Annotated in this window: 33 protein-coding genes and 1 pseudogene (1 of these 34 cut by a window edge); 16 read left to right on the top strand and 18 right to left on the bottom strand. The window is 60.1% G+C overall.

Going from position 1 to position 47,133, the window contains the following annotated elements; translation table 11 throughout:
• Positions 1-135: 135 nt before the first annotated feature.
• The 3 genes and pseudogenes from KGB20_RS05450 to KGB20_RS05440 all read right to left on the bottom strand — a co-directional run bounded on the left by KGB20_RS05450 (position 136) and on the right by KGB20_RS05440 (position 4,145).
• Positions 136-2,547, bottom strand: a complete 2,412-nt coding sequence (locus KGB20_RS05450; protein ID WP_150813646.1) for a glucose/quinate/shikimate family membrane-bound PQQ-dependent dehydrogenase — start codon at positions 2,545-2,547, stop codon at positions 136-138.
• Between the two features lie 97 nt (positions 2,548-2,644).
• Positions 2,645-2,722 (bottom strand): annotated as a pseudogene (locus tag KGB20_RS05445) (outer membrane lipoprotein carrier protein LolA); the annotation flags it as partial.
• A 40-nt stretch (positions 2,723-2,762) separates the two neighbouring features.
• Complete coding sequence (locus KGB20_RS05440; RefSeq protein ID WP_154861715.1) at positions 2,763-4,145, bottom strand: carbohydrate porin; 1,383 nt, start codon at positions 4,143-4,145, stop codon at positions 2,763-2,765.
• 357 nt (positions 4,146-4,502) lie between these two features.
• Here KGB20_RS05440 and KGB20_RS05435 point away from each other — a divergent pair, with 357 nt between their 5' ends.
• Positions 4,503-4,733, top strand: coding sequence for a VF530 family DNA-binding protein (locus KGB20_RS05435; RefSeq protein WP_150813649.1), 231 nt, complete (start codon positions 4,503-4,505; stop codon positions 4,731-4,733).
• A 2-nt stretch (positions 4,734-4,735) separates the two neighbouring features.
• Entirely contained in the window at positions 4,736-5,380 is a 645-nt protein-coding gene (locus KGB20_RS05430) for a Pr6Pr family membrane protein (protein WP_150813650.1), read from the top strand.
• A 171-nt stretch (positions 5,381-5,551) separates the two neighbouring features.
• Here the strand turns inward: KGB20_RS05430 and KGB20_RS05425 are convergent, their stop codons facing one another.
• Both KGB20_RS05425 and KGB20_RS05420 read right to left on the bottom strand, forming a co-directional pair.
• Entirely contained in the window at positions 5,552-6,337 is a 786-nt protein-coding gene (locus KGB20_RS05425) for a siderophore-interacting protein (protein ID WP_154947056.1), read from the bottom strand.
• Entirely contained in the window at positions 6,334-6,909 is a 576-nt protein-coding gene (locus tag KGB20_RS05420; RefSeq protein ID WP_154947057.1) for a PadR family transcriptional regulator, read from the bottom strand. Before KGB20_RS05420 ends, KGB20_RS05425 begins: the two co-directional genes overlap by 4 nt.
• Before the next feature lie 501 nt (positions 6,910-7,410).
• Here KGB20_RS05420 and KGB20_RS05415 point away from each other — a divergent pair.
• The 6 genes from KGB20_RS05415 (at position 7,411) to KGB20_RS05390 (ending at position 14,637) form a co-directional block, all read left to right on the top strand.
• Positions 7,411-7,902 (top strand): CS1 type fimbrial major subunit, encoded by a 492-nt coding sequence (locus KGB20_RS05415; protein ID WP_150813653.1) that lies wholly within the window; start codon positions 7,411-7,413, stop codon positions 7,900-7,902.
• Between the two features lie 107 nt (positions 7,903-8,009).
• Entirely contained in the window at positions 8,010-10,532 is a 2,523-nt protein-coding gene (locus tag KGB20_RS05410; RefSeq protein ID WP_223473806.1) for a TcfC E-set like domain-containing protein, read from the top strand.
• 41 nt (positions 10,533-10,573) lie between these two features.
• Entirely contained in the window at positions 10,574-11,833 is a 1,260-nt protein-coding gene (locus tag KGB20_RS05405; RefSeq protein WP_191629292.1) for a hypothetical protein, read from the top strand.
• A 59-nt stretch (positions 11,834-11,892) separates the two neighbouring features.
• Positions 11,893-12,636 (top strand): molecular chaperone, encoded by a 744-nt coding sequence (locus KGB20_RS05400; RefSeq protein WP_154947059.1) that lies wholly within the window; start codon positions 11,893-11,895, stop codon positions 12,634-12,636.
• A gap of 54 nt (positions 12,637-12,690) precedes the next feature.
• Positions 12,691-13,179, top strand: coding sequence for a CS1 type fimbrial major subunit (locus KGB20_RS05395; RefSeq protein ID WP_154861722.1), 489 nt, complete (start codon positions 12,691-12,693; stop codon positions 13,177-13,179).
• Between the two features lie 207 nt (positions 13,180-13,386).
• A complete protein-coding gene (locus KGB20_RS05390; RefSeq protein ID WP_154947060.1) occupies positions 13,387-14,637 on the top strand; it encodes a hypothetical protein in 1,251 nt (416 codons plus the stop codon).
• Between the two features lie 175 nt (positions 14,638-14,812).
• Here the strand turns inward: KGB20_RS05390 and KGB20_RS05385 are convergent, their stop codons facing one another.
• From KGB20_RS05385 to KGB20_RS05375, 3 genes are all read right to left on the bottom strand, one after another.
• Entirely contained in the window at positions 14,813-19,486 is a 4,674-nt protein-coding gene (locus KGB20_RS05385) for an NEL-type E3 ubiquitin ligase domain-containing protein (RefSeq protein WP_154947061.1), read from the bottom strand.
• Positions 19,487-19,656: 170 nt separating this feature from the next.
• Positions 19,657-22,770, bottom strand: coding sequence for a transglycosylase domain-containing protein (locus KGB20_RS05380; protein WP_150813660.1), 3,114 nt, complete (start codon positions 22,768-22,770; stop codon positions 19,657-19,659).
• A gap of 291 nt (positions 22,771-23,061) precedes the next feature.
• Complete coding sequence (locus KGB20_RS05375; RefSeq protein WP_150813662.1) at positions 23,062-23,520, bottom strand: REP-associated tyrosine transposase; 459 nt, start codon at positions 23,518-23,520, stop codon at positions 23,062-23,064.
• Between the two features lie 529 nt (positions 23,521-24,049).
• Here KGB20_RS05375 and KGB20_RS05370 point away from each other — a divergent pair.
• Positions 24,050-25,471: an amino acid permease gene (locus KGB20_RS05370; protein ID WP_150815099.1), complete on the top strand. Its 1,422-nt coding sequence runs from the start codon at positions 24,050-24,052 to the stop codon at positions 25,469-25,471.
• A 225-nt stretch (positions 25,472-25,696) separates the two neighbouring features.
• Here KGB20_RS05370 and KGB20_RS05365 read toward each other — a convergent pair whose 3' ends face one another.
• Entirely contained in the window at positions 25,697-26,821 is a 1,125-nt protein-coding gene (locus tag KGB20_RS05365) for an OpgC family protein (protein WP_150815098.1), read from the bottom strand.
• A 244-nt stretch (positions 26,822-27,065) separates the two neighbouring features.
• Here KGB20_RS05365 and KGB20_RS05360 point away from each other — a divergent pair, with 244 nt between their 5' ends.
• The 3 genes from KGB20_RS05360 to KGB20_RS05350 are packed head-to-tail and all read left to right on the top strand — an operon-like array spanning position 27,066 to position 29,888.
• Entirely contained in the window at positions 27,066-27,440 is a 375-nt protein-coding gene (locus KGB20_RS05360; protein ID WP_057716240.1) for a GtrA family protein, read from the top strand.
• Entirely contained in the window at positions 27,437-28,378 is a 942-nt protein-coding gene (locus KGB20_RS05355) for a glycosyltransferase family 2 protein (RefSeq protein WP_150815097.1), read from the top strand. The genes KGB20_RS05360 and KGB20_RS05355 overlap by 4 nt, the downstream gene beginning before the upstream one ends.
• Before the next feature lies 1 nt (position 28,379).
• A complete protein-coding gene (locus KGB20_RS05350; protein ID WP_150815096.1) occupies positions 28,380-29,888 on the top strand; it encodes a glucosyltransferase domain-containing protein in 1,509 nt (502 codons plus the stop codon).
• A 27-nt stretch (positions 29,889-29,915) separates the two neighbouring features.
• Here KGB20_RS05350 and KGB20_RS05345 read toward each other — a convergent pair whose 3' ends face one another.
• The 3 genes from KGB20_RS05345 to KGB20_RS05335 all read right to left on the bottom strand — a co-directional run bounded on the left by KGB20_RS05345 (position 29,916) and on the right by KGB20_RS05335 (position 33,299).
• Complete coding sequence (locus tag KGB20_RS05345) at positions 29,916-31,535, bottom strand: FMN-binding glutamate synthase family protein (RefSeq protein WP_090453300.1); 1,620 nt, start codon at positions 31,533-31,535, stop codon at positions 29,916-29,918.
• Between the two features lie 165 nt (positions 31,536-31,700).
• Positions 31,701-32,501: a helix-turn-helix transcriptional regulator gene (locus KGB20_RS05340; RefSeq protein WP_150815095.1), complete on the bottom strand. Its 801-nt coding sequence runs from the start codon at positions 32,499-32,501 to the stop codon at positions 31,701-31,703.
• A 351-nt stretch (positions 32,502-32,852) separates the two neighbouring features.
• A complete protein-coding gene (locus KGB20_RS05335; RefSeq protein ID WP_150815094.1) occupies positions 32,853-33,299 on the bottom strand; it encodes a hypothetical protein in 447 nt (148 codons plus the stop codon).
• Positions 33,300-33,477: 178 nt separating this feature from the next.
• Between KGB20_RS05335 and KGB20_RS05330 the strand changes: the two genes are divergently transcribed.
• From KGB20_RS05330 to KGB20_RS05320, 3 genes are read left to right on the top strand one after another with little or no spacing between them, the layout of a single operon-like run.
• Entirely contained in the window at positions 33,478-33,921 is a 444-nt protein-coding gene (locus tag KGB20_RS05330) for an NUDIX hydrolase (RefSeq protein WP_150815093.1), read from the top strand.
• A 23-nt stretch (positions 33,922-33,944) separates the two neighbouring features.
• Positions 33,945-34,583: a LysE family translocator gene (locus KGB20_RS05325; RefSeq protein ID WP_057716232.1), complete on the top strand. Its 639-nt coding sequence runs from the start codon at positions 33,945-33,947 to the stop codon at positions 34,581-34,583.
• Positions 34,584-34,585: 2 nt separating this feature from the next.
• Positions 34,586-35,083 (top strand): GNAT family N-acetyltransferase, encoded by a 498-nt coding sequence (locus KGB20_RS05320; protein WP_150815092.1) that lies wholly within the window; start codon positions 34,586-34,588, stop codon positions 35,081-35,083.
• A 130-nt stretch (positions 35,084-35,213) separates the two neighbouring features.
• On the opposite strand, the gene metR is transcribed toward KGB20_RS05320, so the two are convergent.
• Together metR and KGB20_RS05310 are read right to left on the bottom strand one after the other, a co-directional pair.
• A complete protein-coding gene (metR, locus tag KGB20_RS05315) occupies positions 35,214-36,131 on the bottom strand; it encodes a transcriptional regulator MetR (RefSeq protein ID WP_007985733.1) in 918 nt (305 codons plus the stop codon).
• Between the two features lie 117 nt (positions 36,132-36,248).
• Entirely contained in the window at positions 36,249-41,465 is a 5,217-nt protein-coding gene (locus KGB20_RS05310; protein WP_154947063.1) for a dermonecrotic toxin domain-containing protein, read from the bottom strand.
• Between the two features lie 207 nt (positions 41,466-41,672).
• On the opposite strand from KGB20_RS05310, the gene KGB20_RS05305 reads away from it, so the two are divergent.
• Positions 41,673-42,704 carry an alpha/beta fold hydrolase gene (locus KGB20_RS05305; RefSeq protein ID WP_150815090.1) on the top strand — a complete coding sequence of 344 codons (1,032 nt, stop codon included), beginning with the start codon at positions 41,673-41,675 and terminating at the stop codon, positions 42,702-42,704.
• A 162-nt stretch (positions 42,705-42,866) separates the two neighbouring features.
• Here the strand turns inward: KGB20_RS05305 and KGB20_RS05300 are convergent, their stop codons facing one another.
• From KGB20_RS05300 to KGB20_RS05285, 4 genes are all read right to left on the bottom strand, one after another.
• Positions 42,867-44,195: a sigma-54-dependent transcriptional regulator gene (locus tag KGB20_RS05300; protein ID WP_150815089.1), complete on the bottom strand. Its 1,329-nt coding sequence runs from the start codon at positions 44,193-44,195 to the stop codon at positions 42,867-42,869.
• Positions 44,192-46,093: a sensor histidine kinase gene (locus tag KGB20_RS05295; protein ID WP_150815088.1), complete on the bottom strand. Its 1,902-nt coding sequence runs from the start codon at positions 46,091-46,093 to the stop codon at positions 44,192-44,194. Before KGB20_RS05295 ends, KGB20_RS05300 begins: the two co-directional genes overlap by 4 nt.
• Before the next feature lie 73 nt (positions 46,094-46,166).
• Positions 46,167-46,901, bottom strand: coding sequence for an amino acid ABC transporter ATP-binding protein (locus tag KGB20_RS05290; protein WP_057716227.1), 735 nt, complete (start codon positions 46,899-46,901; stop codon positions 46,167-46,169).
• Positions 46,898-47,133, bottom strand: the end of a protein-coding gene (locus KGB20_RS05285; RefSeq protein ID WP_057716226.1) for an amino acid ABC transporter permease. 436 nt of this gene lie beyond the right edge of the window; only the last 236 of its 672 coding nucleotides appear in the window; its start codon lies beyond the right edge, outside the window; it ends in the stop codon at positions 46,898-46,900. The genes KGB20_RS05290 and KGB20_RS05285 overlap by 4 nt, the downstream gene beginning before the upstream one ends.

The following is a 47,133-nucleotide window of genomic DNA, read 5'->3' as shown; positions in this document are numbered from 1 at the left end:
GGTGCCAGACAACATTTGCATTGCCTGACACACCGCTTTCGCGAGCAAGCCCGCTCCCACAGGGGGGGGGGCGATGTGGCACAAAAAAGGCGACGTCCTCACGGGCGTCGCCTTTGTTTTGACTGCCGCTAAAACTTACTCGGACAGTTTGTAAGCAATCACATAGTCACCCATTTTGGTGCCCAGTGAGCCGTGACCACCGACGACCAACAGCACGTACTGTTTGCCGTCCTTGCCGGTGTAGGTCATCGGCGTAGCCTGACCGCCAGCCGGCAGGCGCGATTTCCACAGCTCGTTGCCGGTGTTGACGTCATAGGCGCGCAGGTATTGATCCAGCGTGCCACTGAGGAAGCCGACGCCGCCGGCGGTGACCATCGAGCCGCCCATGCTTGGCACGCCGAGTGGCAGGCCGATAGGCAATGGCGAGCTGTCGCGGCTGGTGCCGTTCTTGCGTTTCCACACGACTTTGCTTGTGGTCAGGTCGATGCCGGCCACGTAGCCCCAGGCCGGCGCCTGGCACGGTACGCCTAACGGCGACATGAACGGGTGCATGATCACCGCGTAAGGTGCGCCCGTGTTCGGTTGCACACCCGCGGTTTCGCTCTCGCGCTTGCTGTCGGCCGCGACTTCGGCGCGAGGTACCATCTTCGAGACGAAGGCCATGTAGTTCGGGCTGGTGAAGAGCATCTGGCGAACCGGGTCGACCGAAACGCCGCCCCAGTTGAAGACGCCGACGTTACCCGGATAGATCAGGCTGCCCTGTTCCGACGGCGGGGTGTACTGGCCTTCGTAACGCAGTTCCTTGAACTGGATGCGGCACAGCATCTGATCGAACGGGCTGGCGCCCCACATGGCTTTTTCGGTCAGTTCCGGGGCCAGCAGGTTCAGGTCCGAACGGGCCTGGGTCGCAGCAGTGTGGTCGCCTTTCACCGCGCCTTGCGGCACAGGAATTTCGTGGATCGGGATGATCGGCGTGCCGTCACGACGGTCGAGGACGTACAGGCTGCCCTGTTTGGTCGGGGCGATCAGCGCAGGTTTCACGCCGTCTGCGGTTTTCATGTCCAGCAGGGTTGGCTGGCTGCCGACGTCCATGTCCCACAAATCGTGGTGAGTGAACTGGTAGTTCCAGCGCACCTTGCCGGTGGCCAGATCCAGCGCGACCAAGCCGGCGCTGAATTTCTCGGCGCCCGGGGTGCGGTCCGCGCCCCACTGGTCAGGGGTCTGGTTGCCCAGTGGCAGGTAGACCATGCCGAGTTTTTCGTCGACGCTGGCCAGCGACCACATGTTGGCCGAGTTGCGGCTGTAGTGTTCGCCCTCTGGTAGCGGTTCGGTCGCGTCGGGATTGTTGCTGTCCCAGTTCCACACCAGATGACCGTCGTGTACGTCAAAGGCACGGATCACGCCGGACGGCTCGTTGGTCGATTCGTTGTCGGTGACGTGGCCGCCCATGATCACCAGATCACGGGTGATCGCAGCTGGCGAGGTGGAGTAGTAGCCGCCGGCGGTGAACGGGCCGATGCCTTGAGTCAGGTCAACCACACCGTTGGTGCCGAAGTCTTCGCAGATCTTGCCGGTGTCGGCGTTGAGTGCGATCAGGCGTGCATCGGCGGTTGGCAGGTACAGGCGACGCGGGCAAGCCTGGGCAACGGCTTTGCCGGCCTCGGAGATGACGGCGGACGCAGCGCTTTCAGACTTGGCGTAAGCGGCTTCGTCGTAGTACGACACGCCACGGCAGGTCATGTGGGCGAAGCCCTTGAAGCCCACCGGGCTCTTGATCTGCGGGTCGAAACGCCACAGTTCCTTGCCGGTGTCCGGGTCCAGCGCCAGCACTTTGCTATGGGCGGTGCAGGCATAGAGCATGCCGTTGGCCTTGAGCGGGGTGTTTTCGTTGGTCAGTTCCACCGGGTCATCGGCGGTTGGCAGATCGCCGGTCTGGATACGCCAGGCTTCTTGCAGCTTGCCGACGTTGGCCGGGGTGATCTGCTTGAGCGGCGAGTAGCGGTCACCGAATTCGCTGCGGCCATAGGCCTGCCAGTCGCCTTCGGGCATCTGCGGCGCGGTGCTGGTCATGTCCGCGTTGTCGCGGCCCAGTTCGCCGAAGGTTTCGCCCGGATGGGTGAACTGGCTGGCCACGGCGGTGGCGCCGGCCAGGACCACGGCCACGCTCAAGGCGCCAGTACCCATAGGGGCAGGGCCGTTGATCAGCAATGGACGACGGAACCACGGCAGCAGCATCACCACACCGAGGGCGAACCACAGCGCCAGGCGCGGCACCAGTTGCCACCAGTCGAGGCCAACTTCCCACAGTGCCCAAACGGTGCTGGCGAACAGCACCAGCGCGTACAGGCCCAGCGCCGCGCGGCGGGCAGCGATCAGCAGGACGCCGCTCAGCGCGATGCCGATACCGGCCAGCAGGTAATACAGCGAGCCGCCAAGCATGCTCAGCTTGATCCCCCCGGCCAGCATGGCCAGGCCCATCAGCAGAAGCAATATGCCGAGCAGGGTCGGCAATAAACGGCTTCGGCTCAAGGCACCATCAGTGCTCATAGTGTGATTCTCCGTGACGTTTCAAGTAGTCCCGCGCAAGTTCACTGTAGATGACGATCTTGTGCGGGCAGGGTTCAGATAAAACGGGTTAGTCCCTTGTAGGAGCGAGCCTGCTCGCGAAGAACCTGAGAGCGCCGTGTGGTGTCAGGCTCGCAGCGTTATCGTTGACGACCATCGCGAGCAGGCTCGCTCCTACAAAGGTTTTGTGTGGTTGGTTAGAACGAGGACTGGACCTTGATCCCGCCGATCAGCGCGTCATCGACCTCGTCCACGCCACCGGGATGGCGGATGTATTGCAGGTTCGGGCGCACGGTCAGCCAGTTGGTCACGTGCACGCCGTAATAGAGTTCAGCGCTGTATTCGGTGTCCTGGGGCGGCAGGTAGGACGGATTGTCGTAGTCGAAAACGACATTGGCCTGGTTGGTCGCCTCGGCATTCTTGCGATAGGCCGGGTTGACGTGGACGCGGGCCATGGCAAAGCCGATGTCGTCCCTGGCGCGCGCATCGAGCAGGCCTTTGTAGACGAGGCCGGCCTGGACGTAGTTGTCGATGGCGTTGGTTTTCTTGTCGTGCATCGTGCCGTTGGCGAACAGGCTCAGGCCGCGGGAGTGGTCGCTGGCGAGGCTGGTGACTTGTTGCTGAAGGCCCAGCCACACGCCGTGTTTGCTCGACGCGCTGCGATAGGCTTCGCCACTCAGGGCGGCAGGCTGGCCATTGCTGTCCTTGTAGACGTCGGTAGCGTTGGCGCTGCTGTAGTAGTAACCGGTGCGGTATTCACCCGGCAGGCCGTTGAGTTTCGGCGTCCACACCAGCTCCACCGGCAGGACTGCGCCCTGGGTGCCGCTGCCGCTGAGCTTGAAACCGTTGTCGCGGTCAAGGTTCGACGGGTTCTGCTCATACGCGCCGATCTGCGCGTACAACTCTGGCGTCAGGTGATATTTGACCCGCAGCGCCCACTGGCTGACCGGCCAGTTGTACCAGATGTCGCCCGCCCAGTTGCCGACCTGGGAGCCGCAGAACGCCAGGTTCTGGAAGTCGCAGGGGAAGCTGTTGAAGTCTTCGCCCTCACCGAAACGGCCGACCTTGATGTCGAGGCTCTGATCGAAGAACTTCTGCTGATACCACATCTGCGTCAGGCGCCAGGTCTGGCCGCGGCCCCAGACTTCCTGGGCCGAGGTGAAGCCACCGACACGCGGGTCGTTGATGCGGTCATTGCTGATGTTGTTGCCGCTGCGTTCGGTGATGGTCAGCTGAAATTCAGCATCGTCCCAGCCGAGGATCTTCTGCAAGTCCAGGTGGGTGCCCAGGCCGAACTGGTCGCTGTAGCGCGCGGTGCGGTCGTGGTCGTAGCCGCCGTGAAGGTTGCTGCCCATTTCGCCGGTGTAATCCAGTTTGAAGTCATAGCCTTTTTCCGCCAGCTCCGTACGTGTGCCGTTCCAGTCGCCGAGCATCCACGGTGAGTCGCTATCGAATGCCGGAGCAGCCTGGACACACGTGGCGAGGCCGAACGCGGTGAACCCGCCGATCAGTTTGAGGGCGTTGTGGCAAGAGACAGTCTTAAAGACAGCGCTGTCTTTCGAAAATCGCAAATCAGGCATAGGGAAGAAATTCTTGATCTTTTTCTGGGGGATGAGCGGAAGAAGTGACTGGCAGAAGCGTTTCAGCTAAAGCGTGCGCAAGGATAATGTTCTGTTACAGATAGAGAAAGGGCTTTTGCTGACATGCATCCTTTCAATTTTGGTAACAGTGTTCTCCTGTAGGAACGAGCTCGCTCGCGATGGTCGTGAACGATAACGCGTCAAACCAGATACCCAGCGGCGTCGTTGCGTTTTTCGCGAGCAAGCTCGCTCCTACAGGATCCCAAGATCACCTACATTTGATAGATCGCTTCCACCTGAAGAAGCCCTCGGCTAAGGTGCGCGGCTTTACCATTCCAATATCGCTGAAGGCCCGGCATGACCGAACACAACACTGATGCGCTGCATGGCGTAACGCTGGAACAGATCCTCAACGCGCTGGTTGAACACTACGAGTGGTCGGGGCTGGCCGAGCGCATCGATATCCGCTGCTTCAAGAGCGACCCGAGCATCAAGTCGAGCCTGACATTCCTGCGCAAAACCCCGTGGGCGCGGGAGAAGGTCGAGCGCCTGTATGTGAAGTTGATGCGCACCAAACGACCGCTTTGAACATGGTCAACCCTTCTGCGTTACACCGTCGTTTTGTGGTCGTGGCTGCCATGCTCGGCTGGGCGGGGTTGAGCATCCAGATGTACCTGATTTTCCATTCGCGCTGGACGCTGGGCGCCAGCCTGATCGGCGGGCTGGTGAGTTTTTTCAGCTATTTCACCGTGCTGAGCAACACCCTGGTGGCGACCGTGCTGACCTGTGCAGTGACATCCCGCGAGTCGGCGGCGCGTCGCTGGTTCTTGCAGCCGTGGGTCAGTAGTGGCATTGCCGTGAGCATCGCCGTGGTGAGCCTCGCTTACAACCTGCTGCTGCGCCACTTGTGGCATCCAGAAGGCTGGCAATGGCTGGCCGACGAACTGTTGCACGACGTCATGCCGCTGCTGTTTCTGGTGTATTGGTGGAGTTGCGTGCCCAAGGGCAGGCTGCGGGTGGGACACATCGGGTTGTGGGTGATCTATCCGCTGGTCTACTTCGCCTATTCGCTGCTGCGCGGGCATTTGCTGGCGGTTTATCCCTACCCGTTCATTGATGTCGAGAAATTGGGTTATCCACAGGTGTTCATTAATGCCGGGGGATTGTTGGTGGGGTTTGTGGTGATTGCCTTGCTGGTGATTGGGCTGGATCGGTGGCGTGCCGCCCGGAAGTGAACGCTGATTGTGGCGAGGGGGCTTGCCCCCGTTGCGCTGCGAAGCAGTGCTAAAAGCTGCAATGAGTATTTATCTGAAACACCGCATCAGCAGATTTTACGACTGCTTCGCAGCCGAACGGGGGCAAGCCCCCTCGCCACAAAGTCTTCAACCAGCGATTGAGCGAGCAGATCACTCCTCGACACTGTCCCCCAGTTTCCAGTAACCCACCGCCTTGACGAACTGCTCGTCCAGCCCGTGCTCATCCAGCAGCACCCGACGAATCTGCCGCGACACTTTGCTCTCGGTCGCCACCCATGTGTACAGGCTGCCGGTTGGCACCTGGATCTGGCGCACGGTGCTCAACAAATGATCTTTGCCGCCTTCGCGCAGTACCCAGATCACATTGACCTCGGCAGCGCTCTCCAGCACTTGCTGCTCCTTGCCGTTTTCCACTTCGACAATCACCAACGCGCGGCGATTGGCTGCCAAGCCTTCGAGGCGTCGGGCAATGGCGGGCAGGGCGGTTTCGTCGCCGATCAGCAGATAGCTGTCGAACATGTCAGGCACGATCATCGAACCCCGTGGCCCGCCGATGTGCAGGAACTGGCCCGGTTGGGCCTGCGCCGCCCAGGTCGAGGCAGGGCCGTCGCCGTGCAGTACGAAGTCGATGTCCAGTTCCAGGGCGTCCAGATCGTAGCGACGCGGGGTGTAGTCGCGCATCTCAGGCAGCGGACCATTGTCCTTGCCGGCGCCCAGCACCAAGGTTTCCAGTGCCGCGGCCTGTTCGGCATTTTGCGGGAACAACAGTTTGACGTGGTCGTCCGTGCCGAGGCTGACAAAACCTGCCAATTCAGGGCCACCCAAGGTAATCCGGCGCATGCGTGGAGTCAGGTCGACCACGCGCAACACTTCCAGGCGACGGCGTTTGATTTCGTGCATGACACGGTGAATGGTTGAGGCGATGACTTCAGTCATTCGGCGTTCTCCTGAACGGGTTGAACGGCGGGGCCGTCGACGATGGCTTTAGCGGTGTCGTTGAGCAGGACAGCAACGCGCTGGATTTCTTCCTTGCTCCAGCGGCCGTGGTGCAGTTGCAGCGCGTGGCGCAGGTTATGCACGGCTTCGTGAATTTCGGGCGGGCGATCATGGCCGCGCAGCGAGCGTTTGCTGACATCGATGCGCACCCGCACACCTTCAAGGGCGATGGCTTGCTCTTTCAAGGACAGACGTCCGGCGTCGGTCACGCTGTAGCGTTTTTTTCCGCCTTCGGCGTCTCCCAGGATCATTTCGCTCTCTTCCAGAAACGTCAGGGTCGGGTAGATCACACCCGGGCTGGGGCTGTAGGTGCCGTCGAACATGCCTTCGATCTGGCGGATCAGGTCGTAGCCGTGGCAAGGCTGTTCGGCGATCAGCGCCAGCAACAGCAATTTCAAGTCACCGGGGGCAAAGACTCGGGGGCCGCGACCACCGCGCTCACGTCCGGGGCGTTTCTCGAAGCCGTCGCGGCCGTCGCCGTGTTCGCGGTGGGGGGAATGATGGTCTCTCATTTCTGCTTTCTCTCGTCGTATTTAGATACAACTTAAGATATATCTTAACGAGAAAGCAACCCCCCCTGACCGGTGGCCGTCCCGAGCGTCGAGCCGATGACCCCGCCAAAACCGTAAAAATAGTGGTAATCAGTGCGGGTGAAAAACCTGAAATTAGTGTTAACTCTCTAATGTTGGGTTTTGGCCTATTAAATGCGGGGCTTGTGGTATTGGTCTTACAGAAGTAACTTTTTTAGTTTCTGCTTATCATTGCCGTTAGTGTGCGGCTTGTAGTATTTATCTTACAGTCAGACATTGGTTTTTAAGTTATTTCAGGTTTTTTCTTTCCAGGGTGATAGCGCTTTGGCTACGCACTTGCAGGAACGTTCCTGCTTACTTTCCAGATAAATTGATCGATCATCTTTCGGCGTTGAAAGTTCAGCTGAGCAAATAGCTGCTCGTGACGGTTTTGCTCAACTTGAACTTTCTGCGCTTATCCTTTTAAAAGACAGGTACTGAAAGATGTTCAAGAAAATCGCGTTCGCTGCTCCTCTGGCTGTTCTGGCTCTGAGTTCTTCCGCCGTATTTGCCGCGGGTGAAGCCCGTCACTCCATTAACCTTGTCGCGCATGTACCGACCAACGGTTTCTACGTGGTACCGGTCGATCCGGATCTGGTCAACAAGGATCAGAGAATGGACTACCAGCCAAGCAAGGGCACCATGGATGAGGTCAACGGTTTCTTCGACGTACGCAACAACAACGGTTCGGTTCACGCCAGCCTTGAAAGTGTGCCGAAGCTGATCTCCGGTGCAACCGAGATCGGCCTGCAAGTAGCGCTCAACAACGTAGTTCTCACCACTACGCCACAGATGGTGGTTGGCGAAACGGAATCCAACGTCAACTACCGTGCACCACTCAACATCAAGGCAGTGGGCACCACTTTTGCGCCAGGTGATTACACAGGCGCGGTGACCATGATGTTTGACGCTGTTCCTCCTGTAACGACTCCTTGAAATTGATCAAGAGTTATAAGCGCTTACTTACTTAAGTAACGTGACCGGCCGGCACTGCGCAAAGTTGTCGGCCGGGATTCAAATTTTCGTAAATAGAGTACTCGTTCATGTTCCCGATGACGCCCATCGCGGCAGCGCTTGCGTTGCTGTTATGTAGCAGCGCATTTGCGGCCTCCACTGCTGTTGATAATACGCCGCGAAGTTTGCTGGCCCAGGCCAAAGGCTTGCCGGCAGAGTTTGAGGAGCATTTCTTCGACGTTCCGTTGGCGGTTCGGGTCGAACTCGATCAGCTTCCGCTTGGCGAGGCGATGATTGTGTTGTCTCGTGATGACCGGGTGACGTTGCTCGATTTCACCGACACCAGTGAGAGCCGCTTCGGCGCCAGCGAGCGCCAGACCTGGGCAGACATCCTCAAGCCCGGCGTGGCCCTGGGTGCGTGTACGGGGAAGTGCCCGGAACAAATGCTGGCGGTTCACTACAGCCTGGAAAACTCGTTGCTGTCGATCGTCACTGAAAATGCCGAGCGCGACAGCGAAGCCAAGCGTTTTTACGTGCAACCGGAAGGCGGCAGCAGCGGCCTGATGGTGCGTAACCAACTCAATCTCAACGGTGGCCAGGATCAAGACCTTGGCGGCCGTTTCGGTCTGGAAGCCAGCGGCAGCCTGGGCAACTGGAGCCAGACCTTCAACATGCAACTGGCGCGTCTGGGTGGACCGGACGACAAGACCTATCACGCCGTGCATGAGCTCTTCACCCAGCGCGAACTGGAGGGCAGTTTTTTCCGGCTGGGGTACTTCACCCCGAACTCCGAAGGCCTGACACGTCAGCCACGCTCATTCGGCAGCAGCCCGGATACCGCCGTGGGTGTGATGTATGGCAGCTCAGACAGTCTGGCGATCGACAGCCCGAAACCCAGCGTGTACCCGGTTTACGTCACGGCCAACCGTCAGGGTTCCGTGGAAATCTATCGCGATGGCCTGCTGATCAACACGCAGTCAGTGCCAGCCGGGTTGCAGACCCTCGACACCCGTCCATTGCCGGGCGGTATTTACGAGGTGGAAGTGCGGTTGATCGAAGACGGTCAAATCACCTCGACCACCCAGGAGCTGATCTACAAGCCGAGCAACTGGCGCAACCACGATGAGCGCTGGCGCTACAACCTGTTTGCCGGGCAGGAAAGCAAACTGCTGAGCAACTGGGATCAACAGAGCAGTGGCGATGCCACGGCGGGCGCCTCGATCAACTATCTGCTGCACCCGCGGGTGATTCTCGGACTGTCGGCACGCCAGGTGCGCGAAAAACTCCAGTACGGCAGCTCCATCGACTGGACCCTGGGCAACAGCACCAGCGTCTACGCCAATCTTTACCAGACCGAAGACCACGGCACCGGCGCCGATCTGCAAGGCCTGTACAACTACGGCTCTGGCAGTCTGGTGATCAGCCACAACCGTAGCTGGCTCGACACCACCAACACTTATGACACCCTGCCCGACGGCACCCGCGTACGACAACGCAACGTGTTCACCGGCCAGACCAGCAACTCGTCGCTGGCGTTGAACCACCGCATCAGTCGCAAGAGTTCGCTCAACGCGCGGGTGTCCCACAGTGAGGGCAATGTCGAGGGCGTCGGCGTCGACCTCGGCTGGACCCAACGGACCCAGCTGTTTGGCAGCGATGCCAATTGGCGCCTGTCGTTGTTCGACCGTCCGGGCAGCTACAGCAGCGGCGATGCGCGCAATCGCGGGGTCGACCTGAGCATCAACATGGCGCTCGGCGGTCCGGGCCAGCAGATTTCCGGCAGCATCGGCAGCCGCACCGCCCGTGAGGGCGGTCGCGACAACAACGCCTCGCTCGGTTACCGCAAGGACCTGCAAGACCACGTGTTGCAGAGCGTCTCGGTGACGGCGCTGACCGACACTTATGGCGTCGGTTTGTCGAGCCTGGCGAACTTTCGCACCGACGCCATCAATGGCGACGGTTTCATTCAACGCTCTTCGTTCAACGACAACTTCACCGGTGGCGTGAACCTCGACAGCACGCTGGTGGTCGGCGCGCAGCGCATGGCGTTGACCAGCCAGCATCAAGGGCGCGGCGCCGGGATGATTGTCGACGTCGAGTCCGACATCGACGATATCGCCTTGCGCGCAGACGACCTCAGTGGTGGCAGCGCAGCCCTGCGGCCGGGGCGCAATTTCATTCCGCTCACGGCCTACAAAAACAGTTCGGTGAGCTTCGACTTCGAAGGCAATCACGTGCCGGCGGCCAGCATCGAACCTTCGCGTACCCGCTACCACCTGAACAAGGGGGGCGTGGAGTACCGCAAGGTGCGGGTGATGAAAACCCTGACCGTGCTCGGACGTCTGCTCGATCCGCAGGGGCGGCCGCTCAAGGGCCACCACGTGATCAACCACGCCAGCCGTGGGGTCAGCGAGGTGGATGGCTTCTTCTCGATGGAAATGAACGCCGGCTCGCCGACCCTGGAAGTGCGTTATGCCGACCAGTTGTTGTGCCAGTTCCGCCTCGATACCGACAAACACCGCAGTGAAAACAACGTGCTGATGATCGGTGATTTGCGCTGTTCGCCGGACACCCTGGCGGACGCCACCCACAACGCCGAAACGGCTGGCTGAGCGGCCCGTAGTTGAATCTGGTTATCGGAGGTCAGGTCTACATGAACGTCTCGCGTTCTTTCATTTCACGCAACGACCATTGGTGGCTGGGGGCCTTGCTTGCGTGTGCAGTCGCCAGCCAGGTCGAGGCCCATGAGGCAACGATCACGGCGTTGTTCAAGCCGGACTCATCGCATCCGCACCTCAACAAGTTCATGAATACCACGCCGCCCAGCGGCTACTGCCAAAGTCATGCGCAGCAGTGCGAAGGCGACGATTTATTCAGTTTGCAGGTGCCGATTCAACTCAATTCACGGGCGCCGATCATGGCCAATCATGCCTCCCAACGACAAGGGGCGATGTTGAGGGCACCGGCGCAATGGCGTGACCTTACGGTAATACACGAAGCCACCGGCGACCCTCAAAGGGTGCGGATACGCATCGCCGGCATTGGCACTCGTGTCGTGACCGATGACGTGAAGGAGCTCGTGGGGGGCGCCGAAAACTATCAGATTGCCCACAATCGCTTGTGGGGCTCGAGTTGGGTGTACGCGCCACCGCCGTGTGAGTACACAGGCAGTGGTTTTTACAACACCAATTTCTATGAGTTTTTCTGGAAAACTCCCTGGGCGGGCGCTTGTGCAAAACAGGCGAAGTACAACGTCCCGTGGTTGCGTTTCGATTACCTGGATTTCGCCTACGAGCTGGAGACCCCTGATCCGTTGAAGATGTCAGCAGGGCACTACACCGGCTCGCTGAGTTACAGCGTCGGCCCCATGGGCGATTTCGATTTCGGCGACCTGATGATTCCGAACGACTCGGTGTTGACCCTGAACTTCAACCTCGACGTTCAGCACACCCTCAAGGTCGACATCCCGCCTGGTGGCGAGAAAGTCCAGTTGACGCCGGCCGGTGGCTGGCAGAGCTGGCTGCAGGCGGGGCGCAAGCCTGTGCGGCTGTTCCGCGACCAGACCTTCAATATCTCGGCCTCCTCGCGTTTCAAGATGTACATGGAGTGTGAGTGGAGCACTGCCTACGACTGCATGCTCGATGACCGTGTCTCCAAGCGTGGGGTAGAGCTGCAGGTCTTTGTCACCCTGCCCAATGGCCTGATCGACATGAGCGGGCAGCCCGTCAAGCGGATGCGAATGCGATCGGGTGCCGCCAATGCGTTGTATTTCCAGCCGGGCTTCTACGTCGACAGGGCGCCGGGTGTCCTGCACTTCGAGGTACCGCAGAGACAGATGGAATTCATGCTGTCGCCCGGTGCGGGCCCTTTCTACAAGGGCAAAGTCACCGTGATCTGGGATTCGGAAATCTGATGGGCCGCCAATCGATGGACCGCGCCTGTGTTGTGTTCAATGTCATGAGGTTCAAGGGTATGAAACGTCTGTGGTTGCTGTTGGGTTTGAGCGGTTTTTCTCTGGCGGTTCAGGCCGGTCCGCAGATCAACGTCGGAACGGTGTATGACTATCTGGACGGCGACAAGAGCACCTACCTCAAACGCGTGTTCAACAGCGGCGACAGCACCGCGTTCGTCAAGGTCAACATCCTGGAAATCATCTACGACGCCGATGGCACACACCGCGAGATACCGGTCGCAACGCAAGCGGATGGCAGCGGTCGGGATGGCTTGATGGCCAGCCCCGCACGGCTGATCGTGCCGGCCAATGGCATGCAGGGCACGCGTTTGCTGCACTTGGGCGCCCGTGACACCGAACGTTATTTCCGCGTGCGCTTCGTGCCGGTGGTACCGGAAAAGGAAGACGACTTTGCGGTGTCCAGTGAAGAGCGCGAAACCTACAAGGAGAACCTGTCGGCGGGGGTCAACGTGATGACCGGGTTTGGCACAGTGTTTTTTGTCCGTCCCAGGAACAGCCGTTTCGACAGTGTGATCGATGACAGCGCCGGTGTTTACCGACTGCGCAACAACGGCAACACCGTGGTGGTGATCGATGAGTTTCGCAATTGCTCGCTGAAGAATGAAACCGAGTGCGAGCCGACCACCAAGCATCACGTGCTGGCGGGCAAGTCGTTCGAGTTCGAGAAGAAACCCGGTCGGGAATACCGCTTCAACCTGATCGAAGGCGCCGACAAAAAAGCGTTGCGCGTTGCCAGCCAGTAACACCGCCAAAGGCGGGTCGACTCGCCGCTTTCTTTTACGCAACAGGTAACTGACATGATCAAGCAATCGGCCTTCGCCCTCTGTGTGGGCGTGATGGCGTGTGCCCAGGCTTTCGCGGCACGGGAAGAGCGCACGTTCGAAGTGTGGGCGGATATTCCGACCCTGGGCTTTTACGTGCTACCGGCCGAGACGAACTGGATTCATCTGGAACAGACCCTGCCGTGGAATCGCAACACGTCGAAGCTCGAAGGGTTGCGCAAGAATTTCGACGTCAAGCACGACACCAGTGCGATCGAAGCGCGGCTGGACGCCGAGCCCTATCTGTTCAACGGGCGGGAGGACCAGAACATCTACTTGCGGGTCACCTTCAATGGCCAGGAGCTGAGCCACGATGCGACCCCGCGCGAAGTGGTGTCGGCGGCGCAGGCCATGGCAGGCGGGCGCTTTGCTTTGGAAATCCAGCCGAAAGAGCCGGCCGGTGGTTATAAACCGGGCACTTATTACGGCACGGTTCAGTTGATTTTCAGTGCCGCGGCACCCTGATCTGTTTTTGGCAGGGATCAAAAATGTGGGAGCGAGCCTGCTCGCGATGGCGGAGTGTCAGGCGCCATGGATGCTGAAGGTGCCGGCCTCATCGCGAGCAAGCTCGCTCCCACAGTGATTCTCGGTGCTAACGGGTGTTGCAGCGTTTGAATGTCGAGTGGATATCGCCTCCCAGGGAACAGGGCGGCTTTTCGGAGATGGGTACAGATGAGTGTTACAGGTGTTTTGTTTTCAACGAGGCTTTTATGGTTATGGAGTCTTTTAATTGTGTGGTGGCTGATGCCCCAGGCGTTGGCGCAAGACGTTTCAATCACTGCCTTGTTCAAGCCCGACTCGGCCTATCCGCACATCAATCAATTCAAGAACACCACGCCGCCCAGTGGCTACTGTCAGCTGTATCCGGGGCAATGTGAAGAACACAAGACGTTCAGCCTGCAAGTCCCGATTCGATTCGAGTCCACCCAAGCGATCCCGGCCAACCATGCATCACCGCGCCAGGGCGCAACAATCACGGTGCCAGCACAATGGCGTGAGCTGTCAGTACGTCATGAATCCGGAGCGGTGGAGCAGGTAAGAATGCGGATTACCGGGGTGGGCTCCAAGTATGTCACCGAGGATGTTCGGACGTTGACAGGGGACACCAACGCTGACTCCCGGAATGCTCACTACCGGTTGTGGGGGACGAGTTGGGTGAACGCTCCGTCGCCGTGCCTTGACAGTGGCGTGGGTTACTACTACCCCACCTCCTATGGTTTTTTCTGGAAAACACCGGTCCATGCCGCGTGTAATAAACAGGCCAGGTTCGATGTTCCATGGTTGCGCTACGAGCATCTGGATTTTTCCTATGAACTGGTCACGCCCAATCCGTTGGGCATGCTGGCAGGCAACTACACTGGTTCGCTGACCTATACGGTCGGTCCCAACGGCGACTTCGATTTCGGCGATGTCATGCTGCCGAGCAGTTCGGTGTTGACCATGAACTTCAACCTCGACGTTCAGCACACCCTCAAGGTCGACATCCCGCCCGGTGGCGAGAAAGTCCAGTTGGTACCAGCCGGTGGCTGGCAGGGCTGGTTGCAGGCGGGGCGTAAACCGGTGCGGTTGTTCCGCGACCAGACCTTCAATATCTCGGCCAGTTCTCGTTTTAAAATGTTTTTGCAGTGCTCAATCAGCGATGGACGGGTCTGCTTTATGGCTGATCGGGATTCGATGCTCAGCGCTCCATTGAAAGTCAGTGTGAGCTTGCCTGGTGGCTTGACCGATAGCGCCGGAAGACCGGTCCAGCGTCAGGAACTGGTGACTGAAAGCGGGGCCGTGACTTTTCAGCCCGGCCACTATGTGGATCGTAAGCCGGGCACGTTGCACTTCGAACTTGAGAAGCCCGATCACTTTTTTTTGCCTGGGGCGCCAAAACAGTATTTCGGCGGCGTCACCGTGATCTGGGATTCCGAAGTCTGATGCCCGGGACTGCCGCCATCGCTGGCAGGCCAGCCCCCACAATGGATGGGTGTCGTACACAGATCTTGTGGCGACCACCGATCCCCTGTGGGAGCGAGCTTGGTCCGGGCGGCGATCCGACGATGAGGCAGGCACATCCAGCATCAATGCCGCCTGACACTCATGTTTAGGCTTTTTACTGGCCGGCGCGCTTCATGGCTTGACGGGTCAAGTGCCTGGACAGTTCTTTCTCGTCGTCACCCAGGTCGACCAGCAGGCGATCAAAAATTGCATCGCTGAACGGCTCATCGGCAAAGACCACCGTGTCCGGCGCCGGCAGGTCGTTCATCAGTTCCCTGAGTCGGCTGCGCAATGCGGCGCGCTGATCCTCCGACTTCGACTCGACCCATTCGCGCTGTGTATCGCGCAAGGTGTCCAGTTGATCCGACAGGCCCTGATAGCGACGTTTGTTGGCTTGCATTTCGGTCGCATGGCGTTCATTCAAATGGTTTTGCCAAAAATCCTGTTCGAGCATTCGGTCGACCAGACCATCGCCTTCACCCAGGGCCAGCACCGTGTCATAGGCTTGATCGATCATTGCATCCGTGACGCCGGACACCGCCCGGAACAGCATGCCCTTCGATTGCCAGGGCAAGTCGAGGCGTTGTGCCAAACCGGTCTGATAGGCCAGGTAGACCTCGACTTCGTCCGGGTTGCCGCCACGACTGGCGACATCGGCACGGGCAATGTCGTTAACCTGTTCCAGCCGTGCGGCGCCTTTGGCCAGGGTCACCAGCTTCTGCTCCAGCTGCACCGGGTCAGTGGAATACGCGTGGGCCTCATAGGCGAGCACATCAATGCCCATGTGATTGAACAACTGCGCACCGGCGTCGGCGCAATCCACCGGCGCGACGGCCATGGTGAACAGCCTCTCCCGCAGAGGCGTGTCGACGTAGACGGCATCGAGCATGCGCCAGACACGTCGCACCAGTTGATCCCGGGCCGGGCCGCCGGCCTGGAAGTCGCGGCTCAGGCGGGTATCGAGCAACACGGTCAGGAAGCGCTCGGCCTGGGGTTCATCGACCAGCTCTGACCAGAGATTGGCCCGGTCGACACCCCAGCCGGGTACGTCGTTCCAGTGGTCCGCGCTGTAGTTGGAATTGACCACCCAGTCCGCCTGGCTGTTGTAGGGCACGATGGGCTCCGGAGGCAGCGCCACCGAGCGGCGAATCTCCTGATAGTGAACCTGGTTGATATCCGACAGGTTGCCGACGTCCAGCCGGGTGCGCGCCACAACCCAGGCCTGCGGTGAGCCGGGTACCACCTCGGGGATCAGGCTGATCGGATTGTCCCGCAGATCCAGCAGAAAACCGCGGGGCCTGGGTTTGCTCAGCGTACCTTCGGGCCAGGTAGTAATGCCCGTGTTGCGCAGCCCGACGACCTTCAGCCGAGGCATTCGCGAGATGTCGGCAGGCCTGCCCAGAGGATTTTTGTCCAGACGCAGAATTTCCAGAAAGGTCAGGGGTTTGAGTTGCTCGACGGCGGCGGCGTCCAGCGCGATTTGATTGTTACTCAAACGCAGGCGTTCGAGCCGATGCATGGCGCCGATGTTTTCCGGCAGTTGCGTCAGGTAGCAGCGATTGGCGCTGAGTTCGCGCAGGTGGGGGAAATCTTTCAGTAAGCCATTCGCCTTGGCGGAAAACAGTGTGTTATCGAGTTTCAGGATGGTGACCTTGTCCAGAAACCTTTTCAGTTGCGGTCGTTTCGGCCATTCGGACTCCAGATCTATCGGAAGCAGTTCCCTTGATAAATCCAGCGCATAGCCATGAAGTTCGGTGCGGCTGCCGAGCTCGGTATTTTTTCGTTCGAAACAGGCGAGTAAACGCTCGGCAATGTGTCGTTTAACACTGCGCAAAGGAATCGGATTATCGGCATCCAGCCCGGCGGACTGCGCCTCCCACAAATCGATGAGATTGCGCAACTGGTTGAGATCGTTTTCCTGTTCCTCCAGTAGCTTCAGCGGCTCGCCCTCTGCGGTCAGGGCAGTGGCGAAGTTGTCGACTTCAGCCTCGCTGAAATGCGGATGCAGATCCCGAATGCGTTCGTGCAGTGTTTTGCCTTCCTTGCTGAGTCCGCCTCCACGCACCAGCAGCATCGTTTCATGCTCGGCCACCGGGCGAACGGGCGGGTCGGCGAGTACGGTGCGGCGTTCGCTCGGTGATGCCGATTTGACCATGACCCATTCCCTGAGCAGTTCAGCATCCCCCGGTTTGTAGCCCAGGCTGTTTTTTCCATTCTCCTGCGTGGCCTGCAGGACAGCTTCGAAAAAGTCATCGGCTTCGTGGATCGGCTGATCCTCGCCATCACGCACCTGATATTGCCCGGCATCATCGCGAATCAACACCCGCACCCGCGTGGCGTCATCGGGGCCGACGCTGTAACGCAACTCGCCATCGAATGTGCCCTGACGAATTTCGAGGCGCAGGTCGCCGAAGGTATCGGTGTTAAAGCGCAAAGTGCCCAGCACCAGGCGCTCGGTCTCGGGCGTGATTGACGCGCTCGGGTACAAACCCTGGGCCGCCCGCACCGCCCGGGTCTCGAATTGCAGCTCACGGGCCTGGGTTTTCAGGCGCAGGGGCAGGCGTTTTTTCTGGGTGATGTGCTGGTCTTCCGTGGCACTGGCCCCTTCGACGATGTGTTCCGCAACGGTCGCGGGCAGCTCCGGGAATTCGCTGAACAGCGGCGCAATCTCAGGGGACAACACAGCGGGTGCAATGGCCGGTGAAGCCAGGCGTTGCAGGGTGTCGGTCAGCAGCGGTGGCGGCGGGGCGCTTTCAACATGCACCCTGCGCAGCTCGGCCTCATCGGTGCCGCTGATCTGGCGAATCTGCTCCAGTTGTTCATCGTTGAAACCATCGGTGCTGTGGCCGAGTCGGCGCATCAGGGTCGAACCTTCCCACTCCCGCGGGTTTTCCGTTTCGCAGACCCATGCCCCACGGCCATTGTGGCGCAGGGTCGGTGCGTAAGCGTCGAAACGCTGCGGATGGCGGATGCGTTGTTGCCCTGTGACCGGGTCTTGCAGCACTTCGAAGTGTTGATCGTTCAGGCGCACTATGCGCCGGCCCTGATACTGGTGAATGCCTTGGTCATCAGGCTGGGCGTCCGCGGGCAACGCCACATCGGCGCGTTCATAGGGGCTGAGGTCAGGGTTCCACAAACGCGCTTCACCGTTGGCCAATTGTACCGGTTTCAAGCCTTCGAAAAACGGCGAAAGCTTCGTCTGTGCAACATTGCCGACGGCGCCTCCCGCCGCGAACGCGCCCAACTGGACGACGCTTTCCAGCACGCCGAGGATCTGCTCAGCGGCCTCGGCCAGGCGTCCCTCGGCCAGGTCGACAAGGCCCTCGACCACGCCTTCGGTCATTTGATAGGCCGTGTACGCCAGCATCAGTTGGCCCAGTCCAGGCACCAACTGTGTCGCCACCTGCAAGGCAATGTTGAGGATGTCCGAGAGTATTTTTTCCAGGTTGTCCCACCAGGCCCAGCGGGCCATGCGGTCGGCGTATTCGGTGGAGATGGCGATTTCCCGGGCGTCGTTGAAAACCTTGTTGAGGGTCTGCCGGTAGCGGTAGCCCCACAGATCGTTATTGAAGATCGTCTCTCGGTCGGTCTTGATGCTCGACACACTGAATTGCAGATCGGGTTTATCCACAGGCGTTTCACGCCAGCTCGGCAAGTTGGAACCTGCTGGCGCCGGTTGCCATTTCACCGTGCTCAGACGCGCGTTCAACCCGGCGAAAAAATGCCCGCGTTGCTCATGGGGCACGAACTGGCTGAAGAACTGTTGATAGCTGTTGGCGGATGCGCCATCGCGCAACTGGCGCGTCAGTTCAGCCATGAATTCCAGTGAGGAGGTGTATTGCTTGAGCGGGTGCAGCGGATCATGGGGAACATAGGCAATCACCGGGGTCGGGGCGGTGGCGCTGGTGGTATCGGTGGTGATCAGGATGATGCCGTTCAGGCGCGTGTCCATCATTGCCAGGTTGTGATAGTCGACAGGTTTGCCGTTCCACTTCAGCCGCGAACGATCCTCGAGCATGCCTTGCACTACGTCGAAGGCTTCCTGGTCGATGTCGTGCTTCATCAGGGCCATTTGCGCGGCGACATTCAGTGCGCTTTTCTGGCTGAGAATGACTTTGTGGCGCAGGACATTGCTCGCCGCTTTGTCGCTCGGCTTTAAAGTGTCTTGCAGGTGCTGTTGATAGCGGGTGCCGATGTCCAGTTCGCGACACACGGACTTGAACTGCTCGATGCTCAGTTTGTGCTTGAGGTGTTTGACGTTGAAATGCCCGCGTGCGTCGGGGCGGGTGATGAACTCGGAGTCCTGGGTGAACGCTTCGTCCCGGGAAAAGTTGTGCAGGGCGGCATCCAGCAGCGAGATGGTACGGCTGGTGGTTCCTGCGGAAAAGTCATGCACCCACCAGGCCGTCTTCGCCGGGGCATACAGGCGCAGCCAGGTTTCCTCGACATCGTCTTCGACGCCGAAGCGGTCCCTCAGCGCTTGTTGCAGCAGGGGTTTGGCAAAGGCGGAAATATCCAGAAGATCGCGTAGAGCCTGATCCAAGGTGTTCTGCGAGGTCCAGCTGAGCTGGACGGCTTGTTTCAACTTGCGGTGAGCGGTTGTCGACGCGGTCCTGTGCCAGTCGGGCAGCGTCAGCCTGCTGGATTTCAGCGCATCGACACGGGATGGAGAGGTGTTCAGCAACCAGGAAGGAATCGCCTTCCTGACCTGTTGGTAGTGGACGCTTTTATCGAATGGGGCGATGGCGATCGGGTCTGATCCTTGAATCGCCGAGGGGGTAATGGGCATTGTTTGATCGTCCTTTGATCAGTACCGGGGACGACCAGACTAGGTAAGCATGTTGCCCAATAAAAGCGCAAAAATTGGTTTGAATCGGAGTTGTTGCCACCTCCCGCCTCGCAAAATTCAAGAGTGAAAAATACATATCTACCGCCATCGTTCCAATTCGTTGAGCTCGCTCAGCGGCCCGCCGTCACCTCGGTTGGCTGGCACATCGTATGGGTGCCCGGTTGCAGGTACGGCGTCAGGATCGGCGCCATGCCCTTGAGCACCTGCACGGGTAACGCCGAGGTGAAGGTAAAGCTTTCCGCCGAGCGGCCTGGCACGAACGCCGTCAGGGTGCCGAAATGGTGATCGCCTATGTAAAACACGAAGGTCGCCGTGCGGTTGAGCGATTTGGAACTCAAGATTCGCCCACCGGACCCGATGGCCTCGATGCGGTTGTCACCGGTACCGGTCTTGCCTCCCATCGCCAGCGGGCTGCCGTCGGGCAGCTTGAAACTGCCGGCCACGCGTTTGGCGGTACCGGCATCGACGACTTGCGACAGGGCCTCGCGCATGGCGGTGGCTACTTCGGACGGCATCACCCGTTTGCCGACGTCCGGGTCATTGATCAGTTGGGTTTCAAAGGGGGTGTTCGCGGCAAAATGCAGGCTGTCAATGCGCAGGGTCGGCATGCGCACGCCATCGTTGAGGATGGTGCCGATCAATTCGGCCAGGGCTGCGGGACGGTCGCCGGAGCTGCCGATAGCGGTGGCCAGCGACGGTACCAGGTGGTCGAACGGATAGCCGACTTTCTGCCAGCGCTGGTGGATGTCGAGGAACGCTTCGATCTCCAGCATGGTGCGGATGCGACTGTCGCGGGCGCCCTTGTGCCGGCTTTTGAACAGCCAGCTATAGACCTCCTGGCGCTCGAACTGGCTGGCTTTGACGATGTCGCCCCACTTGGCGTCGGGGTGATTGAGCAGGTAGCCCATCAGCCACAGGTCCAGGGGGTGGACCTTGGCGATGAAACCCTGGTCCGGCAAGTCGTAGGAGCCTGGACCGTAGGCCTCGTAGAGCCGCACAAGACGTTCGTCGGTGAGCTTTTCCGTGAGCTTGGCGCCCTTGAGGTGCGAGCGCACAAAGGCGTTGAAGCTTTCCTGGCTGGCCTGCGGCAGCAGGTAGCGGTGCACGGCGGCCATGCGGATCGGGGTCGGGCGCATGCTGTCGAGGAAGGTGTCGAGGCGGTCCTGGGTGTCCTTGTTCTTGTATTTCTTCCAGAACTTGAGCAGGAACGAAGTGCCCTCGCGGTCGGCGAATTCGGCCAGGTACTCCTGACGCCGCGGGTTGCGGTCATCCTTGAGCAGTTCGGCACTGCTGTTCGGGCCGGAGTAGGTGGTGTAGCGCACCAGGTCACGCATCAGGCGAATGAACGGCAGGTTGATCGATTCGCGCAGGGCGTCGCGCAGGGGCGGTATCCGGCCGTTGTCTTCCTTGCGGAAGTTGTGGAACGTGTGCAGGCCACCCCCGGTGAAAAACGCCTCGCCGGGGCCGGCGGAGTATTTGCGGTCCAGGGCGGCGCCAAGCATTTTTTGCAGATCGCGGTCCTTGTTCTCGATCAGGTAGTCGACCGCCCAGCGGCTCAGGCGATCCTGGTCCGGCACGTCGACTTTCTTCAGCTCCGGAACGGCCATGCCGGCGTATTTGTCGTGCAACTCGGCGATGATTTGCAGGTAGGTGGTCAGCACACGCATTTTCGCGGTGGAGCCCAGTTCCAGTTTGCTGCCTTCGTTGATGTCGAATGGCTGGTCGGTGCTGTCGGTCTGCACCCGCACCCGCGAGCCGTCCGGGGTCAGTTCGAACAAAGTGAAGCTGTAGCGTACCTGGGTGGTGCTGGTGGTGGTCAGGAGGCGTTCGCCGATCAGGCCGATTTGCGTGGCAAACTCAGGGTCGGCCAGTTTTTTCAGGTACTCGGTGGCCTCGCTTTGCAACTGGCCTTGCAGGGTGCTGGTGGCGGAGAGGTCAAGGCGGTCGAGGTCATACAGCGGACGATTGAGCATGCCGGCCAGACGGCTGCGCGCGACACTGATGCCCTTGTTGGTTTCAATCGGTTGAATGGTCGGCTGGGTGGCCCAGTCGCGGTAGATCACTTTGCTGGCCAGGGCGGCGGCGGCGAACTCGGCGTCGATCACATGGTTTTGCGCCAGCAGGCGTATATGGCTGTCGGTGAGGTCGGCCAGTTCATCGTGACCCTTGGTCAGGTAGTGCGACGGGCGGCGCTGGGCAATCATCAACGACAGCATTTCACGCAGGGCCAGGCCTTTTTCCGCCATGGTTTTTGGATCCGTAGCGGTGCTGGACAACGCTTCGTTGGCCTGTTTGAAGTCGGAGCCGTACCACACGCGCAACCCTTCAGCCATGCCGTGCACTTCACCGTGGCCCGGTACAGCTGACAACGGCACGCTGTTGAGGTAGTCACGAACCACGTTCTGCCGGATTTCGAGGGTTTGTGGCCCGGCCTGATAGGCGCGTACGGTGGCGGAAACCATCTGGCGAATCTTTTCCGCGCCATTGACCGTCAAGCCATCGGGGGAATGCCGATACTTCTCCAACTGCGTGGCCAGGGTACTGCCACCGGCGGATTGGCCGGGCACGTGCAACATCTTCGCCAACTGGGACCAGGCCGCCATGCCGAACCGCGGCCAGTCCACCGCCGGGTTGGCCAGCGGTTGCCTGGGGTCGAGCAGGAAGCGGTTTTCGATGAACAGCAGGCTGTTGACCACCACCGGCGGGATCGAGTCAAAGGTTGAATAAAGCTGCTGCGGATAGTGGTACTGGTACAGCGGCGCTGCGCGGCAGTCGGTGATCGACAGCCCGGCCTGGATTTTCTCGGCATAAGGCACGAACAGGCCCTTGTCGCTGTACTTCAGCAACGCCGGAGAAAAGCGGGTTTGCGCCTCAACGATGAAATTGCGCTTGATCAGGCGCGGCAGGAACTCACCCAATGAGCTGTAGCCCAGGCGCCGATCGAATGGACCTTCCCCCGGATAGCGAATCGCATCGCTGGGGCCGGGTTTGAGCTCATAGCTCAGTGACGCGGCGTATTTGCTGACTTCCCGGGCCTGGAACTTCGAGGTGCGCATCTCCCTCATGGCGGCCAGCCCCACGACAATCGCGATAATCAACAGCAATAGCCAGAACGCCCCCCATCCGTGTCTGGAACGACGGGGTTTTTCAGGTAACGGCGCTTCATCCTCACTTTCATTCGGAACCACGGTTTTACTCGAATCGGTTTGCCACAAAGCGCCCATAGTCGACTGATCCATTCACGCAGATTGATCGGACTTGACTCAAGCTTAGACGGTGGTTGGCGAGGGTGAAGAAAATGTGAAGGGCAAAATGATGCACGGACGCACCGATAATCAGGCTGATTGAAGCACTTGTGGCGAGGGGGCTTGCCCCCGTTCGGCTGCAAAGCAGTCGTAAATCCGGTATTTGCGGTGTGTCTGATACAACAGTGGTTGCCTGATTGAGGGGCCTGCTTCGCAGTCCAACGGGGGCAAGCCCCCTCGCCACAAAGTGTTTGGTGCAGGGGCGTCCGTTTACAGCCAGCACGCATCCCAGAGAGGGTAGTCGCCAATTTTATCCACAAGTCCCGCCCTGAGTGGATTGGCAACGATGTAGCGAGCGAACGGCAGAAGATCTTCTCCATCGCGAATGGCCCGGTCGTGGTAGCCGGTTTGCCAGAGTGGGCCACGGCGGCCAGTGATTTCGTTCACTTCACGGGTGCAACGTGACTTGATGGCACCGATGACACGCCCAAGATTGCCTTCCTCCAACTGCATCAGCCAATGAAAGTGATCGGGCATGACCACCCATGCGATGGAGTTCACTACGTTGGTTTCATGAGCTCGACGTAGTTCTGAAACAAGTAAGCGTCCCAAATGCCAATCCGAAAAGATCGGTTGGCGACCATGAACAACGGCGGTGATGAGATATGCCCGACCGCTCTCGGAATATCGGCCCAGACGCAAGCGGTGGGAGTTGGGTTGAGTTGGCATTCCATTGCTTCCCTTGAGGATATCAATTGCACATTCAAGGCTAGTACCCGGTTGTCCAGGGTAGATCTGCATGTGTTGAGTGAAAGCTCTGATACCTGTGAAGGAATGACGGCGCGAGAAAGCTGTTGTTGTTTTTGTGACGAGGGGGCTTGCCCCCGTTGCGCTGCGAAGCAGCGCTAAAACTTGCGACTGGTGATTGTCTGAAACACCGTGTTCACCTGTTTTGCGACTGCTTCGCAGCCGAACGGGGGCAAGCCCCCTCGCCACAGGTGCTGCTGTGGCTGAGGCGTGGGGGCGGTCTGTAATGGCTGAAGTAGAGCCTTTTCGAGGGTAAGTACGACTTTGGCAGGGGCATGACGATGCACCATTGTTGTGCAATACTCGGCGCCGTTTTTCCCACTGATCTTGCGGGTTTTTCCTACAAGACGACTCTGCCCACGAAGCAGAACCGGTTCGGGACGCGATGGCTTATCGGTCAGCGCTTCGCCACTCGGTGGTCATATCCAATAACAAGACGAGGTTGTCCCCCATGCCCGTAGGCAATCACCTGCCCCAAGGCGAGACCGCTCAGGGCGGTCCGCTCAAACGTGAACTCGGCGAGCGGCATATTCGACTGATGGCACTCGGTGCCTGTATCGGCGTCGGCCTGTTCCTGGGCTCGGCCAAGGCCATCGAAATGGCCGGTCCGGCCATCATGCTGTCTTACATCATTGGCGGTCTGGCGATCCTGGTGATCATGCGCGCTCTCGGTGAGATGGCCGTGCACAATCCGGTCGCCGGCTCGTTCAGCCGTTACGCCCAAGACTACCTCGGCCCGCTGGCGGGCTTCCTGACCGGCTGGAACTACTGGTTCCTGTGGCTGGTGACCTGCGTCGCGGAAATCACTGCCGTGGCGGTGTACATGGGTATCTGGTTCCCCGATGTACCACGCTGGATCTGGGCGCTTGCTGCGTTGATCAGCATGGGCTCGATCAACCTGATCGCGGTCAAGGCCTTCGGTGAGTTCGAGTTCTGGTTTGCCTTGATCAAGATCGTCACCATCATTGCGATGGTGCTCGGCGGCATCGGCATCATCGCCTTCGGTTTCGGCAACGACGGCGTGGCCCTGGGTATTTCCAACCTGTGGACCCACGGCGGCTTCATGCCCAACGGTGTACAGGGTGTGTTGATGTCGCTGCAAATGGTGATGTTCGCCTACCTGGGCGTGGAGATGATCGGCCTGACCGCCGGTGAAGCGAAGAACCCGCAGAAGACCATTCCGAACGCGATCGGCTCGGTGTTCTGGCGCATCCTGCTGTTCTACGTCGGTGCGCTGTTCGTGATCCTGTCGATCTACCCTTGGAACGAAATCGGCACCCAGGGCAGCCCGTTCGTGATGACGTTCGAGCGGCTGGGCATCAAGACCGCCGCCGGCATCATCAACTTCGTGGTGATCACCGCGGCGTTGTCGTCCTGCAACGGTGGCATCTTCAGCACCGGGCGCATGCTCTACAGCCTGGCGCAGAACGGCCAGGCTCCGGCGGGCTTTGCCAAGACCTCGAACAACGGCGTGCCGCGTCGTGCATTGCTGCTGTCGATTGGCGCGTTGCTGTTGGGCGTACTGCTGAACTATCTGGTGCCGGAAAAGGTATTTGTCTGGGTGACGGCAATTGCCACCTTCGGCGCGATCTGGACCTGGGTGATGATCCTGCTGGCCCAGCTGAAATTCCGCAAAGGCCTGAGCGCCAGCGAAGCGGCCGGCCTGAAATATCGCATGTGGCTGTACCCGGTCAGTTCGTACCTGGCGCTGGCGTTCCTGGTGCTGGTGGTCGGCCTGATGGCGTACTTCCCGGACACCCGCGTGGCGCTGTATGTGGGGCCTGCGTTCCTGGTGCTGCTGACGGTGCTGTTCTACGTGTTCAAGCTGCAACCGACCAATGTTTCGCAAGGTGCGGTGCGTTCGGTTTCGTAAGTTGTAACGCTTGAAAAGCCAAAGCCCCGGTCGATTGGCCGGGGCTTTTTGTTGAAAGTCATTTATCTGCGAACCGGGGCTTTTGTGGCGAGGGGGCTTGCCCCCGTTGGACTGCAAAGCAGTCCCTAGATCAGGCCCTAAAGTTGTGCCAGACACACCGCAAATATCGGATTTGCGACTGCTTCGCAGCCGAACGGGGGCAAGCCCCCTCGCCACAGGTATCAGTCAAGCGACTACCACCTGCTTTGGACCAGTCAAGCGCTTGTTGAACTCAAGCCAGGTCGCCAGCAACGCCATCAACCCGGCACCCACCAACGCCGTGAAAATCTGCATGGCAAAAGCATCGTCGGTCAGCGCATTGACCATGTCCGCCAATGGCGCCAGCAGAACGCCCAGACAGAAAATCTCCAGCGAGAAACGGCCCATGCGGCAACTTTGCTGCGCGAGCCAGTTTTGTGTCCATCCGCTGTCGGGAATCAGTTTCGCCGTGACGTAGGCCAGTGCGAGAAAATGCAGCAGGCGCACGGGGGAAAGGTCGGTCTTGCTGATGGGGTACAGGATGTTTTGCAGGCTCGCCGGCACCACGGCATCGTGTAGGTCCGGCCAACGCCACAGCACGGTCAACACACCCGCGACCACGACATACAGCGCCGCACCGACAAACAACGGCTGGCGAACCAATGGGCGGGTCTGGGGCGGGCGCGGGCGCTGGCTGTGAATCGCAGCGGCACCGCCGAGTACGAACAGCAGCTGCCAGGCGACCGGGTTGAAATACCACACGCCGTCCTTGATGGCCGCCAGGTTCCAGCCAGCCAGCGGCACCATCAGGTACAGCGCCAATGACATCGAGACCACCACCCAGGCCTTGCGCACCAGCAGCGGCAGCACCAGGGGCAAGCCCGCCAACAGCACGATGTACAGCGGCAACGGGTCCATCAGGTTCGGCTTGAAGCGCAACAGCAGTTCATCGATCAGGGCCTGCTGCGGGTTGCTGATGAAGTGATGCATGCCCATTTCTTCCACCAGATCCCGTGTTTCCACATGGCTGTTGGCGAAAAACACAATGCCCATCAGCATCGCCAGCAGGAAGATATGCACCACGTAGAGCACCCACGCCCGGCGCAGGATTTTTACGCAGGCGATCAGAAAGCCTTCGCGCGCCAGGACTTTGCCGTACGCCAATACGGATGCGAAACCTGCCAGAAACACGAAGACCTCGGCTGCATCGCTGAAACCGAAGTTACGCAGGGTGATTTGCCCCAAAGGGTTGTGGGGCACGTGATCCCAAAAGATGAAGATCAGTGCCAGACCACGAAAAAAGTCGATCCGGTGATCGCGCGCTAAGGTCATGACAGCAGGCTCGTAACAGCGGGTAAAAATGGGATTGGCCGCTGGCGCAAAGGCCACGCGCCCAATCGGCGGCGCGCAGGGTGGACTGATTCGCGGGCAATTGCAAAACCGGGATATTACCGGATGTCTCGGGCATTGCCCCAAGGCTCAACCGCTGGTCTGAAAGACCGCTTGACCTGCGATTTATGACAGTAAACAGGCTCAAATATCAATAAGTGCAACGTTCTTGAAACGGGAGCCTCACATGAGACTGTTGTGGAAAGGGCTGTCCAGTTACACGGTGATCGGGGTCGCCAACACCCTGATTCACTGGCAGATCTTTTTCCTGTTGAGCGTGGCAGCCGGCCTCAGTCAGGCGATCAGCAACCTGGCCGCCTTCTGCGTGGCCGCGTCATTTTCCTTCTACATGAACGCGCAATTTACCTTCGCCGCCAGTGCCACGGTCGCGGGTTATCTGCTGTTTCTTTTGGGCATGGGGGCACTGAGCCTGGGTATCGGCCATCTGGGTGACCTCTGGCGATTGCACGGCTTGCTCACGGTGGTCCTGTTTTCGGCGTTGAGCCTGGTGTTCGGTTTTCTATATTCCAAATACGTGGTGTTTCGCGGACGTGATCAATGAAAATCTCGCTCATTGTCCCGGTGTTCAACGAAGAGCAGTCCATCAACCTGTTTTATCGGGCGGTGCGAAGGGAGTTGAGATTAGGCGACACCGAAGTCGAGATCGTGTTCATCAACGACGGCAGTTCCGACAACACGGCCGAACAGGCTATGGCACTTGCCCAGGCGGATGATCAGGTCATGCTGATCAATTTCTCGCGCAACTTCGGCAAGGAACCGGCACTGTTTGCCGGCCTGGAGCATGCCAGCGGCGATGCCGTGATTCCCATGGATGTCGACCTGCAGGACCCGATCAACGTCATTCCGTTGTTGATCGAGCAATGGCAAAAGGGTGCCGACGTGGTACTCGCCAAGCGCCGCAGCCGGGCCGCCGACGGCTACCTCAGGCGCCACAGCGCGTCTATTTTCTACCATGTGCTCAATCGCATCGCCTACACCCGCATCGAGGAAAACGTCGGGGACTTCCGGCTGATGGATCGCAAGGTGGTCGATGTGATCCGTTCCTTGCCGGAGCACCAGTTATTCATGAAAGGCGTGCTGTCGTGGGCCGGGTTCAACACGGTGGTGGTGGAGTTCGAGCGGCCGGGAAGGGTGGTGGGGAGCAGCAAGTTCAATGTCTGGAAACTGTGGAACCTGGCCCTGGAAGGCGTGACCTCGTTCAGTACCGTGCCGCTGCGCTTGTGGACTTACGTTGGTGGCGGCATTTCGATTTTCGCGGTGCTCTATGCGGTGTACATGGTGCTGGACAAGATTTTCTTCGGCAACAGCGTTCCCGGTTATCCGTCGCTGATGACTGCGATCCTGTTTCTGGGCGGCGTGCAACTGATCGGCATCGGCATCCTCGGCGAGTACATCGGTCGCATCTATATCGAGGCCAAGCACCGGCCGCGTTATGTGATCAAGGACATCGTCGGCGGTAAAGACCGGGGCGGGCGTTAGAATGGGGCGGTTCAGCGACGTCTTCGTTCGCGAGCTCAGCCGGCATCAGGTCTGGCGGTTTTTTCTGGCCGCCACCCTGGTGTATGTCCTGCCGTTGATCCTCGCCGATTATCCCTACATCGATGACAACTGGCGCTCGCTGGCGGCGGGCATGGCCTGGGCCGAACAGGGCCGACTCTTCACCCAGTTTTTCTACAACGCGCTGACCTTCAGCCATGCCGCGCCGAACATCTTTCCCTTGCCCTTGTTGATCGCCACGCTGTCCATGGCGTCGGCGTTGACAAGCCTGACGCTCCATTACTTCCGTCAGCCCACCGTTGCTTGCTGCCTGGTGCTGTTGCCGCTCTGGTACAACCCGTTCTTCCTGCAGAACCTGTCTTATCAATACGACGGTCCCGCCACGACCCTGAGCCTGGTGGCGGTGATCTACGCGATCACCTTTCGCCACCCTTGGCGCGGCGTGCAGTGGCTGGTGCCGTCGTTCCTGATTGCCTTGGCGCTTGGGCTGTATCAAGTCAGCCTGAACGTGTTCCTGGGTCTGTGTTGCCTGGAGTTGCTCAGGGCCGCCAACGATAAAACCACCCCGGTACCATGGCGCGACCTGCTGGGCTGGAAAGCCGCTCAGGTCATCCTCGGCGGATTGATCTACAGCGTCAGTGCTTATCCGTTCATGGGCTCCAACCGCACATTGCTGCTCGATTGGACGGCGCATCCCTCATTGCAGATCCAGATCAACATTGGCCGGGTCCTGGAAAAAGTCGTGCTGCTGTTCCATGGCGGATGGCTCTGGGTGTCCGGCGGGTTGCTGTTGCTCGCGATAGCCGGGGCGGTGCGGTTGGGATTGAACGTAGCGGCGCGCCAGGACAGCGGGCCGAAGAAGCTGTTGATCGGCCTGATGTGTTTGCTGACTTTGCCCGTCGTGATGCTGCTGGTGTCCGGTGTCGCGTTGTTTTTCCGCGACTTCAACGAAGGTGCCCGCACCTTGATGGGCTTCGCCGTGCTGCTGGTATTGCTGTTTTACCTGGGGCATCTGGCGCTGGCGTCGATCCATGAGCGGTTGCCGCTGCTGTTGATGATTCCCCTGCTGGCCATGTTGTCGTTGTCGTTCGCTTATGGCCGGGTGCTGACGGTGCAGAAAACCTTTGCGTCCACGGCACTGGCCGGTCTTGCGTACGACATCGCCAGCCATCAGTCGCTGCGCGAGGCCAGACGGATCTACCTCTCGGTGAGTTATTCCGACTATTGGTTGGTGGCGGCGGCAGGCTCATTCAAACAGCGCCCGGTGCTGCACTACTTGCTCAATACCGACTTTTACATGCTGGCCGAAAATCTGCCGAAGGCGGGCATCACCAACGTGGTGGCGGAGCAGGAGCGGCGTAATGCAACGCGGGTCGGCTATCAGGGCTATCCGGCGTTGGTCGAAAGCCGGTTCTACCGGATTTACCTGATCGGCGATTACGGTTTTATCGTGATGAAGGAACCGGCCCCGAGCAAAACACTGCGCTGGTGACGCGCGATTCTGATCGGGGTGGCGAGGTTATGCCGCCGCTATTTCACTGGGCTCGAAACTATCGGCCCGGGCCATCTGCCACATCCGCGAGTAGAACTCGCCGTTCACTTCGCCGGTCAGCAACTCACCCGGTTTGAGGAACACGTGCAACTGCGAGAACAGCTTGATCTCGGTTGCCGACATACGTCGCACCAGATGCTTGGCGGACAACTGCGATGGATGTTCGAGGCCGGCGGCGGCGAGCATTTCCGCCAGGGCCTTGAGGGTGTTGCGGTGGAAGTTGAACACGCGTTGGGCTTTGTCCGGTACCACCAGCGCGCGCTGGCGCAGGGTGTCCTGGGTGGCGACGCCAGTCGGGCATTTGTTGGTGTGGCAGCTCTGCGACTGGATGCAGCCGATGGCGAACATGAAGCCGCGCGCCGAGTTGGCCCAGTCGGCGCCGATGGCCAGCACACTGGCGATGTCGAAGGCGCTGACGATCTTGCCGCTGGCGCCGAGTTTGATCTTGTCCCGCAGGTTCAGCCCAACGAGGGTGTTGTGCACGAACAACAGGCCCTCGCGCATCGGCACGCCGATGTGGTCGGTGAACTCCACGGGCGCGGCGCCAGTGCCGCCTTCCTTGCCGTCCACCACGATGAAGTCCGGGAGGATGCCGGTTTCCAGCATGGCCTTGGCGATGCCCATGAACTCCCACGGATGGCCAAGGCAGAACTTGAAACCCACCGGTTTCCCGCCGGATAACTCACGCAGTTGCGCAATGAAATGCATCATTTCGATCGGCGTGGAAAACGCGGTGTGGCGCGACGGTGACACGCAGTCCTCGCCCATCAGGATACCGCGGGTTTCGGCGATTTCTTTGGTGACCTTGTGTTTGGGCAGGATGCCGCCGTGGCCGGGCTTGGCGCCCTGGCTCATCTTGATTTCGATCATCCGTACCTGTGGCGTCCGGGCTTGCGCCGCGAAGCGTTCCGGGTCGAAGCGGCCGTCGCTGGTGCGGCAGCCGAAGTAACCGCTGCCCAGTTCCCAGGTCAGGTCGCCGCCGTTTTCCCGGTGATAGGGGCTGATGCTGCCTTCGCCGGTGTCATGGGCGAAATTGCCGAGCTTGGCACCCTGGTTCAAGGCACGGATGGCGTTGGCGCTGAGGGAGCCGAAACTCATGGCCGAGATGTTGAATACCGACGCCGAATACGGCTGGGTGCATTGCGGGCCGCCGACCGTCACCCGGAAACTGCTCGGGTCGCTCAAGGGCGCGGGGCGCATGGAGTGGCCGATGAATTCGAAACCCGACTGATACACATCAATCAGCGTGCCGAAGGGTTTGTCGGCGGTTTCATTCTTGGCCCGGGAGTAGACCAGCGAGCGCTGGGCCCGGGAGAAGGGCAGGGCGTCGCTGTCGGATTCGAGCAGGTACTGGCGGATTTCCGGGCGGATGCCTTCGACCAGGTAGCGGATATTGCCCAGGATCGGGTAATTGCGGCGCACTGCGTGCGGACTTTGCAGCAAGTCGAACAGGCCGATCAGGCTGAGGACGGCAGTGACAGCGGTAATTGGCCAGAGCCAGTCGTATTCAAGAAACGGCAGGCTGGCGAGGGTGAAGATCACGCAGACGGCAAAGAAGGCGTAGCGGCTCAGGAGTGACAGGCTCATACGGTTTCCTTGGGTTCGGACTCAATGAATTTGGCTATGCACAGATCAATGTGGGAGCGGGCTTGCTCGCGAAAGCGGTGTGTCAGCCAACATGAATGCTGAATGAAATACCGCTTTCGCGAGCAAGCCCGCTCCCACAGAGAAGCAGAGCGTTCCACAGGGCATTCAGGCATTTTGTGCCTGGAGAAAAATCGAAAACAGCTCGGACTGGGATTTGATCCCCAGCTTGCTGTACATATGTTTCTTGTGGACTTTCACGGTTTCGACCGAGATTTCCAGCTTGCGGGCGATTTCTTTACTGGAGCAACCGCTGAGCATCAATCGCCCGACATCCAGCTCCCGGGCCGTCAACTGCGCGCCTTTGAGTTGCTGCACCGAGGCTTCCAGTTGTACCCGCCAATCAGCTTGCGGCGGTGAGGGGGACAGGGCCACGACTTCGTTGATTTCATAGGGTAGACGCTGGCGCAACAGGCCGAGCACCCACGGCTGGATCAACGACAGCAAGGCGATCTGCTGGCCGCTGAAACGCTGGGTGCTGCCCAGGGACAGGCACAGCGTGCGGTCGCCTTCGAGCTGGCAATTGAACTGGATTTCGTCGGCCACCACATTCAGACGAAAGTAGCGCTGGTAATACTCAGTCAGCTCAAAGTGCTCCGGGGCCACTTCCGACAGGCGATACAGCCCGGTGCGCGATTGCTCGCGACAGGCGATGTAGAAGGGGTCGAGCAGGTACAGGCCGCGCAGGTAATCCTGGAACAACTGGTCAGGGCTGCCGTCTTCGCCGGGGCATTCGGCGAACACCTGGGGGCGCTGATCGGCACTGAAAAGCAGCGCCACCCAGCTGTCGAAGGGCACGTACTGGTCCAGCAGGCGTACAAGCTGGGTCCAGAAATTGGGCTTGTCCAGGGCGTCGATCAGTTGCCCCACCGAGCGGTGCCAGGCGATGTCGTCCAACGAGAGTGTCATGCATCTACCCCTATCGTATTACCTCGGCGGCGTAATTCCCCGCCCGGTTGCTTGCTGCGCATACTGGCGCACAGACACCGACCGGGCAATCTTTCTGCCGCCCGGCGCATAACAAGGAATACCCATGAAGGTCGAACTCGCCCAATTGGCCGGCCGTGACAACGACACGGCTTACAGATGGGTGTGGTGTAGCTGGCAGGGTTGACCGGTGGTTTCCGTTGGCAGCCAGCGAAGATGGATTTCCAGGAAGCGGTGCAAGCGAACAGCTTATGAGCTGGTCACACTGCAAAAAAGGCGAACATCCTCAAGGATGTTCGCCTTTTTTGTCTCAAGCATGAGTGGCTTGTTGTATTAGCCGGTTTTTTCCTCGTGTTTTTGCTTGTCACGGGGAAGGGCATTGATGCAGTAGTTGATGTAATAGAAGGTGAAAAGTCCGGTATAGACCAGATTCATGCGCAGTTCGAAGTTGTGTTCAGCCAAGGCATATGCCCTTAACACCCTTCGTACACGGAAACACCAGAGCAGGGTCAGCAGTAAATACAGTACGAACAGAACACCTATAAGGGCGAATGCATAGTAGTGAGGTACCGAGACTAGAGTTCCGATAGAACCAATGATGATCAGGTAGAAGGCAAATAAAGCCGGACTCATTGTCTTGATGTGAGTGACCTCCTCAAGTGCCGTGATGGTTTTGTACATCCAGACATTTGTATAGAGCCCGGCAGACAAGGTTCCCAGCAGAAGAAGAGGAAACGTCTTGGTGTTGATTTTTTCTTTCAGCGTTGAGATGTCAGACATGCGAGTCGTTCCAGTGGCGGCGCAGGGCGATTGACCGGTGAAGGTCGGCAGAGCACGCTACCAAAGGCGCTCGTGGGAAATTTCCGGGCTTTTTGGCGGAGAGTTCTGGATTCACTCTTGGCCGAGTTTTGAAGGCATGGGATTCTGTGCATCCCTCAACATGGACCTGTGGTCAGCGATGTCTTCTTCGATAAATGTTTCACTCAATCATTCCAGGGTCATCCGCATCGCCGCCGCCCTGTTGATCGGCCCGGACGGCCGCACGTTGCTGGTGCGCAAGCGCGGCACCACGGCGTTCATGCAGCCGGGTGGCAAGATCGAGCCCCATGAATTGCCGGTCCACGCCCTGGCCCGGGAGCTGGAAGAAGAGCTGGGTCTGGACATCGACCCGGCGCAGGCCGTTTACCTGGGTCACTTCTCGGCACCGGCCGCCAACGAACCGGGGTTTGTCGTACACGCCGAGCTCTTTCAACTGAATATTCATGGCGACGTCACCCCGGCGGCGGAGATCGAAGAGGTGCTCTGGATCGACCCGGCCACCGATGGCGATGTCAGCCTGGCGCCATTGACACGGGACCTGATTCTGCCGTTTTATCGAGCATCGCTGACCGCGATCGCCTGATCATTACGCAAAGGACCTCGCCCATGATCCCGCTTCAAGACCTGCTGATTTTTGCTGCTGCCGCGTTGCTGATGGTAGTGACACCGGGGCCGAACATGATCTACCTGATCTCCCGTTCGATCTGCCAGGGGCGCAAGGCCGGGGTGATCTCGCTGCTTGGGGTGGTCGCCGGATTCTTCGTGCACCTGTTTGCCGCCGCCGCGGGTTTGACTGCAGTGTTCCTGGCGGTGCCGATGGCTTATGAGGTGTTGAAGTGGGCCGGTGCGCTGTACCTGTTGTGGCTGGCCTGGCAGGCGGTCAAACCCGGTGCGCGCTCGCCGTTCGAGGCACAGCAGTTGCCCCCGGACTCTTCACGCAAACTGATCACCATGGGCTTTCTGACCAGCGCCCTGAACCCGAAAATCGCGGTGTTCTATCTGTCGGTGTTTCCGCAATTCATCACGCCGGAGCACGGTTCGGTGTTCACCCAGAGCATCATCCTCGGCCTGACCCAGATCAGCGTCAGTTTCTGCGTCAACCTGCTGATCGCCATGTTTGCCGCGGGCATCGCCTCGTGGTTCGTCAACAATCCGACCTGGCTGGCGATGCAGCGCTACTTCATGGGCTTTGTATTGTCGGGGCTGGCGCTGCGGCTGATGCTTGAGCAAAAACGGATGGCCTGAGGATGTGGATCGAACGACTTGATGCCAGCCATGCCCTGGACTACCGGGCGCTGATGCTCGAAGCCTACGACCTGCACCCGCAGGCCTTTACCTCGAGCGTGCGTGAGCGGGCGGCGATGCCGCTGAGTTGGTGGGAGTCGCGCCTGACCGGCAAGCTGGACGTGGTGCTCGGGGCGTTCGAAGAGGGCCGGTTGGCCGGCATTGTCGGCCTCGCGTTCGAGCCTCGGGAAAAGGCCCGGCACAAGGTGACACTGTTTGGCATGTACGTGACCGCCAAGGTCCGCCAGCGTGGGCTCGGCTATCAACTGGTTCAGGCGGCATTGGCCCAGGCGCAGAACCATGCGGGTTTGCGCCTGATCCAGTTGACCGTCACCGCCGGCAACGATGCCGCGTTCAACCTCTACCAGCGCTGCGGCTTCATCCAGTTTGGCCTGGAGCCGATGGCCGTGCGGGTGGGCGAGGATTACTTCGACAAGATTCACATGTGGCGTGAGATCTAACCATCACATAGATCCCCTGTAGGAGCGAGCTCGCTCGCGATAAACCTGAGAGCGACACGGGGTGCCCGGTTTCCAGCGTTATCGTTGACGACCATCGCGAGCGAGCTCGCTCCTACAGGGGGTTGGTGTTCTAGCGAACGGCGCTGACCCCATCCAGCGTCGAAAACGACGTGTCCTTGGCCGTCAGCAAGAAGTCGCGCATGTACGGCGCATCGAGCATGTCGGCGCGGATCGCCGCATACAGCGTGGCGAACAAGCCTTTCTCACCCAGCCGCTTGGCTTTCACATAGCCTCGCGAGCTGTATTCATGCAGTGCCCAATGGGGCATGCCGCATACGCCGCGACCGCTGGCCACCAGTTGCATCATCATCACTGTCAGTTCCGAGGTGCGGACCTGGGCCGGTTCGATGTCGGCGGGTTCGAGGAAGCGGGTGAAGATGTCCAGCCGGTCCCGTTCCACCGGGTAGGTGATCAAGGTTTCCGGGAGCAGGTCTTCGGGGACGATATAAGCCTTGCTGGCCAGGCGGTGCTGGTTGGCCACCGCGAGCATCGCTTCATAAGTGAACAGGGGTACATAGGTGATCCCGGCCAGGTCCACCGGATCGGAGGTCACCACCAGGTCCAGGTCGCCACGGGCCAGGGCTGGCAGCGGGGCGAAGGAAAACCCCGAGGCCAGGTCCAGTTCGACTTCCGGCCAGGCGTCGCGGAACTGGTCGATGGTCGGCATCAGCCACTGGAAGCAACTGTGGCACTCGATCGCCATGTGCAGACGACCGGCGGTGCCACCGGCCAGGCGACTGATGTCGCGCTCGGCGGCGCGCAGCAGCGGCAGGGTAGCGTCGGCCAGTTGCAGCAGGCGCAAACCGGCGCTGGTGAAGCGCACCGGTTTGGTCTTGCGCACGAACAGCGGCATGCCCATGCGCTCCTCCAGCTCCTTGAACTGGTGGGACAGGGCTGACTGGGTCAGGTGCAGGCGATCGGCCGCATCCACCAGGCTGTCGGCTTCGCGCAAGGCGTGCAGGGTCTTGAGGTGACGGATTTCAAGCACCGGAGGCTCCATGAGGAAAACTTGTCGATAAATCGAAAAGGTTGAGTTTGTCTCATGTTGATGCCGCTGTCGACCACAAGCACGGCGGAGCACATGGCGTGCTCCGCCGTTGTTGCTTTACAGCGAGGAAAAGTGTTTGTTGCCCAGCGTTTTGCCGATTTCTCCGCGCCAGATCGCCTCGACCGTACCGCCACTGGCGGCCACGTCCTTCTGCCATTGCAGGCCCAGGTTGCGTTGTTCCGGCAGTTTCAGATGGCCTTTGACGAAGTCGCTGAACTGGGGCTTGGCCGAGGTGTAGTGGAAGTGTGCGTACCACAGGGTTTGCGCGGGTTCGCTACGCAGGTCGCGCACCTCGTACTCCTGGAGGAAATCCCTGCGTCCATCCGTGCGTTTGCCCAGGTCGCGCAGGCCGCCCTCCTTGCGGATGTCCACCACGCGTTGTTCAAGCAGATAGTCCAGATAGCCCTCGGTGGGGGTTTTGCTGTTCAGGGTCTGCTCAATACGCAACGTGCGGCCGGCACGGGTCAAGTCATTCGCGCGATTGCGCAATTGCAGCGCGACCGTCTCCGTGGGCGACAGGCGTTCGATGGCCCGGGCTCGCATGTTCAGTTCCGCAGCTTCACTGATCATCATGTGTTCCAGATCGACCGGCAACATGTCCTGACGGGCGTAGCCTTCGACTTTGCTTTTGTAAACATCTACGGTGCCGAGCCTTTTTCTGGCCTCCACCAGCAATGGCGTGATATCGGTCACAAGTTCCGTTGGCGCTGCCGCCACGGGCTCACTGAGATGATATTTGCCGCTGGAGGAACGGGGTAGCCAGGTTTCCCTGAACCCATTTGCACCCTCGACGGTGAAGCGCTGTTGGCGGGTTGCGGTATCCGTGCTGGCGATGCCGATGAGCAACTGATTGTCTTCCGTCTCGAACAGCTGCTTTGACGCATTTCCCGCTTTTGCACTGTTGGATGGGCGTGTCTTGATGGCATGGCGAGCCGCCGCTTCGACTTCTGCCAGATTGTCGAGAAACGCCGTGACCTGCTCCAGATCCAGATGCTGCGGATAGCCCAGCACCCAGGCCCCGAGATTGCGACGAAATTCGGCGTAGGTCGCCAGGCAATCTTCGAGCACTTTGTTTCGCTGGGTAAACGTGGCCTGTACTTCAGGCAATTGATGTTGGGTCAGCAGCGCTCGTCCGACCTTGTTGCGGGCCTGTTTCAACTGTACGTGAAAGTAGACCCAGGACTGGTCGGAGACAGCGGTGTAGTGAGTGATGATCTCCAGCTCATTCGCCGTTTTCAGGTAGTAGTAATTGGCATCGCTGAATTTTTCGTTAAGCATGGCCATATCCGCGGCCATCTTTGATTTTTGCATGCGGTTGGTGATCCGCCCGTTCCATCGATTGGCTTCTGCAACCTGTGTATGAAGCCGGTCCAAGTCCTTGAGAAACTCGATTCGCAATTCCTTGCGTTGCGCCATCAGTTGAATGTGTGCGTCGGTATTGCTGAACGGCGTTGCCTCCGAACGGGCAATCATCTGATCGATGCGGTTGAGCTGTTCCACCAGGCGCTCCTTGACCAAACTGATTCGCCGCACCACTCGGTCGACGATGACCCAGGCGCAGCGGCTTTGAGCATCTTCGACCAGCATGCGTCTGCGGCCGTGGCTGATCAGCATCAGTTCTTCAAGGTTCAGGTACTGGGCCTGCGCCAGCTCGAGGTCGTTCACGCAAAGAATGTCGGCATTGGCTCGAAGCGGTTGGCGCTGCTCCCGGTCAAGGCTGAAGTAATGTTCCAGCACAGTGTTGGAACTGCGAGTCTGGGTCCCGAGTCGCCGGGTATAGGCGTCGGCGGTGTTGGTCAACGTCAACTGGCGTCGCAATGCCCGGTCCGTCCACCAGCGCGGCAGCCAACGGCGAATGGCGGCGGGCCAGAGCGGGTCGAGGCCGTCAGCCAGATGACCGAGCACCGCGCCGCCACCGGCACCGCCGCCTGCCGTCACGGTGCCGTACACCGCGTAATGGGTGTTCCAGTGGCCGCTTTCATCCAGGGCGATGGGTTGTTTGTAGGTTCGGCTGCTGGTAGCACTCAAGCGCCACTGCGGTGGGTTGTCGGTCAATTCGATGCGATAGATACGACCCTGGCGGACCATGAAGTCGCCGTCGGCGTGGCGATAAACGTTGCGATAAATCCCTTCGGTGCCCGGTTGCAGGCCGGCGAAGGAAATCTCGTGTTCGTACTCATAGCCCCTGAAGCGTTCGAGGGTGCGTCGGACCTGCTGCGGGGTCGAGACCTGCAAGGCGCCCGGTTGTCTGGTCAGGGCGCGCAATTGTCGCCCGCGAGTGGCGGCGCGCGCGGCGCTGGAAGCGGCGCCAGCAACGGGCAGCACATCCATGGCTGCGTCGATCAACGACAGCAACACGGCTTCCACCTCGGCCAGGCCATGGCCGACATCACCGCGCAGGAAGGCCGCCGCTGCCTGATTGGCGCTGTTCCAGGCGTCGTACAGGGCAATGGCGGTACCGATGAAAGGCACGACGCCCAGCGCCATTTTCAAGTAGTTGAACATGGCCCCGGAGCGCAGCGCGACGTGCTCCAGATACAAGGCATCGTTGGAGCGCGATGTCGACCGATGCGCCTCCAGCAAACGGCCCATGTGCACATTGAGCAGATGCGCTGCCAGGGATGTACTGGCTGGCCAGGCGGTGCCGACGCCGATCAGGGCATCGAAGTTTTTCACCCGGGCCTGGTTGATCCGGCTGACGTGCGAGGCAAATTCCCCGGTCAGGGCGCGACCGGCCAAATAGTTGACCATCGTGCTGTTCAGGCATTGGTTGAAGAGGAACGTCCGCGCCTGTTCAAGGCTGTCGAACTGACGCACAAACACCCCATCGGGGCAGTCAGGCCGATAGAGCAGGGTCAGGCCGCTGATCTGCTCGACGATAAAAGTCACCCCGGCCAGGGTGCTCGGCCCCTCGCCCGGCGTGTCCGTACCGCCAACGGTCAGGTGCGCGGGCAACAACACGATGCGCTTGCCGTCGACCGCAAAGGCTTCACGACTGTTGGCGTCGATGGCGATCTGCAGCACGCGTTGGCCGGCGACGTCGATGTCCTTGGCCAGCACGGCGAATTCGCCTTGCAACTGGAGCATCAGCCGCCACGGTTCGCTCAGGCATTCACGACGAAATTCATTGCTGAAGGCCGAGGCGCCAGGGGCGCCAAGGAAGGTCTCGCGAATCAGCCTTTCGTATTTCCCGGCCAGATCCAGCTCGGTGACCATGTTGCGCAAATAGTCCTGGGTGATGCCGGTTTTCAGCTTCTGCCGTTGCCCCTCGTCGGCGCCGCTGATCTCGACCTGCATCAGCGACACCCGATACCACATCGACTGATCGATATTGCCTTGCGCCAGTTCGGCGAGGGACAACAGGCTGCGCTGCTGGCTGCCAGTCAGTACATTCTTTTGCGGTGTTCCCGGCGCAGCGCCCTCGATAAGTACCTTGCGCCACGTGGTGGTGTCGGGGATGTCCAGCAACACCTCAACGTTTTGCGTCAGGGCGAAGTCTTTGCGCAGGCGGGCGTCGATAGCCTTTTTGCTGAATGACTCGCGCAGTGGCAGTTCCCGTTCAAGCAGTCGATGGGAGCGCTTCATCGCCGCGATGTAGGCGGTGAACAACGCCTTGAGCCGATCGCGTTCGGCCGCGGACAGTGCGCTGAGGGACGACGGCAAGTGTGTTGCCAGCGTGGCGCCGCGGTTTTGCTCGACGATGTGTGCGAAGGCCAGCTCCCGCGCGGAGACAGTGGGGACGGTCAGGCGGGCGAGCGTCTGTTCACGCAGTTTTTCCAGTTCCGCCGCCCGCTGGCCGGCATGGGAGGGCACGGGGTTGGCGGTCATCAGCCGCGTCGCATGCTGTTCACAACTGTGAAGCTGGGTTTGCAGGGTGTACTCGATCGGGTTGCCGGCCAACGGCAAAAGTTGCAGCGCTTGCGTGTCGTCGTTGGCCGGCTGCCTGAACATCTTCTGCTCCAGTGCCTGGCGGGAGGCGAACCGTTGCAGGCCGCCGAAATGTCCGGGCCAGTAGAGCAACACGCTGTCGCTGGCGGACGGCAGCAATGCCGATGGCCGGGCATACAGCAGTACACCGTCGAGCTCCTGGGTCTGCGTACGGAGGGCGTCGTCTTCGCTGTCAGTCGCGGTCAACACCAGTCGGGCGACCACCACATCGGCCGGTCGAGGTTTTTCGGGCGCGTCGAGCACGGCCGTCAGCCACTGATATTCATCGCTGCTGATCTGATTCAGGCTCAATTGCAGATCGGCTTCGGCACGCAGGCCACTCAGGCGCGCCTGGTACAGGGCCTTGTAATGTGTGCCCGACGAGTGGCGCAGTTCCAGCAGTTGCGGTGCCTCGTCGGCGCTTAACAGGGCACTTGCGGCCTCGCTGCTGGCCTGTTCGGCGGCGCGCAGAGCGTCGAATTGCTGTTGCAGCCTCTGCATGCGCGGGTCGTCGGTGGTGCCTGCAAAGTCCAGCCCCAGAAAGTTTTGCAGTGCCGTTTGCTGTTGCACTAAAGCGCTGTGGCGCAGGCTGAAGGGAACGTCGGGGCTCAGTTGCCCGAACGGGGCGATGTCGTTGCTTGAATCCGGCAGGGGCAGGTCGGTGGGCGAGGCAAAAACACGGTCGTTGCGTTGCCGCTCGGCAGGGGCTGTGGCCAGTCCCGCCAACAGGGACTCGGCACTTTTCGTCAGCTGCGGGGTGTCCAATACGGTGTAATCGACCGTGACGCGGCTGCCCTCGGGTTCAGGTTGCTGCTGGGTTAACCAGCGTTCCAGACTGTTGCGATTTTCAAAGGTCATCCAGGGCGCTTGCCGAGACGGCAGATACAGCAACTGGGTGACCGGTTGGTCGGTGTTGCGGGTAATGACCAGGGCACCCGGCAGTTCGTCAGTCAGACTGCTGTTGCCCCCGAGCGACAGGGTCTCGACGTAAACCAGGATCTCGGGGGAGGTTGTCTGCGCTGCCGGGTTGACGAGATCCAGCAGCACATTGAACTGTTCGGCATTCAAGGTGCCCTGGGCAAATGCCAATTGGCACGACGCTTCGAAATGTTGGCGATACAAGCGGATGGCCTGTGCCTTGCGTGAAACGTCGGTACCGCGTGCGCGTGCCTGCCACCAGTTCGTGGTCAAGGGAACTTGCGGGTTCTGCGCCATGAGGGCCAGCCATTGATCGCGGCAGTCGTTCCAGCGCGCCGAGGCGCTCAGGTACAGGTTTTCATCCGTGTCTCGGGCCAATGAGGAGACGTGGCCGAAGTCGGCCAGCGGTGCGGCAGGTGATTCGTGCATGAAGAAGGACTCCGATGGGTGAAAAAATCGGGGCCATTAAAGTTCGTTCGAGAAGAGGCATGGTGGTACATAGTTATCGCGTGCCGCTGTCTGGTCTGACGACCGTCCGGCACTCTTCATCAAACTGTCACGTAACTGTGGCAGCGCGCTTGAACAAACTTCATCAGACTCGCGCTCTACTGGGGTTCTGCGTTTTGGTGTTTCTTCATGCGTGTTTTCTTATCAAGATTTGTTTTTTTGGCCGCCTTTTTATTCGGCCTGCCGTCCCTGGCGGCTTCGCGTTGTGATGTCAATGTTCCGACCGAACGGGTGGATCTGGCCCAGGTAAGCCTGGCGTACCAGAGCATTGGCCGTGCGTCGGATCCGGCATTGCTGCTGGTGATGGGGCTGGGCGGGCAATTGATTCACTGGCCGGACGAGGTGGTTGTCGCCCTGTGCCAGCAGGGGTTCCGGGTGATCCGCTATGACAATCGCGATGTCGGCCTGTCGACCTGGCGGCAAGCACCGGCCGACGCCAACCTGACCTTCGAAGTGCTGCGCTACAAACTCGGATTGCCGGTGTCGTCACCGTACTCGCTGACCGACATGGCCGACGATGGCCTGGGCTTGATGGACGCCTTGCACATCGATCAATTCCACGTGTTGGGCGCCAGCATGGGCGGCATGATTGCCCAGCACATGGCTGCCATGGCACCGCAACGGGTCGAGAGTCTGACCCTGATCATGACCACCTCCGGCGCCGAAGGCTTACCGGCACCGAGTGCGGCGCTGGTGCAGTTGTTGGCGAGGCGCGGCGCACCGAACCGCGAAGTGGCCCTGGAGCAACAGGCCGACTTGCTGGCGGCGCTGGGCAGCCCGATAGTGACCGACGATCGCCAGGCGTTGCTGCATCAGGCGGCGCAGTCCTATGACCGGGCGTTCAATCCCGAGGGGGTGAAACGCCAGATCGTGGCCATTCTCGCCGAGCCGAGCCGGGTAACCCTGCTCAATCAGTTGCGGGTGCCGGCGCTGGTGGTGCATGGTACCGCCGACCCGCTGTTGCCGGTGATGCACGGGGTGCATCTGGCGGCGCATCTGCGCGGCAGTCAGTTGATCCTGATTCCGGGCCTGGCCCATCGTTTCCAGGAGGCGTTCAAGGCGCCGTTGCTGGCGGCGGTGTTGCCGTACTTGCGCGAGCACCGAGAAGACACTTCACATTGGGCGCAAATCGAGCCTGTGGTCGATCACAACCTCCTGTAACCCCCCCGATCCTATGTGGGAGCGGGCTTGCTCGCGAAAGCGGTGTGTCAGTCAACTTAAATGCCAACTGATATGCCCTCTTCGCGAGCAAGCCCGCTCCCACAGGGGAATGCATTCAGCCGTGAAAGCGTAACCACGCCAGTTTCGGGCGGCAGGTCTCGCTTAATGGCTCAGGCCGTACTTTTTCACTTTGTCGAACAGAGTGGTCTTGGCCATGCCCAGTTCCTGGCTGGCCTGGGTCAGGTTGCCGCCGCTGCGTTGCAAGGCGTCGCTGAGCAGATTGCGCTCGAACGCTTCCACCGCTTCGGCAAAGGCCAGGCCCTGATTGCCGCCACCGGCACCGGTTTTCTTGAACGCCGGCAGGCCCAGGGCAAAGCGCTCGGCAACGTTGCGCAGTTCACGCACGTTACCCGGCCAATCGTGGCTCATCAGGTTCGAAACGGTCTGGTTGTCCAGCTCCGGCACCGTGCGGTCGAAGCGTAGGGACGACTGCTGCAAAAAGTGTTCGAACAGTTGCAGGATGTCTTCGCGGCGCTCGCGCAGCGGCGGCAGTTCCAGGGTCACCACGTTGAGGCGGTAATACAGGTCGCTGCGGAACTCGCCGGCCTTGCTCGACTCGACGAGGTCGGATTTGGTCGCAGCGATGACGCGGCAATCCACCGCAACGCTCTGGTTAGAACCGAGGCGTTCGAGGGTGCGCTCCTGTAATACCCGCAGCAGTTTGATCTGCAAGGGCAGGGGCATGCTTTCCACTTCGTCGAGGAACAGCGTGCCGCCGTCGGCGTGTTCGATCTTGCCGATCCGCCGTTTGCCCGCGCCGGTAAAGGCGTTGGCCTCGTGGCCGAAAATTTCGCTTTCGAACAGGTTTTCCGGCAGGCCGCCGCAGTTCAGTGCGACGAACTGTTTGGTGTGGCGCCGACTGAAATCATGCAGGCAACGAGCGACCAGTTCTTTGCCAGTGCCGGTTTCGCCCTCGATCAGCACGTTGGCCGAGGTGTCGGCGACGTTGGCGATCAATTCGCGCAAGTTCTGCATGGCTGGCGAACGGCCGATGATCCGCCCTTCGAGGGAATCGCGCTCGGCCAGTTGCCGACGTAACGAGGAGACTTCCCGCGCCAGGCTGCGTTGCTCCAGTGCGCGGCGGGCCACGTCCACCAGGCGCTCCGGGGAAAACGGCTTTTCCATGAAGTCGTAGGCGCCTTTCTGCATCGCGCCGACGGCCATGGATATGTCGCCGTGCCCGGTGATCAGCACCACCGGCAGGCTGCGGTCGCGCTCCTTGAGTCGTGTCAGCAGTTCCAGGCCATCGATGCCCGGCAGGCGAATGTCGCTGACGACGATGCCGGCGAAGTTGTCGCCGACCCGCTCCAGGGCCTCTTCGGCGCTGCCCACGCCAATGCAGGGAATGTCTTCCAGGGTCAGCGCCTGTTGGCAGCCGAGCAGCACATGGGGGTCGTCTTCGACGATCAATACACTAAGGTCGTTGTTCATATTGGCTCGGCGGGAGTGGGGCTTACCAACGGTAAACTGAGGACGAATGCAGTGCCACCGCTGGCCGGGTGCTCGACACCCAGGTGACCGCCGGTGGCGGCGGCGAGGCTGGCGGAAAGGGTCAGGCCCAGGCCCAGGCCCTGTTCGCCGGGTTTGGTGGTGAAAAACGGTTCGAACAGGTGCTTGCGCGCTTCGGCGTCGATGCCGTGGCCGTTGTCACGCACCCGCAGGCGGTATTTGCCATCGAACGCTTCGCCTTCGAGCCACAGCTCGGGTTGCGGCTGCGCTTGCATGGCGTCGAGGGCGTTGCCGATCAGGTTGACCAGAATCTGCTCCAGGCGGGTCTGGTCGATCTGCACCTGCACATCGGTGAAGTCGCGGTGTAATTGCAGCTGAATATTTTCCACCCGGGCGCCTAGCAATTGCAGGGCCGCGTCCACCGCTTTGCCGAGGCAGGCCTGGCCTTTGTCGTCTCCGCGCCGGGCGAACGAGCGCAGGCTCGCGGTGATCCGGCCCATGCGGTCGATCAGTTCGTTGATGGTCTTGAGGTTGGTGCTGGCCACGTCGAGCTGGCCGCGTTCGAGGAAGCGCACGGTATTGCCGGACAAGGTGCGCAGCGCCGCCAGCGGCTGGTTCAGTTCGTGGGCGATGCTGGTGGACATCTGGCCGATGGCCGCGAGCTTTCCGGCCTGCACCAATTCATCCTGGGCGCGGCGCAAAGTCTCTTCGGCGAGCCGGCGTTCGCGGATCTGGCCCTTGAGCCGTTCGTTGCTGGCGCGCAGGTCGGTGGTGCGTTCGGTAATCCGACGCTCCAGCTGATTGTTGGCTTCCTGCAAGGCTTCCCGGGCTGCGAGGCGGGTGGCAATCACCTTGCGCCGCTCGTTCCAGGCGATCAAAAGGAACGCCAGGAGGGCAAACGCCACGGCCACCAGGATCCCCTGGTTGATCGCTTCGCGGCGCAAGTCCTGGAGTGGCGTGAGCAGGGTGAAATTCCACGGCGTATCGCTCAAGGGCCGGGTTTGCGCCAGATAGCTGATGTTTTCATCGTCGGACACCAGTTCGCTGTTGGCCGGGAACGTGAGTTTTTCCACGCCTTCGGACAGGGTTTCCCGGGCCAGCGGTTGCAGTTCATTGAGCGGGAACCAGTAGTACTGCAGGCTGCGGGCGAGTTTTTCCTTGGTTTCTTCGCTCAGCGGCACCACCGATTTCAAGCGCCGCGCCGGATCGCTGGAAAGAATGATGATGCCGTTTTCGTCGCTGACGAAGGCTTCCAGGCGGGCCCGTTGCCAGCGTTCTTCCATGGCTTCCAGGCGAACCTTGACCACGGCTACGCCGATGATCTTGCCGTGTTCTTCCAGGCCATGGGCCAGGTAGTAACCGGGTTCGCCGTTGGTGCTGCCGATGCCATAGAAACGCCCCGGCTGACCGCGCACGGCGTTCTGGAAATAGGCGCGAAAGGACAGGTCTTCACCCAGGTAACTGTCGACATCGCGCCAGTTGCTGGTGGCCATGACGCGACCGGTGGTGTCCATCACGTAGATGGCCCGACTGCGGCTGCGCCGGTTCAGGCCTTCGAGGTAATCGTTGACCGTCTGTCGGTGTTCCGGGTTCGGGTCGGCCAGCAACTGCGAAACGCTGGTTTCGAGTTCCAGCAGGCTGGGCAGGTAGGTGTATTTGCTGATTTCGCTTTCGACGGCGCGCGCGTGCAGTTCCAGCTGGCGCTGGCCGTTTTCGCTGAGGCTGCGGATGCCGTAGTGCTCACTGATCCAGAAGCCGATATAGCCCAGGCCGATCATCATGGCGATGATCAGTGGCGGCAGGAACAAATGACGAACCAGACGGGGTTTCACGGCGAGTGATGGCGACGTGGCGCGATAAAGAGTGGGGTCGCATTTCATCACAGATGCCTTGGGTCAACCACAACGCAAATCTCAAGATCACCACTGAACCAGTGTGGGAGCGGTGTTTTTCTTAGTGCTGCAGAATCTTGTTGAGGAAGTGCTGCGTACGCTCCGCGCGGGCATTGATGTCACCGAAGAACTCTTCTTTCTTGCAGTCTTCGATGATCTTGCCCTGGTCCATGAAAATCACGCGGTCGGCCACTTTACGGGCGAAGCCCATTTCGTGGGTCACGCACATCATGGTCATGCCTTCGTGGGCCAGTTGTACCATCACGTCGAGCACTTCGTTGACCATTTCCGGGTCGAGCGCCGAGGTCGGTTCGTCGAACAGCATGACGATCGGGTCCATCGCCAGCGCACGGGCAATCGCCACACGCTGCTGCTGACCGCCGGACAGTTGGCCAGGATGCTTGTGGGCGTGGGCCGAGAGACCGACGCGCTCGAGCAGTTGCAGGCCTTTCTTGGTGGCCTCTTCCTTGCTGCGGCCCAACACCTTGATCTGCGCGATGGTCAGGTTTTCGGTGATGGTCAGGTGCGGGAACAGCTCGAAATGCTGGAACACCATGCCCACGCGCGAGCGCAGTTTCGGCAGGTTGGTCTTCGGGTCGGCGATGGAGGTGCCGTCGACCACGATGTCGCCTTTCTGGAACGGTTCCAGGGCGTTGACGCACTTGATCAGGGTCGACTTGCCGGAACCGGATGGCCCGCACACCACGATCACTTCGCCTTTTTTGACCTCGGTGCTGCAATCAGTCAGTACCTGGAAGTCCCCATACCACTTGTTGATGCTTTTGATAGAGATCATACGGCGAACCTTTTTTGCAGACGCTTGACCAGCTGCGAGGCGGCAAAGCTGATGATGAAGTACACGAGACCCGCGAAAATCAGGAACTCATTGGAGCGGCCAATGATGTCGCCACTGGCGCGCGAAGCATTGAGGAAGTCCACCAGGCCGACGGCGTAGACCAGCGAGGTGTCCTGAAACAGGATGATGCTCTGTTGCAGCAACAGCGGCGTCATCTTGCGGAACGCTTGCG

Source organism: Pseudomonas sp. BF-R-30, assembly GCF_019956175.1.
In the GTDB taxonomy this organism is placed as follows: Bacteria; Pseudomonadota; Gammaproteobacteria; order Pseudomonadales; family Pseudomonadaceae; genus Aquipseudomonas; species Aquipseudomonas jessenii.
Note: the sequence above shows the minus strand (reverse complement) of the source record. Positions and strands in the feature narration are given on the sequence as shown.

What these genes read in the sequence shown, in the direction of transcription:
- KGB20_RS05450 (WP_150813646.1), bottom strand. Translation starts at nt 2,547, where the DNA reads ATGAGCACTGATGGTGCCTTGAGCCGAAGCCGTTTATTGCCGACCCTG.
- KGB20_RS05440 (WP_154861715.1), bottom strand. Translation starts at nt 4,145, where the DNA reads ATGCCTGATTTGCGATTTTCGAAAGACAGCGCTGTCTTTAAGACTGTC.
- KGB20_RS05435 (WP_150813649.1), top strand. Translation starts at nt 4,503, where the DNA reads ATGACCGAACACAACACTGATGCGCTGCATGGCGTAACGCTGGAACAG.
- KGB20_RS05430 (WP_150813650.1), top strand. Translation starts at nt 4,736, where the DNA reads ATGGTCAACCCTTCTGCGTTACACCGTCGTTTTGTGGTCGTGGCTGCC.
- KGB20_RS05425 (WP_154947056.1), bottom strand. Translation starts at nt 6,337, where the DNA reads ATGACTGAAGTCATCGCCTCAACCATTCACCGTGTCATGCACGAAATC.
- KGB20_RS05420 (WP_154947057.1), bottom strand. Translation starts at nt 6,909, where the DNA reads ATGAGAGACCATCATTCCCCCCACCGCGAACACGGCGACGGCCGCGAC.
- KGB20_RS05415 (WP_150813653.1), top strand. Translation starts at nt 7,411, where the DNA reads ATGTTCAAGAAAATCGCGTTCGCTGCTCCTCTGGCTGTTCTGGCTCTG.
- KGB20_RS05410 (WP_223473806.1), top strand. Translation starts at nt 8,010, where the DNA reads ATGTTCCCGATGACGCCCATCGCGGCAGCGCTTGCGTTGCTGTTATGT.
- KGB20_RS05405 (WP_191629292.1), top strand. Translation starts at nt 10,574, where the DNA reads ATGAACGTCTCGCGTTCTTTCATTTCACGCAACGACCATTGGTGGCTG.
- KGB20_RS05400 (WP_154947059.1), top strand. Translation starts at nt 11,893, where the DNA reads ATGAAACGTCTGTGGTTGCTGTTGGGTTTGAGCGGTTTTTCTCTGGCG.
- KGB20_RS05395 (WP_154861722.1), top strand. Translation starts at nt 12,691, where the DNA reads ATGATCAAGCAATCGGCCTTCGCCCTCTGTGTGGGCGTGATGGCGTGT.
- KGB20_RS05390 (WP_154947060.1), top strand. Translation starts at nt 13,387, where the DNA reads ATGAGTGTTACAGGTGTTTTGTTTTCAACGAGGCTTTTATGGTTATGG.
- KGB20_RS05385 (WP_154947061.1), bottom strand. Translation starts at nt 19,486, where the DNA reads ATGCCCATTACCCCCTCGGCGATTCAAGGATCAGACCCGATCGCCATC.
- KGB20_RS05380 (WP_150813660.1), bottom strand. Translation starts at nt 22,770, where the DNA reads ATGGGCGCTTTGTGGCAAACCGATTCGAGTAAAACCGTGGTTCCGAAT.
- KGB20_RS05375 (WP_150813662.1), bottom strand. Translation starts at nt 23,520, where the DNA reads ATGCCAACTCAACCCAACTCCCACCGCTTGCGTCTGGGCCGATATTCC.
- KGB20_RS05370 (WP_150815099.1), top strand. Translation starts at nt 24,050, where the DNA reads ATGCCCGTAGGCAATCACCTGCCCCAAGGCGAGACCGCTCAGGGCGGT.
- KGB20_RS05365 (WP_150815098.1), bottom strand. Translation starts at nt 26,821, where the DNA reads ATGACCTTAGCGCGCGATCACCGGATCGACTTTTTTCGTGGTCTGGCA.
- KGB20_RS05360 (WP_057716240.1), top strand. Translation starts at nt 27,066, where the DNA reads ATGAGACTGTTGTGGAAAGGGCTGTCCAGTTACACGGTGATCGGGGTC.
- KGB20_RS05355 (WP_150815097.1), top strand. Translation starts at nt 27,437, where the DNA reads ATGAAAATCTCGCTCATTGTCCCGGTGTTCAACGAAGAGCAGTCCATC.
- KGB20_RS05350 (WP_150815096.1), top strand. Translation starts at nt 28,380, where the DNA reads ATGGGGCGGTTCAGCGACGTCTTCGTTCGCGAGCTCAGCCGGCATCAG.
- KGB20_RS05345 (WP_090453300.1), bottom strand. Translation starts at nt 31,535, where the DNA reads ATGAGCCTGTCACTCCTGAGCCGCTACGCCTTCTTTGCCGTCTGCGTG.
- KGB20_RS05340 (WP_150815095.1), bottom strand. Translation starts at nt 32,501, where the DNA reads ATGACACTCTCGTTGGACGACATCGCCTGGCACCGCTCGGTGGGGCAA.
- KGB20_RS05335 (WP_150815094.1), bottom strand. Translation starts at nt 33,299, where the DNA reads ATGTCTGACATCTCAACGCTGAAAGAAAAAATCAACACCAAGACGTTT.
- KGB20_RS05330 (WP_150815093.1), top strand. Translation starts at nt 33,478, where the DNA reads ATGTCTTCTTCGATAAATGTTTCACTCAATCATTCCAGGGTCATCCGC.
- KGB20_RS05325 (WP_057716232.1), top strand. Translation starts at nt 33,945, where the DNA reads ATGATCCCGCTTCAAGACCTGCTGATTTTTGCTGCTGCCGCGTTGCTG.
- KGB20_RS05320 (WP_150815092.1), top strand. Translation starts at nt 34,586, where the DNA reads ATGTGGATCGAACGACTTGATGCCAGCCATGCCCTGGACTACCGGGCG.
- KGB20_RS05310 (WP_154947063.1), bottom strand. Translation starts at nt 41,465, where the DNA reads ATGCACGAATCACCTGCCGCACCGCTGGCCGACTTCGGCCACGTCTCC.
- KGB20_RS05305 (WP_150815090.1), top strand. Translation starts at nt 41,673, where the DNA reads ATGCGTGTTTTCTTATCAAGATTTGTTTTTTTGGCCGCCTTTTTATTC.
- KGB20_RS05300 (WP_150815089.1), bottom strand. Translation starts at nt 44,195, where the DNA reads ATGAACAACGACCTTAGTGTATTGATCGTCGAAGACGACCCCCATGTG.
- KGB20_RS05295 (WP_150815088.1), bottom strand. Translation starts at nt 46,093, where the DNA reads ATGAAATGCGACCCCACTCTTTATCGCGCCACGTCGCCATCACTCGCC.
- KGB20_RS05290 (WP_057716227.1), bottom strand. Translation starts at nt 46,901, where the DNA reads ATGATCTCTATCAAAAGCATCAACAAGTGGTATGGGGACTTCCAGGTA.